Source organism: Bacteroides sp. AM16-13 (genome assembly GCF_003602705.1).
GTDB classification, from domain to species: domain Bacteria; phylum Bacteroidota; class Bacteroidia; order Bacteroidales; family Bacteroidaceae; genus Bacteroides; species Bacteroides xylanisolvens.
Window position 1 is genome coordinate 1 of the sequence record NZ_QTLK01000010.1, and the last position, 57,671, is coordinate 57,671.

General features: G+C 42.0%; 31 protein-coding genes and 1 pseudogene (1 of these 32 running past the window's edge). 12 read left to right on the plus strand and 20 right to left on the minus strand.

The features are described 5' to 3' along the window. Window positions 1–123 precede the first annotated feature (123 nt). A complete protein-coding gene (locus tag DW173_RS10045) occupies window positions 124–1,917 on the minus strand; it encodes a glycoside hydrolase family 2 protein (protein WP_118407063.1) in 1,794 nt (597 codons plus the stop codon). A 49-nt stretch (window positions 1,918–1,966) separates the two neighbouring features. Continuing rightward, complete coding sequence (locus DW173_RS10050; protein WP_120144387.1) at window positions 1,967–4,204, minus strand: glycoside hydrolase family 3 N-terminal domain-containing protein; 2,238 nt, start codon at window positions 4,202–4,204, stop codon at window positions 1,967–1,969. 206 nt (window positions 4,205–4,410) lie between these two features. Between DW173_RS10050 and DW173_RS10055 the strand changes: the two genes are divergently transcribed. From DW173_RS10055 to DW173_RS10065, 3 genes are all read left to right on the plus strand, one after another. Beyond that, entirely contained in the window at window positions 4,411–6,405 is a 1,995-nt protein-coding gene (locus DW173_RS10055) for a glycoside hydrolase family 97 protein (protein ID WP_118407131.1), read from the plus strand. Between the two features lie 171 nt (window positions 6,406–6,576). Next, complete coding sequence (locus tag DW173_RS10060; protein ID WP_233562136.1) at window positions 6,577–8,784, plus strand: T9SS C-terminal target domain-containing protein; 2,208 nt, start codon at window positions 6,577–6,579, stop codon at window positions 8,782–8,784. Window positions 8,785–9,558: 774 nt separating this feature from the next. After that, window positions 9,559–10,029: an IS66 family transposase gene (locus DW173_RS10065; RefSeq protein ID WP_233562139.1), complete on the plus strand. Its 471-nt coding sequence runs from the start codon at window positions 9,559–9,561 to the stop codon at window positions 10,027–10,029. Between the two features lie 38 nt (window positions 10,030–10,067). Here DW173_RS10065 and DW173_RS10070 read toward each other — a convergent pair whose 3' ends face one another. Continuing rightward, window positions 10,068–14,030 carry a hybrid sensor histidine kinase/response regulator transcription factor gene (locus DW173_RS10070; RefSeq protein WP_233562141.1) on the minus strand — a complete coding sequence of 1,321 codons (3,963 nt, stop codon included), beginning with the start codon at window positions 14,028–14,030 and terminating at the stop codon, window positions 10,068–10,070. A gap of 185 nt (window positions 14,031–14,215) precedes the next feature. On the opposite strand from DW173_RS10070, the gene DW173_RS10075 reads away from it, so the two are divergent. The 8 genes from DW173_RS10075 (at window position 14,216) to DW173_RS10110 (ending at window position 29,377) form a co-directional block, all read left to right on the plus strand. Next, on the plus strand, window positions 14,216–16,345 hold the full coding sequence (locus DW173_RS10075) for an alpha-galactosidase (RefSeq protein ID WP_120144388.1): 2,130 nt from the start codon (window positions 14,216–14,218) through the stop codon (window positions 16,343–16,345). Between the two features lie 118 nt (window positions 16,346–16,463). Beyond that, complete coding sequence (locus tag DW173_RS10080; RefSeq protein WP_118407068.1) at window positions 16,464–18,455, plus strand: FAD-dependent oxidoreductase; 1,992 nt, start codon at window positions 16,464–16,466, stop codon at window positions 18,453–18,455. Between the two features lie 15 nt (window positions 18,456–18,470). After that, window positions 18,471–20,711 (plus strand): glycoside hydrolase family 3 N-terminal domain-containing protein, encoded by a 2,241-nt coding sequence (locus tag DW173_RS10085; protein WP_120144389.1) that lies wholly within the window; start codon window positions 18,471–18,473, stop codon window positions 20,709–20,711. Between the two features lie 104 nt (window positions 20,712–20,815). Then, a complete protein-coding gene (locus tag DW173_RS10090) occupies window positions 20,816–24,028 on the plus strand; it encodes a SusC/RagA family TonB-linked outer membrane protein (protein WP_004298568.1) in 3,213 nt (1,070 codons plus the stop codon). 12 nt (window positions 24,029–24,040) lie between these two features. Then, entirely contained in the window at window positions 24,041–25,978 is a 1,938-nt protein-coding gene (locus tag DW173_RS10095; RefSeq protein WP_004298567.1) for a RagB/SusD family nutrient uptake outer membrane protein, read from the plus strand. A 15-nt stretch (window positions 25,979–25,993) separates the two neighbouring features. Next, complete coding sequence (locus DW173_RS10100; protein WP_004298566.1) at window positions 25,994–27,184, plus strand: DUF5000 domain-containing lipoprotein; 1,191 nt, start codon at window positions 25,994–25,996, stop codon at window positions 27,182–27,184. A 12-nt stretch (window positions 27,185–27,196) separates the two neighbouring features. Next, window positions 27,197–27,889: a DUF4998 domain-containing protein gene (locus DW173_RS10105; protein ID WP_004298565.1), complete on the plus strand. Its 693-nt coding sequence runs from the start codon at window positions 27,197–27,199 to the stop codon at window positions 27,887–27,889. 90 nt (window positions 27,890–27,979) lie between these two features. Further along, a complete protein-coding gene (locus tag DW173_RS10110; RefSeq protein ID WP_120144390.1) occupies window positions 27,980–29,377 on the plus strand; it encodes a sialate O-acetylesterase in 1,398 nt (465 codons plus the stop codon). Between the two features lie 121 nt (window positions 29,378–29,498). Here DW173_RS10110 and DW173_RS24325 read toward each other — a convergent pair whose 3' ends face one another. The 8 genes and pseudogenes from DW173_RS24325 to DW173_RS10145 form a co-directional block, all read right to left on the minus strand. Further along, entirely contained in the window at window positions 29,499–29,633 is a 135-nt protein-coding gene (locus tag DW173_RS24325) for a hypothetical protein (protein WP_004298563.1), read from the minus strand. 10 nt (window positions 29,634–29,643) lie between these two features. Continuing rightward, window positions 29,644–29,910: pseudogene (locus DW173_RS10115) on the minus strand (PD-(D/E)XK nuclease family transposase); the annotation flags it as partial. Between the two features lie 66 nt (window positions 29,911–29,976). Continuing rightward, window positions 29,977–32,271 carry a glycoside hydrolase family 3 N-terminal domain-containing protein gene (locus DW173_RS10120; RefSeq protein ID WP_120144391.1) on the minus strand — a complete coding sequence of 765 codons (2,295 nt, stop codon included), beginning with the start codon at window positions 32,269–32,271 and terminating at the stop codon, window positions 29,977–29,979. A gap of 112 nt (window positions 32,272–32,383) precedes the next feature. Continuing rightward, window positions 32,384–33,646 (minus strand): hypothetical protein, encoded by a 1,263-nt coding sequence (locus DW173_RS10125; protein ID WP_120144392.1) that lies wholly within the window; start codon window positions 33,644–33,646, stop codon window positions 32,384–32,386. Between the two features lie 20 nt (window positions 33,647–33,666). Continuing rightward, on the minus strand, window positions 33,667–35,343 hold the full coding sequence (locus DW173_RS10130) for a SusD/RagB family nutrient-binding outer membrane lipoprotein (RefSeq protein WP_120144393.1): 1,677 nt from the start codon (window positions 35,341–35,343) through the stop codon (window positions 33,667–33,669). An 11-nt stretch (window positions 35,344–35,354) separates the two neighbouring features. Continuing rightward, on the minus strand, window positions 35,355–38,543 hold the full coding sequence (locus tag DW173_RS10135) for a SusC/RagA family TonB-linked outer membrane protein (protein WP_120144394.1): 3,189 nt from the start codon (window positions 38,541–38,543) through the stop codon (window positions 35,355–35,357). 20 nt (window positions 38,544–38,563) lie between these two features. Further along, complete coding sequence (locus tag DW173_RS10140) at window positions 38,564–39,379, minus strand: family 16 glycosylhydrolase (protein ID WP_120144395.1); 816 nt, start codon at window positions 39,377–39,379, stop codon at window positions 38,564–38,566. Window positions 39,380–40,172: 793 nt separating this feature from the next. Next, on the minus strand, window positions 40,173–44,144 hold the full coding sequence (locus tag DW173_RS10145) for a hybrid sensor histidine kinase/response regulator transcription factor (protein ID WP_120144396.1): 3,972 nt from the start codon (window positions 44,142–44,144) through the stop codon (window positions 40,173–40,175). 425 nt (window positions 44,145–44,569) lie between these two features. Here DW173_RS10145 and DW173_RS24330 point away from each other — a divergent pair, with 425 nt between their 5' ends. Beyond that, complete coding sequence (locus DW173_RS24330; protein WP_255299338.1) at window positions 44,570–44,692, plus strand: hypothetical protein; 123 nt, start codon at window positions 44,570–44,572, stop codon at window positions 44,690–44,692. Window positions 44,693–44,812: 120 nt separating this feature from the next. Here DW173_RS24330 and DW173_RS10150 read toward each other — a convergent pair whose 3' ends face one another. From DW173_RS10150 to DW173_RS10190, 9 genes are all read right to left on the minus strand, one after another. Continuing rightward, the gene (locus DW173_RS10150) at window positions 44,813–45,292 is read right to left on the minus strand and encodes a pyridoxamine 5'-phosphate oxidase family protein (protein ID WP_004317010.1); all 480 of its coding nucleotides are present in this window, start codon (window positions 45,290–45,292) and stop codon (window positions 44,813–44,815) included. A gap of 190 nt (window positions 45,293–45,482) precedes the next feature. Then, the gene (gene rnr, locus DW173_RS10155; protein ID WP_120144397.1) at window positions 45,483–47,639 is read right to left on the minus strand and encodes a ribonuclease R; all 2,157 of its coding nucleotides are present in this window, start codon (window positions 47,637–47,639) and stop codon (window positions 45,483–45,485) included. 339 nt (window positions 47,640–47,978) lie between these two features. Next, window positions 47,979–49,127 carry an FISUMP domain-containing protein gene (locus tag DW173_RS10160; RefSeq protein WP_120144398.1) on the minus strand — a complete coding sequence of 383 codons (1,149 nt, stop codon included), beginning with the start codon at window positions 49,125–49,127 and terminating at the stop codon, window positions 47,979–47,981. A gap of 35 nt (window positions 49,128–49,162) precedes the next feature. Next, a complete protein-coding gene (locus DW173_RS10165) occupies window positions 49,163–50,296 on the minus strand; it encodes a fibrobacter succinogenes major paralogous domain-containing protein (protein WP_049701390.1) in 1,134 nt (377 codons plus the stop codon). A gap of 3 nt (window positions 50,297–50,299) precedes the next feature. Then, entirely contained in the window at window positions 50,300–51,340 is a 1,041-nt protein-coding gene (locus DW173_RS10170) for a BACON domain-containing protein (protein ID WP_008023442.1), read from the minus strand. A gap of 7 nt (window positions 51,341–51,347) precedes the next feature. Next, a complete protein-coding gene (locus DW173_RS10175; protein ID WP_120144428.1) occupies window positions 51,348–52,664 on the minus strand; it encodes a DUF4302 domain-containing protein in 1,317 nt (438 codons plus the stop codon). Window positions 52,665–52,676: 12 nt separating this feature from the next. Beyond that, a complete protein-coding gene (locus DW173_RS10180; protein WP_008023438.1) occupies window positions 52,677–53,573 on the minus strand; it encodes a putative zinc-binding metallopeptidase in 897 nt (298 codons plus the stop codon). Between the two features lie 22 nt (window positions 53,574–53,595). Continuing rightward, a complete protein-coding gene (locus DW173_RS10185) occupies window positions 53,596–55,164 on the minus strand; it encodes a RagB/SusD family nutrient uptake outer membrane protein (RefSeq protein ID WP_008643928.1) in 1,569 nt (522 codons plus the stop codon). Between the two features lie 23 nt (window positions 55,165–55,187). Continuing rightward, window positions 55,188–57,671, minus strand: the 3' portion of a protein-coding gene (locus tag DW173_RS10190) for a SusC/RagA family TonB-linked outer membrane protein (protein ID WP_009040343.1). 1,107 nt of this gene lie beyond the right edge of the window; the window shows 2,484 of its 3,591 coding nt (coding positions 1,108–3,591); its start codon lies beyond the right edge, outside the window; it ends in the stop codon at window positions 55,188–55,190.

The following is a 57,671-nucleotide window of genomic DNA, read 5'->3' on the forward strand; positions in this document are numbered from 1 at the left end:
CTAACTCGCAATGAATTAGTTGCCTTAAATTTTATTATTTTAGGAATATCCCTGTGTCAAAACTAATATTTGATAAATAATTCATCCTCATGTATTTCGTTCCATTATTTTATAAGACGTTCGCTAATTCTTATTAAAACTACTGTAATAATCCCGTATGATATACCAAGCTTTTTTACGGTATCCTTGATCGGATACTAAGCCTTTGCGATTCCATTCACCTCCTTGATTGGGGTGAAAGCGAAAAGGAGAGCGAAAATCAAATAAGATCCATGGAGATATTCCGCGTAGATTAGGAATATGGCTGAACATTTTTAAATTATCCAGATATAATTGCGTCTGATAATCTTCACTCCATGAACTTTTGATATCAACTTTGCCTTTTTTCCCATACAACGCTTCCCCTCCGAATTCTGATATAATGAGAGGTTGTCCAGATGCGATATTCCATTTTACCTGCTCAGGTTTGGCAGGCCAATTGTGATACCATCCCATATATTTATTGATTGCAACCACATCCAGTTCTTTTATGAATGGATCTTTCATCTCGAAGGCTTTTGTTTCTTGATTATACCTTGCCAGATCAAATGCGGCAGTAATGAGTCTGGTAGTATCCAATTCATGGCAACAATTAATTAAATATCTGAGGAATTGGTTACGAGGTTCGGAAGTGGCTGTTTCGTTGGCAACTCCCCAAAATATAAGAGCACATCGGTTCTTATCACGCATGATCATTTCCTTAATCATTGTACCGGCTTTATTTTTGGTTTGTTCATTACCAAAGTCTATTCCTTGCCAGATAGGAATTTCTTCCCATAAAAGAAACCCCATTTTTTCAGCGTTTCTTACGATGTATTCGTTTTGGGGATAATGAGCTAAACGAATCATGTTAGCTCCTAATGCTTTTGCTTCCGATAATAGCATGATTGCATCGCTTTCTGAAAAAGCGCGTCCTTTGCGTTGTGGTATTTCTTCATGGAAGCTTATACTTCGCATGAAGATGGGGGCGCCATTTAGATAAACATCTTCTTCTTTCACATAGATATTACGAAATCCAATCTTTTCTTCTATTTTATCGGAATCGGATGAAATAACGACTGTATATAGTTTGGGAGATTCGGGTGACCAACGTTGTAACTTTCGGGTTGTGAAAGAGAGTTGTGCGCTACCTGAAAGATCTGTTACTAATTCTTTTCTTACTTTCAGTTCCGGTATTTCAAGTATTATTTTCTGCCCCTCTTTTTTATCTGACAAAGAAATATGCGCATTGATTTTATCAGAATTGAATTTATCCAACTGGATAAAATAATCTTTAATATACTTTTGAGGAACTGTTACAAGCATGACATCTCTTGTAATTCCTCCATAATTCCACCAGTCGAAAGACATGGCGGGTATTGCATCTTTGGTTCGGGTGTTATTCACTGCTACAGCCAGAAAATTGTCATTCTCTTTAACTTTATCAGTTATATCTATTTGAAAAGGAGTGAACCCTCCTTCGTGCTGACCTATTTCATTCCCGTTTAGGTACACTTTACAACGATAACTGACTGCATTGAAGTATAATAACAATCTTTCGTTTTCCTTTTTCTTGATGTCCAGATGGCGGGCATACCAGACTGTTCCTTCATAAAATTTAAGTTCGGGAATCTGAGAGTTCCAGTCGGAAGGAACGTTCAAAATTAAACCTTCCTCAAATGAGTATTCATAAAAATCAGTTTTACCCATAGGCTTTTTATTCTTAAACATACCCATTCGGATGCCTTGGTCATAAGGGTCTATGATTGCATTCCATTTGCCGTTCAATAGTTGATAGTTGCGTCCATAGACATTTGTGATAAGCTCCTGAGACCAACTGTTTTGATTTACCAGGATGAGTGACAATAACGTTAGGATGATGTGCTTTTTAGTTCTCATAAATGTTATTTATTTCAGTTATTATGTTGTATATCAGAATGAAGTCAGGCTATTTGTTGGAAGATATTCGTGTCTCCAGTAATTCAAAGGAGGTAGCCCGTAGGTTGTCGGAACTATTACCTGCAAATAGTTTAAACTCGCCGGGTTCAGTAATGAATGCTTTTTCATGGTTGTAAAATGAAAGATCTTCCGTAAACAGAGTGAATTCGATTATTTTTTCTTCTTTAGGTGCTAATTCTACTTGTCGGATACCGCAAAGCTCTATGAAAGGACGTGTAATGGAACTTACGACATCTTGTAAATAGAGTTGTACGGTTTCTATTCCTTTGTGTTTTCCGTTATTTCTGACTTTTACTTTTACCTTAATAGGTTCGTTAAAAAAATATTTCTCTTTCTCAAGTACTGGGGTGTCTATTTCAAATTGTGTGTAGCTTAATCCGAAACCAAAGGGATAGGCAGGTAAAGCTGTTTCGTCACAGTAACCGCTGACATATAAATTATTAGGAATCCAAGGTCTTCCGGTTCGTTTCTGGTTATAATAAATAGGACATTGACCTACTTGTTTGGGAAAAGTAACCGGTAGTTTTCCTGAAGGATTATATTTTCCGGTGAGTACATCTGCAACCGAGTTCCCTGCTTCGGATCCCAACCACCAAGTCATTAGTATGCCATCGGCATAAGGTTCCATATCTGAAAAAATCAATGGTCGTCCTCCCATTATAAGTGCTACAACCGGTTTGTTGCTTTTTTCTTTTAATTGTTTCACTAGTAACTGTTGATTTTTGTGGATGTTGATATCAACTTTTGATCTTGCTTCTCCTGATTCCATTGCTCTTTCTCCTACCGCTACAATGATCATGTCGAAGCGGTCTAATGCCGGTAATGGTTTGAGTTCATTATTTTCCAAATCATATCCTTCGATATAACTTATTTGTGCGTGTGGGATAGCGTTACGTAAACCCTTATCGACTGTCACAACCTCTTTTTCGTCTCCTACTGCTTTCCAATTGCCTAACATATCTTTGGAGGCTTTGTTGAGAGGACCGACTAATGCAATGTTGGATATATGCGGCTGTATAGGAAGGACTTGATTGTTTTTGAGAAGGACGATTGACTTGCTTCCCATCAGGCGTGCTGATTTTCTATGTTCCTTGATTATCTTCTTATCGCTTAGTTCCTGATATCTGTTGTTATAGCAATAAGGATCGTCAAATAGCCCTAATTCGTATTTCAATGTCAGTATTCGTTTTACGGCATCGTTTATCAGGTTTACATCTACTTGGCCTTCGTTTACAAGGTCAACCAGATTTCTTTTATAAGACATGGAGTGCATATCCATGTCACATCCTGCTATGACGGCAATTCTGGCAGCATCTTTGTTGTCTTTGCCTATTCCGTGTCGGGCAATTTCTCCAATGGAACCCCAATCGCTTACGGTAAAACCTTTAAATCCCCATTTTTCTTTTAATAGCTCATTTTGAAGATATTTGTGGGCAGTAGCCGGAATACCGTTTATTTCATTGAATCCTGTCATTAACGTAGCTACACCAGCTTTTACAGCGCTATGAAAGGGAGGGAGATATACTTGATGGAGTGTAGCATCCGAAATATCGGCTTCCGCGTAGTCTTTTCCGGCGAGAGCAGCACCGTATGCAGCTAAATGTTTGGCACAGGCAAGAACTGTATTCTGTCGGGAATAGTCTGTTCCCTGAAAGCCTTCTATGCGTGCTTTGGCTACCTGGCTTCCGTACCATGTATCTTCGCCTGCTCCTTCCATACCTCTTCCCCAACGGGCATCTCTGGCTATATCTACCATTGGCGCAAAGGTCCAATGAATACCGTATGCTGACGTTTCGGAAGCGGCTATCCGGGCGGTCTTCTTTATCATTTTCAGGTCAAAACTGGCAGCTTCTCCTAATGGAATGGGGAAGATAGTCCTCATTCCATGCACAACATCCAAACCAAATATCAAAGGAATCTTGAGGCGTGATTGCATAGCCAAATCCTGATACTGTCTGGCGCGTTCTACTGTAATGATGTTGAACATCGAACCAACCATTCCCTTTTTTATTTCTTCTACATGATTTTGGTTTTTGATGGTAGGACCTGTCTGGAGTTTGTCATTGGAGTATTGGATCATCTGTCCGACTTTCTCTTCCAACGTCATTTGTTGAAGAAGAGAATCTACTTGTCGGCTATAATCTTTTTTTATAGGTTGTGCCGATAAGTCATTCTGCAATATGTTGCAGTTAATAAGTAAGAGGATATAAACAATATACTTTCTCATTTTATTTTTTGATTGAATAGTGATTATGATTTTCTGTAATGATGCTTACAAAAGTAGGGCTTATAAACATAGATAAGAAAGGCGTGCGTCTCAAAAACTTGCGGAATCGTCTCATACCCGAAATTTAGTCTTGCAGCATTTGTTGGCAAGGAATCAAATGTATAGTTTTGCTCTCAATCATTTAAAACTAAGTTATAAGAATGAATATGAAAAACATTACATTAATTTCTCTGTTTCTGCTTTTGGCTACTTTGGGATGGAGTCAGAAACACTATGAAGTATTTTCTCCTGACAAACAACTGAAGGTTTCTGTAAAAACGGGGAATGTCCTTTCTTATGCATTGTTGCATAAAGGTGATACTTTGATTTATCCTTCTTCTATTTCTATGACATTGGGAGACGGAGAGGTGTGGGGACCAAACTCAAAAGTACGGTCTGTGCGTAATAATACGGTGAATAAGACGATAGCTTCTCCTTTTTATAAACGTGCTGCCGTTACTGACCATTTCAATGAGATGACATTGGTTTTTAAGAATGGTTTTAACCTTATTTTCAGGATGTATAATGAAGGTATGGCCTATCGTTTTGTATCAAGCGGGAATAAGCCTTTTACGGTAGCGTCGGAAGAAGCGCGTTTTCATTTCCAGACGGACCGGAATGCTTACATACCGTATGTCCGTACTAGAAGCGAAGACCGTGAGAAGCAGTTCTTTAATTCATTTGAGAATATATATACTTATGAACCCATTAGCCGGATGAATCCTCATAAACTGTTATTTTCTCCTATAGTTGTTGAGACAGGTGATAATCGTAAATTATGTATTGCTGAGGCTGATTTGGAGCAATATCCTGGTATGTTTCTGGCTAAAACGAAAGATCGGAACGCATTGGAGGGAGTATATGCTCCTTATCCCAAGGAGAAAAGGCAAGGAGGATATAATTCCTTGCAGGAAGTGATACAAGTGCGCGAACCTTATATCGCTAGTTGCCAGGCTTATGCTGTATTTCCCTGGCGTATTGTTGTTGTTTCCGAGAATGATAAAGAATTGGCAGATAATGATATGGTCTATAAGCTTGCTGCTCCCTCGCGCGTGAAGGATATATCATGGATACGTCCGGGAAAAGTTGCCTGGGAATGGTGGAATGCCTGGAATTTGAAAGGAGTTGATTTTAAGACCGGAGTTAATAATGAAACTTATATGGCATATATTGATTTTGCTTCTCGTCATGGCGTTGAATATGTAATTCTGGATGAAGGATGGGCTGTGAATTTGAAGGCAGACCTTTTTCAGGTAGTACCGGAAGTTGATTTGAAGAAACTGATAGATTATGCCGCCTCCCGTAATGTCGGGTTAATTTTATGGGCGGGATATTATGCCTTTAATCGCGACTTGGAGAAAGTCTGCAAGCATTATTCCGAGTTAGGAATAAAAGGTTTTAAGGTTGATTTTATGGACAGGGATGACCAGCCGATGGTTGAATTTTACTATAAAGCGGCGAAGATTGCTGCAAAACATCGGTTATTGCTGGATTTTCATGGAGCTTATAAGCCGACAGGATTAAACCGGACTTATCCGAATGTACTTAATTTTGAGGGAGTGCATGGGCTTGAACAATTAAAGTTCACTAGTAATAATATAGATCAGGTGACCTATGATGTGACTATTCCGTTTATCCGTATGCTTGCCGGACCTATGGATTATACGCAAGGTGCCATGCGTAACGCAAATAAAAAGAATTTCCGCTATATTACTGAGGAGCCGATGAGTCAAGGAACCCGTTGTCGTCAGTTGGCGGAGTATGTAGTTTTTGAATCTCCTTTGAGTATGCTGTGTGACAGTCCTTCTATGTATGAGCGTGAAGCGGAATGTACGAGTTTTATAACTTCAATTCCCACTGTATGGGATCATACAATATCTTTGGATGGGGCTATCGGGAAATATGTGGCAATTGCCCGTCAGAAAGGAAAAGACTGGTATGTGGGAGCAATGACTAATTGGGATGAACGCACGTTGACACTTGACTTGTCGTTTATCGGTGAAGGTGCGTTTGCAGCGGAAGTCTATCGTGATGGAGCAAATGCTCACAGAGTGGCATCCGATTATGTAAAAGAGGTGATTGATATTCCTGCAGACAGGAAACTGAAGATATCTATGGCACCTGGTGGAGGTTATGCAATGAAAATCTATAAAAAACCGTAGTTATCAATGGAAAGACAGAATAAAATTCTTTTAAAGGTCCTCTTGTGGTCGTTTATATATGTCGGTATGCTGTTTTGCTTAGGCAATAATTCCATATATGCTATGGAGACTTGTAGGATTGAAACTGCAAGTTATATTCTTCAAGCATCCGGCTTTGACGAAATATTTGTTATGAATAAGCAATCGGAAAAGCTTGTCCGGTTGGGGAGTATGAGATTGGGATGGTCGCCGGCGATTGCTCCGGAAGCGTGTACTTATGAAATGGTGGAGGAGGATGGTTGTCAGGCTATTCGTGCCCGTTTTACGTTTCCCGAAAGAGATAGCAGAGGACGGAAAATTCCGGAAACGCTGGTGCTTACGGGTACTTATATAGCACGTCCTTCTGCGGTAGATGTCCATTATACTGTTAGTGGGATGCCCGAAGAATATGTAGAAAAGAAATGGGGCGGTTCCCAATTCCGTTTCGTTTTATTAGGGGAGCGGAGCCGGGAACTGCCTGTAGCGAAAACAGGTCTTTGGCAACGTCATTCTGAAGGTGGACTTCCCATTGAAGAGTTTGATGCAAAATTTGTTCCTTTTCGGAACGGCAATTATAAGATATGTTTGGCGTATAACAAAGGTAATTCTGCTAATCTTAATTGGAAAGACGAGGGATTCAGACATACAGTATTTACTGAGAAAAGTCTACAGGGAGAAAAGGTTCTGGATACTCGCTTTTCTGTTGTGATTGCTTCGGCAGACGAATCTTACGAGGTCATCAGCTCACGATGGCACGGGCGTCCGTTTGCACTGACTCTGACTACGGATAAAACCTACAACTGGTGGGAAGACGCCTTGGAGATTTTGGAAGTGAATGTTAACGTAACCAATACAGCTCAAGAAAAAAAGAACTTTAGGTTAAATTATTGGGTACGTGATTTTAAGGGCAATGTAGTTGTCAGACAGAGCGAAGCTTTGGTATTAGCTAGCGGAGAGTGTGTTGTTCGGCCTGTCCGGTTCAGGTCGGAGCAAGAACAGGATTTGTTTTTTGTAGAAGCCTCTCTGGTCGACAATGAGGGGCGTGAGCAAGTTTTTTCCAGAACTAATATTTGCGTATTACCTCCTCATAAGTTTTTTTCTTCTCCTGAGAAAAGCATTATGGGGCTTTCTGCCTATTGGGAGATTCCTGATTTGGATAATTTGAGCCGCTTGTTGCAGAGAATGGGAGTAAAATGGTTGCGGAATGGAGATACGGCAAATTTTCCTTCTATATGGGCGATGTTCCATAATAATGTTAATTGGAAAAAGGAATGGGACGAACAGATGCGTAAAAGAACGGTTCGTGCTTGTCTTGAAAAAATGGTTTGCAATGGCAATAGGATATGGGAGTTTGGCAATGAAATCAACATGGATAATGCAGGTATTGCCGTAAGCAAAGATGGCATCGGAGGCGCTGTGTTGCTTGAACCTTATGTGGCGTGGCTGAAAACAATTCGCCGGGTGCAGCAGGAAAAACCGGAATGGCAGGCAATTAAACTGATTTCATTTGGTATGGCAGGTTGGGATGAAATATTTATGAATAAGTTGGTAGAGGTTGGTGGTTGGGACTTGTTGGATGGCATTGCATTGCATCCGGGTAGAGGAAATTATACTCCTGATTATCCTGTAGTTACTCCGTGGAAAAAATATCAGAAACCGGTTAAAGGATATCCTTATTGGAATTATTACGCTTCCATTCGGTTGGCAAATGATTTTATAAAGAAGCATGGCGGAAATAAGGAACTGTATTTGACGGAGGTTTATGCGTTGGATTATCCCAATCATTCATGGAACGACACTCCTCGTGGTTCTGCCGAGAATGTAGTCTTGTCGTATATATTGGCAGCGGCGGAAGGAGTGAAGAATGCTCTTTATTACCAATTGTTTAATTCAGTTTGGTTCGACCAACTGGGAGTGAATGCCGGCAACCGGGAGTATTTCTTCGGTCTTATCAACAGAGATCTTAGCTTTAAGCCTTCACTGATGGCTTATTGCACGGTTGCCGAAGCACTGGACGGGGCAACATGCAAGGGATGGATTAAATTCCCAGATGAGAACAGCCATCATAGAGGATTGCTGTTCGACACTCCCAGCGGGGCGATGGCCGTCCTTTGGAATAGAGCGGAAGGGTTTATCCAGAAACACAATGCCCTGTCTCCAGAACCTTGGGTGGATACATGGCGTGTGCACACGGAGTTGGAACTCCCTGCTGCCGGAGAAAGTCTGAAGTTGGTGAACGTCATTGGACAGAAAATACGGTTGAGAGCTCCTGATCATAAGGCAACCATATCATTGACCGGGGCACCTGTCATCGTATATGGAATAGATACCGCAAGACTCAACCTTTACACTGTTGATTGATTCTTTCTTTGAGGTCTTTTGAAGTTTCTACTATAAAGAGGCATTTCGGAGGTTCATAGGTTTCACATTAGCCCGGATGATTGTGAATCGGTGTTTTATGGTGATTGGAAACGTAAAAGATGAGATAAATCGCTCTTCACCTCCTTCACATTGTACCGGTAAGCGTCTCCGCGTTGCCGTCTTGTTTTACCGCTCCCTGCAAACGATTTTTGGTTCTTCGTCAAATTTGGTGGTAAGTTTTTCTCCGCTCATTTAGCTAATTCAGTCAGTGCCTATATTTTCTTATGAAAGTGAGTAAAAAGGGATAATTATTAACTTGGAAATAAAGAGATAAAGAATTTACCACCAAATTTGACGAAGAACCCGATTTTTCATTTTCATTTCTCATATTCTCATTCATCAATCATAAGTGGCAGAAAACTAATAGAATAGACTATGAGAAATGATTTCTAAAACAGCATTTCTCATAGTTTTTCCGTCAAATACCCCCGATTTTACCCTGTTTCTCATACTTGTTGGATTCATTTCTCATAGTGTCTTTCCTGCCAACCTATAACAAGAATAAAGAAACAACTAGTCAACTATTATCAGAGAAGTACATATTCTCTTTGTCCCATATATTATGGGAAAGTATTCTCTGATATTATGGGAATTTGTTCCCACAAAATAAGAGAATCTTTTCCCATAATATTAGAGAATACTTTCCCACAATATGTGGGACAATCGGAACTTGCTTGTCTTCCACCAGAAAAAGGGAGAAGATAGTATTCGACTATGAGAAATACCTTGAAAATGCCACCTGAATACCCACCCGAACAAGTCCTGGAATACAGAAAGAAGCATATGCTCCCTATATTAACCGAATTAAAAGATGAACTGTTGCAAATACAGACGAAAAAGACAACTCTGCCCAAAAGTAATTTGAGCAAGGCGGTCAATTATACCCTGAATGAATATCCGGCATTGTGCAATTATGTGCTCAAACCGGACTACAAGCTGGATAATAACGAGATAGAAAGGTTAAACAAGTATATCAGTTTAAGTAGAAAGAACTCGCTATTCTGCGGAAGTCATCAAGGGGCAAAGAGAGCGGCGCTGATATATTCATTGGCGTGCTCATGCAGACTTAACGGGATAAACACATTCGACTACTTCAAAGACATACTTAACAGATTTATTGGGATTAAACCAAACACTGACAAAAAGGTGCTTAGGGAACTGTTACCGGACAAATGGAAAAAGTAACGGCAACGCGGAGACGCTTACAGCTTAACTGCGTTAAATCAGGATTTTCCGTATTGTTCTTTGTATTTTTTAGGAGATATCCCGTATATACTTTTGAAGAAATCGCTAAAATGGCTGTAACTGCCGAATCCGACTTGTATTGCGATTTCGGTGGCAGTCAGTTGTGAGTTGCGTAATAATTCGGAAGCACATTCCAAACGTATATTTCTTATCATTTCCGCTGGTGATAAGGTAGTGATTGCTTTGACTTTCCTATATAAATTGGCCCGGCTTATAGCTAGTTCTTTACAAAGTTGGTCAATGTTGAAATCTGGATTAGAGATGTTTTCTTTGACAATGGCAATGTATTTATCAACAAAAGCTTTATCTATAGATTCTACTTCTATGCCAGCACTCTTCAATGATAATTGCTTGCCGTAAATCTTTTTCATCTTCTCTTGCCGGTTCAGAATATTTTTGATACGTATTTTCAGCGTAGACACTTTGAAGGGTTTGACGATGTAATCGTCTGCTCCGGCCTGGAAGCCTTCTTCTATATACAGATTCATGGCTTTTGCCGTGAGTAGGATGATGGGGAGATGAGACAGGTTATGGTCTGTTTTTATTCGTTTGCATAATTCGATGCCGTCTATTTCGGGCATCATGACATCGCTCACCACTAATGAGATATTCTGTTGTTGTAACATGCCCAATGCTTCCTTTCCGTTGGTGGCAGTGAGTATATTGAAAGATTTTCCAAGTTCTTTTTTCAGATAGTTCAGTATCTCAGGATTGTCGTCTACCAGCAAGATAGTTTTTTCGAGCAGATTTACCTTTAGCGGGAATTGTCCGATGTCTTCCTTTCTCACGTCTTCTTCCTCAATGATAGTGGGCGAGATGGTGTATTGGGGATTGAATACCCAGGGAAGTTCTATATGGATGCAAGTCCCGTGCGGAGGATTGTTTTGAATTTGTATGGTTCCTTTGTGATGTTCTATAATTGTCCGGGTGATACTCAGTCCTACTCCACTGCCGCTGATATTCCCATGCAAGTCTTTACGTGATAGGGCAAAGGGACGGAAAATCTTCTCAACGTCTTCGGGCGAGATACCGATACCGGTATCTTTTATCTCAATCAGGATACTTTTGGATTCGACAGTTTTTTCTGTGGTGACGGACAGGTGTACCTCTCCGCCTTCAGGAGTAAATTTGAAAGCATTGGAAAGCAAATTGAAAAGTACCTTCTCCATGGCTTCTCTGTCAAAAGTAGCCATGATGGGAGTATTTGGCAAGTTTAACAAAAATTTCAGATGACGTTGTCCGGCAATTCCTTGAAAAGTATAATAAACTTCTTTGGTGAAATCGTTGAAATCAAAATTAGAAAGGTTTAGCTTATTCGTTCCGGATTCTATTTTCCGCAAATCCATCAAGTCGTTGACCAATGCCAGCAACCGTTGTGCATTTCTGCGGATAAGTTTCAATGCTTCTTGCACGCCTGCTATGTGTATAATTTTATCCTGTATTTCGTCCAAAGGATTTAATATTAAAGATAAAGGAGTACGAAATTCGTGTGCCACTTGGGTGAAAAACAATTGCAGCTCATGATTCAGTTCTTCCGCTTTTTGTTGTTCAATCTGTTTCAGATGCAATTCATGCTCTAGTCTTTGTTTTCTCTGCCGGTATATTACGTATCTGTGTATCAACAAGTATATAATGACTGCGTACATAAGAAATGCCCACCAGCGTATCCAGAAAGGAGGGAGAACGATGATTTCTATCTCTTTTTCTCCGCAGAACATATTGTCGTTGTTGAAGGCTTTGATATGAAACCGGTAATGTCCCGGGCGCAAGTTACTGTAATATACCGTTTTCCGGTTGTTGGCATCAATCCACTCTTCATCTACACCATCCATTTTGTAAAAAAAGGTATTGTTGTCCGGATAGATGAAATTGGAACAGGTATAACTGATAGCGATATTAGTCTGATTGTAATTAAGGCTCAGTGTCCGAGTCTCATTAAAATTCTGTTTCAATACGGATTCGGGTGCCAAAGGGTGTTGAACACGGTTGTTTACCAATAAATCAGTGAAGATGATTGGAGAACGTGATGTATTTAGTGGAAAATTTTCGGTATCCAGCATTGCAATTCCCCGGTTGCCCGAAAACCACAGTTGCCGATTGATATCCATCCAGCAAGAATAGGCACTGAAGTCCTTCAGGTTAAGTCCGTTATGGCTGTCAAATGAACGGATGAGGCGCGTATTGGTATCATACAAAAGAATGCTTTTGTTGGTCATCAGCCATAGCTGGTTTTCTTTTCCTTCTGCTACGTGATACAAATCTTCCAGATAATTGTTTCCCGAATGGAATAAATGCTCCTTTATTTGAAAGTCCGTATCCAATAGGAACAACCCTTGATTTTCTGTTGTCACCCATATCTGGTTGTCTTTCGTTTTGCAGAAAGAAGTTATGCTGATGTTGGTATCTTCCGGAAGTTTAAAGAAACGATTATCAAGATGTTGCCATTGGTTGGTTGACGTATGGTATATATAGATACCTTTCGTTTTGGAACCGAACAGTATGATTTCGTTTGGAAGTTCTTCTATGACACATACGTCTTCTATGGGAATAAGACTGCTAGTTGACTGTTTGACATATTTTCCGTCGGCATTTTTTGCTAACTGTATAATTTCTTGTTTGGTGCCAATCCAGATATGTTGTTTGGAGTCTTTAAAAATAGCAAGGATATTACTGTCACCTAGACGTGTGTAGAATGAGAACTTTTTCTTTTTTATGGAGAAAATAAAAATCTCTCCCTTTTGATTGCCGCACCAGATAGAATCTCCGTCAATAAACAGAGATTTGAGGATATTGGCATAATAGGTTGATTTCTCTTTGCCGTGTACTAGATAATTTTCCTGATAACCGGTTTGCTGGTTGTAAGAGAACAATCCTCCGCCTTCTGTAGCTACCCATATATTGTTTTCTTGGTCCTTGCGTATCATCCCCATGCGTCCTAAAAACAGATTGGGATGGATCGTTTTGAAACGTTGATTGTAAGGATGACAAAAATTCACGCCTCCTGCATTAGTACCTACCCACAAAATGTTCTGCTTGTCTTTGTAGAGACTATAAATCGAGAAATGGTTTAAAGTGCCCTCTTCTTCTGTTTGCGGAGAAAGAACGTGAGAAGGATTCAAGGTTTCTTTATCCAATCTGAAAAGACCGTTAAAAGTTGCGATAAGCATATAATCTTTATCCATTTCAATCATGTCGCGTACGTCAGGATTGATAAATGATGTATTCGATAAGCTATATTTGGTGATACTCTTTGTTTGAGGGGTATACCGTTCGATACTTTGGTTTTTTATGCCATACCAAAGTCTGTTTTCAGAGTCCATGTGCAAAGGAAAAACCAATCCTTTGTTTGCCGGACCTTTTTGTTTTAGTGCAGACTGGATTCGTGATGTGATATTCCAGTTGCTGTCGCATCTTAGCACCTCATATTGTCGGGTACCAATGTAATATCCTCCTTGTTTATCTTTTATTAGAGAGAATAGGGAGTAGTTTTCAGGGGCAGTGAACAGTCGTTTGTAAGACCGTGACGGTTTTATGTATTGCCATACTTCCTGATCGCAGAGGATGAGCAGTTGTTGATTATAGTCAGTGCAGATATCGATAACTGATTTTCCGATAGAGTCGTGCGCCCATCCATGTCGGACATTTCGGGTAATGTAATTGATTTCGTCCGTTCCTTTTTCGTGTTGTACCCAGATATTATTGTCGCGGTCTTGAAGAATCTTTTTAATGCCATTTCCTCTAATACTGTTGGCGGTGGATGAATCTCTTTTTTTATAGAGCCTGAAATTATGACCGTCATAGCAGTTCAGTCCTTTTTGTGTTCCTAGCCACAAAATTCCGTCCTTACTTTGGAAAATAGCTGATACATGATTGTTGGAAAGCCCGTCTTCCATAGTCAGATGTTGAAAGAAGAAAGGCTTGTCATGTGTTGTTGCTGTCATAGAATGAAAGCAGGAAAACAAAATTATAATGAATGTAAACCACAAACGATACATGCTGCAAATATATTATTTTTTTCTTTTGTTTCTTTTCTATGAGACAGAAAAGAATGTTTTTGAGATATATAATTCTGTATCTGTGAAGAAGCGTTTCTACTTTTACGGCAGAATTTAAAAATACAAATGTGATGAAAGTACAGCTATTGTTTGAAAAACACTTGAATAGGGGAAGAAAGAAGAAGTCTTTTTTTCTGTTGGGGTTGTTATTTCTTTTAGGAAAGACGGTGGTGGCTCAAGACACTTTTTATGGTTATTTAAAGAAGAATACATTGATTATGGGGAATAATCGGATTGAACGTACTTTTCTTTGGAATAATGGAAATCTGATAACTCATACACTGACTGATAAAACAAATCGGTATTCCTGGAGGAATACTTCACGTACTCCTGATTTTCAATTAAATAAAGAACTTGTGGAGGCGGAGAAAGCTTCTGTAGATATAGTACGGGTGGCGCAAACAACTATTCACCCGGCATATTTGCAGATAGAAGTAAAGTTTGCTTTACGGCAGTTGCAAGTTAAACGTGTTTATAAAGTATATAATGATTGTCCGGCTATCGCCTGCAACACCTATTTAAAAGGGAATGTGTCCATTCTGGGGAAAAGTGAGGAGTTGAATAATGCCGATCGAAAGAATATTGAGTTCCTTGAAGATATGCAAATTGACCAAACTGCATCTACGCTTGATAAATTGAATTTCAAAGGGCAACACTGGAATGTCGATTGTATTGAATTCTTTGATGCGACAGACTGGAATAATAATTTAGTGGTGGAGAGAAACTTCCTGTCTTATCGTAAAAATCATTATCGGGGAAATCTATTACAAGTTCGTGAAAATATCAGTAAGAACGGTTTCTTTTTTCTAAAAGAGGCTCCTTGCTCAAATGTACAGCTAGCCTATCAAGGATATGATTTTATGGCTGAGTTTGGGAGCTTTACTGTTACGGGCCTAGGGGTTTCAGAGAAAGATATTACTCCGGACAAATGGACTCCTGCTTATGGATGCGTTATCGGGGTTTATGGTCCGGAAGCGGTTGACAAGTTGGTGGCGTTACGTACTTATCAGAAACAAATACGCCGGCTGCTTCCTCAACGGGATGAAATGATAATGATGAATACATGGGGAGACCGCAGTCAAGATTCGAAAGTAAACGAGGCATTTTGCTTGCGGGAATTAGAGCGGGCGGCTCAACTGGGAATTACTCATTTTCAGATTGACGATGGCTGGCAAACCGGGAAGAGTCCTAATTCGGCAGTAGCGAAAGGCTCTTTTAAGGATATATGGAGTAATCCGGATTATTGGACACCGGATAAAAGCAAGTATTCTCGCGGATTGTCTCCTATCATAAAAAGAGGCAAAGAACTGGGCATTGACATAGCATTGTGGTTTAATCCCAGCATACAAGATAATTTTGCAGATTGGAAAAAGGATGCGGAAGCTATTATCAGATTATATAAAGAATATGGCATCTGTATATTTAAGATTGACGGACTGTCTATCCCGACTAAAGAAGCGGAAATGAATTTGCATAGGTTGTTTGACTACGTTTTGGCTGAAACCGACAATCAAGTGGTTTTTAATTTGGATGCGACGGCCGGTCGCCGTGGGGGATACCATACATTTAATCGGTATGGAAATATATTCTTGGAAAATCGGTATACAGATTGGCAGAATTATTATCCTTATTGGACTTTACGTAACTTGTGGCAGCTTTCCAAATATGTACCTGCTGAAAAGCTACAAATTGAATTTTTAAATAAATGGCGTAATGAGGAGAAGTATGCCAATGATCCTTTCGGACCGGCTAATTATTCATTTGAATATCTTTTTGCCATTACTATGGCAGGGCAGCCATTGGCTTGGATGGAGGGAACTAATCTGCCGCAAGAGGCTTTGCTGTTGCGTGAACAGGTAGAAAAATATCGTGGTTTTCAACATGATTTTCATCAGGGAATCATTTTGCCGGTAGGTGATATGCCCGACGGCAGGTCATGGACAGGCTTCCAATCTATACGGGAGCACCAAGGATACTTTATTTTTTTTCGAGAGTATCATCCTTTGCAATCTTATCATGTAAAAACTTGGTTGGCTCCGGGAACGGAAATAGAATGTGTACCTCTGTTGGGACACGGTAAAGCGATAAAGACAATAGTGGATGAAAAAGGAACAATTGAGGTTTTTTTACCTTCAATGAATGATTATGTGGTGTATAAATACGTGATAGTTCAATCGCAAAGCCAGGTTGAGATAAAATAGAAAGTGTTTGAGACTTTAGAATGAGTGCATAACCTCATGAAATACTATGTTTGCGTGGTCAATCAGAAGAAATGATGAATAATGAAGAGGTGCATGAATTAATATAATAGAAAAATATATGAAGTATACGGTTTTAATATCCTTACTCTTTTGGGTGTTCGATGGCATAAAGGCCCAGTCGGTTCGTGAAGTAGATATATGTATATATGGTGGTACATCCGCGGGTGTCATTGCGGCATATACGGCTAAGAATATGGGGAAGAGTGTCATTCTTATCGAACCTCGCCGTAATCTGGGTGGGATGACTTCCGGAGGATTGGGATATACGGATATCGGCAATAAATATGTGGTAAAAGGATTGGCCTTGGATTTTTATCGTAAACTGGGAACGCACTATGGTAAGCTTGAGCAGTGGATTTTTGAACCTAAAGTAGCAGAATCTATTTTTGTCGATTATATAAATAAGGCAGAGATAGAAACTTGGTATGAATATCGTATCGTATCTTCTACAGTGGCTGAAAGGGAGATAAATGAAATAATGCTGGAGAATACATATAATCCGCAGCCGGCAACAAACAGGAGTGTTCGGGCTAAAGTGTTTATAGACTGTTCATATGAGGGAGATTTGATGGCACGGGCGGGTGTGTCATATATGACCGGACGTGAGTCTAATGCTACTTATGGTGAGACTCTAAACGGAGTTCAAATACATAAAGGTCATCAATTTAATCGAAAAGTTGATCCTTATAAGATTAAGGGTGATCCGACAAGCGGTTTGTTGTGGGGAATACATCATACTGTTCCTCAACCTACGGGCAGCGGTGATAAGAAGATACAAGCTTATAATTTCAGGATTACTTTGACCAACAATCCGAGAAATAGAATACCCATTACCCGGCCGGAAAACTATGATTCGAAGAAATATGAATTATTGGTTCGCTTGAAAGAAGTGGAGCCTTGGAAAGGGTTACAAGATGTTTTTATCTGGAGTTTGATGCCCGGCGATAAGACTGATATCAATAATAAAGGTGCTTTTTCTACGGATATGATTGGTGCTAATTGGGAATATCCGGAAGCCTCTTATGAAAAAAGAGACAGTATTTGGCAAGAACATGTGGATTATACGAAGGGATTGCTTTATTTTGTCGGGCATGATAGAAGGATTCCAAAGGAGATCAGGCGCGAAATGAGGGAATGGGGTTATCCGAAAGATGAATTTGTAGGCAATGGGCATTGGTCACATCAGTTGTATGTTCGTGAGGCGCGCAGAATGCTTGGAGAAGTGGTGATGACTCAGCAGCATTGTGTCGGAAAGAAGACATGTGACGATGGCATTGGTTGGGCTGCTTATACTATGGATTCGCATAATTGTGACAGACACGTTATCAATGGCTTTGTAAAGAATGAGGGAAATGTCGAAGTCGGTGGTTTCAAACCTTATCCGATTTCCTATCGCTGCATAGTTCCCCGTCGGGAAGAAGTCAGGAATCTTCTGGTACCGGTTTGTCTTTCCGCTTCTCATATAGCTTATGGCTCTATTCGTATGGAACCGGTTTTTATGGTACTGGCACAGTCATCGGCAGTAGCGGCAAGTCTCGCCATAGATAAAAAATGTGATGTGCAAGAAGTTTGTGTGTCTGACATTAAACGGTTGCTGGACGAAAATCCTTATTCCGACGGCCGACCGGGAGATATACTGGTGGATGATGACCAGGCAGCGTATGTTCAGATGACCGGAGACTGGAAAACGAAACAGAAACCCGGATATGGACTTACATTCCGTACGCATGAGTCGGATGGCAGGAATATAGCCAAAGTGAGATATCAGCTTCCGATAAAGAAGGAAGGATTGTATAAAGTCTATATTTATTCTCCCAAGATGAAGCAAGCGGATACGTATACTGTCAGGATTGGAAATGGTAGGGGTACACGGCACATTATAGTGACTCCTAACGCTTTGAAGATAGAAGGCCAAACCACCGGAGAATGGTATTTGCTGGATGAATGTCATTTTGAACCTTCTGAGCAAGGGTATGTAGAGATCTCCAGTGAGAATGCCATAGGAACTGTGCCGGCCGATGCGGTATTGTTAGTTCCCCAATTTGAATAAGAAATATTATCAACTATGAAAACGAAAACACTATTAATCTTATGGATTGCTTTTTTATCTTTTGAAAGAGGTAATTCTCAGAGCTTGTTTATGGAGGCTTCTCCTGAAATAGAAGAAAAGGTAGAAAAGTTGCTACAGCAAATGACACTAGCTGAGAAGATCGGTCAGCTCAATCAGAGTAATGCGAATGGAGTGGCAACGGGGCCGCAGAAAGCACAGGATGACTTTTACAAGCAATTGGAAGCCGGGCGTATAGGGTCGATATTGAATATAGCGGGTGTAGAAGAAATCAGAAAGTACCAGGAAATAGCGGTAACAAGATCTCGTTTGAAGATTCCCTTGCTGTTCGGGTATGACGTGATTCATGGATATAAAACGATATTTCCGATACCTCTGGCCGAATCATGTAGCTGGGATTTGGAATTAATGGAAAAGTCTGCAAGAATTGCAGCTAAAGAGGCTGCTGCAGCAGGACTACACTGGACTTTTGCACCAATGATTGATGTTTCCAGAGATCCTCGTTGGGGACGTGTATTGGAAGGAGCAGGAGAGGATACTTGGCTGACTTCCCGGGTAGCGGAAGCTAAGGTTCGTGGATATCAGTGGAATTTGGGTAGCAATGAGTCGGTGCTGGCATGTGCCAAACATTTTGCGGCTTATGGATTGCCGCAGGCGGGAAAAGATTATGGGACTGTAGATATTAGTGAACGCACGTTGGAAGAGATTTATCTGCCTCCGTTCAAAGCGGCGGTGGAGGCAGGGGTAGCAACTTTTATGCCGGCATTTAATGATATTGCAGGTGTACCATGCACTGCGAATAAATGGTTATTGACAGAGGTCTTGCGGAATCGTTGGAAGTTTAAAGGGGTTGTAGTGAGCGATTGGGGAGCTATATGGCAGTTGGTGCCACATGGAATGGCTCACGGTTCCAAGCAAGCCGTAGAACTATCAATCAATGCAGGAGTAGATATGGATATGGCAGACGGGGAATATAACAGGCACGCTTTAGCTCTGATCAATGAAGGGAAAGTGACTGTTGGGCAAATTGATGAAATGGTACGCAGGATTCTTCGCATGAAATTCAAGTTGGGTTTATTTGATGACCCTTTCCGTTTTTGTGATGTGAAGCGGGAAAAAAGGGTTATTAGAAATTGTGACTTTATAGCTGAGGCACGTAAGGCGGCGCAAAAATCTATTGTACTGTTGAAGAATGAGAATTATCTTCTGCCTCTGGCTAAAGATATAAAAAGTATCGCTGTGGTCGGACCATTGGCTGATAATAAGCAGTATCTGAGAGATTACTGGGCTGGGAAAGGAGAAGTAAATGATTATGTAACCTTGTTGGAAGGATTGAAAAACAACTTGCCTTCGCATATAAAAATCAATTATGCAAAAGGATGTGACGTTACCGGAACAGACTGTTCTTTCTTTTCCGAAGCAGTAGAAGCAGCTAACCAATCGGAACTGGTCATTGCAGCTATCGGGGAGAGGGCCTCTATGAGCGGAGAAGACGCAAGTCGGGCGGATATATCTATCCCAGGGGTACAAGAAGAATTGGTACAAGCTCTGTTGGATACGGGAAAGCCTGTAGTGGTAGTTCTGATGAATGGACGTCCATTGACAATTTCAAAGTTGACAGAGCAGGTTCCCGCTATAGTAGAAGGCTGGTTCTTAGGTACGGAAACCGGAAATGCAATTGCGGATGTGCTCTTGGGTAAATATAATCCCTCCGGCAAACTCACGATGAGTTTCCCTCGTAATGTGGGGCAAATTCCCGTTTTCTATAATTACAGGCAGTCCGGTCGTCCGGGAACCGATAAACTGACAAAGTGGACGAATCGTTTTATTGATTCTCCTGTATCTCCATTGTATCCTTTCGGATATGGGTTAAGTTATACTACTTTCTCCTATTCTGCTCCTCGGGTTAGCCAAAAAGAGTTCTCGACCAATGAGATACTCAAAGTGAGTGTCGATGTAACTAATACCGGTCAATATGACGGAGAGGAAACGATTCAACTTTATATTCGTGATGTCATTGCAAGTGTGACTCGCCCGGTGAAAGAGTTGAAAGGATTTAAGAAAATATTCTTAAGAAAGGGAGAGACCCGTACTGTTGGATTCGAATTGCGTGCGGAGGATTTGTCTTTTCTTAGTCAGGATATGGAGCCTGTTATTGAATCCGGAGAATTTATTCTTATGACAGGACCTAATTCGAAAGATGTACAATCAGTAAAAGTAAAATTTGTAAAACCCTAAATTATAATGTGTAGCCTATGAGAAACAGTTGAATGATTATCTATGAAAAGCAGATTTTTTCTGCATTGTGAAGTTACAATAATTAATTAACATTTATCGATATTATGATTGAAATACACAGTTGTCGTATAACCTACGTATTTTTAAAGAAACTGTTTGTGGCATGTTTCTTTGGAATGAGTTTTAGCATTCCCGTATTTGCAGAAGATTACGGAATGCATAATTACGAATCGAGCCAACAGAAACAGGCTCAAACGAAAAAGTCTATTATGGTGAAAGGAAAAGTGGTTGATGAACAAGGTGAACCTTTGCCGGGGGTAAATATTGTTGTAGCGGGGGGAACCCGTGGAGTTGCGACCGACCTTGACGGTTCGTTCACCATAGCTGTATTGCCCACAGACGCACTACAAGTCTCTTATTTGGGAATGGAAGACATGACTGTGGCGATTAAAGGAAGGACTGAGTTGATAATTACTATGCGTACAAAACCGGATGAGCTTGATGAGGTAACGGTGGTTGCATTTGCCAAGCAGAAAAAAGAAAGCGTTATTGCATCGGTTTCTACTGTAAAACCCGCAGAGCTTAAAGTCCCTAGTTCCAATCTTACTACTGCTTTGGCCGGAAGGGTGGCAGGACTCATTGCTTACCAACGTAGTGGTGAACCCGGTTCGGACGATGCCAGTTTCTTTGTACGTGGAGTTACTTCGTTCACATATGCCAGAGGACCGCTGATTCTGATTGACGGGGTAGAAATGTCATCTTCGGATTTAGCACGGCTGCAGGTAGACGATATTGCCAGTTTTTCTATTATGAAGGATGCGGCAGCAACTGCTTTATATGGTGCGCGCGGAGCAAATGGCGTTATACTTGTTACGACGAAAGAAGGTAAAGAGGGAAAGGCCAGCATTTCTTTCCGTTATGAGTCTTCTCTTTCTGCACCGACTTCCAAGATAGAATTGGCAGATCCTATCACCTATATGAAACTAAATAATGAGGCTATTCTTACGCGTAATCCGATGCAGGCGGTGCCTTATTCTATGGAGAAGATTGAGATGACACAAAGAGGGGCTAATCCTCTGATTTATCCGGCTAACGATTGGAACGAGATTATGTTTAAGAACTTTGCCGTCAATCATCGGGCGAATTTTAATGTGAGTGGCGGGGGAAAAGTGGCGAGATATTACATTGCGGGTTCTTTTACGCAAGACCAGGGAGTTATCCGATCTACAAAAAACAGTGACAATGCCATTGATTTGAAAAAGTATCTGCTTCGTTCCAATATAAATATTAACTTGACAAAAACTACAGAGGCTGTAGTTCGTTTGCATGGTGCTTTTGAAGATTATAATGGTCCGATTGTGAGTGGTAATGATTTATATTCCAGAGTAATGCGTAGTGATCCGGTAGCATTTCCCGCTTATTATGCACCGGATGCTGCAAATGCCTATAAAGAGCATATTCTTTTTGGTAATACAGACCAAGGGCAGTATATCAATCCGTATGCAGACATGGTGAAAGGGTTTAAAAATTATTCCCGCTCTACAATGATGGCGCAGTTTGAAGTAAAGCAAAAATTGGATTTTATAACCAAGGGCTTGAATGCGCGTGCCTTATTCAGTACAAACAGATATGCTTATTTTGTACAGACCCGCGAATATACACCTTACTATTATGCGGTGAGTATGTATGATAAAATCAATGATACTTATGTGCTGAATTGCTTGAATCCCGATAAGGGGTCTGAGTGGCTGAGCTATACGGAAGGAAGCAAACAAGTAAATGCTACCACTTATTTTGAAGCAGCTATTAATTATGATCGTGTGTTTGGGAATCATGGCGTGAGTGGTTTGTTGGTTTATAATATGCGCAATTATTTGTCGGGAAATGCGGGAAGTTTGCTTCTTTCGTTGCCTCACAGGAATATGGGGGTATCCGGTCGTTTTACTTATAATTATGATAGTCGTTATTTCTTGGAAGGTAACTTTGGATATAATGGTTCGGAGCGTTTTGCTAAAAATAATCGTTGGGGCTTTTTCCCTTCTATCGGTTTCGGTTGGATTCTGACCAATGAACCATTTTGGTTGAATAGAACAGATGGGTGGAAACATGCGATTTCAAAATTGAAACTGAAAGCTACGTATGGACTTGTTGGTAACGACCAGATAGGTAAAGATGAAGACCGTTTTTTCTACCAGTCGGATGTGAATGTGAACGATTCCGGTAGGAAATATATATGGGGACAAGATTTCGGATATACAGTGAATGGAGTCAGCATCAAGCGTTATGCTAATGAATCTATCGGTTGGGAAATATCGAAGAAGATGAATGTAGGTATCGAGCTGGGTTTATTCGATAAAGTGGAAATACAGGCTGATTATTATACAGAAAGACGTTCGAACATATTGATGAGCAGGGCGGATATTCCTGCAACGATGGGGCTGCAACAAACTCCGCAGGCAAATATCGGGAAGGCTGAAGGACATGGTTTTGATATGTCTATAGACTTGAATCATTCGTTTACTAAAGACTTCTGGATTACAGGGCGTGCCAATTTTACCTATTCTAAATCAAAGTATAAAGTATATGAGGAACCTGATTATTCGTCTACTCCTTGGCGTTCAAAAGTGGGGAGACCCATTTCTCAACAATGGGGATATGTGGCAGAGCGTTTGTTTGTAGATGAGCAAGATGTGGCAAGTTCGCCGGTGCAATCTTTCGGAACTTATATGGGTGGTGATATTAAGTATAAAGACATTAATGGTGATGATAAAATTACAGAAGCGGATATGGTGCCTATTGGTTATCCTACCACCCCGGAGATTGTCTATGGTTTTGGTTTGAGTACAGGTTATAAAGGTTTTGACTTTTCGTTCTTCTTTCAGGGATTAGGACGCGAATCTTTCTGGATTGACGCTAAGAAAACTTCTCCTTTTGTCGATACGGACGACAATTCTTCCATTGTTTCGAAGAATGCCCTGCTTAAAGTGTATGCAGATGACCATTGGTCGGAAGATAACCGTAATGTAAAAGCATTATGGCCTAGATTGTCCGGCACATTAGTGGAGAACAATATTCAACGCAGCACTTGGTTCATGAGAGATGGTTCTTTTTTGCGCCTTAAGTCGGTGGAACTGGGATATAAGGTTCCTGATAAATATACGAGACGGGCTCACATAACCAATTTGAGAATCTATGCTAGCGGAACTAATCTGCTGACGTTTAGCAAGTTCAAACTTTGGGACCCGGAAATGGCCGGTGATGGAATGAGATATCCGGTGCAAAGAGTATATAACCTCGGTATTCAACTATCCTTCTAAAAACATGCAATTATGAGAAAAATTCAAGTTATATTATTATCAATGACGATGGCGGTCTTATCAGCATGTGCTGATTATCTGGATATTGTGCCGGATAATGTACCGACTATGGAACATGCGTTTAAAGACCGGGTAAGTGCGGAACGTTTTCTTGCCACAATCTATCAATATATGCCACAAATAGGGCATCCGATGTATGACCCGGCACTATTGGGAAGTGACGAATATGGAACGAACCAGAATGATTATCATCTCAATCTCTTTCATTATTGGGGAGACAGGATGAAACTCGGTGAGCAAAACACGAACGATCCTATTATGAATTATTGGGAGGGACGAAATGACGCACGTAATCTTTATATCGCTTTGAGAGATTGTAATATCTTTCTTGAGAATATCGGTAAGGTGGGGCCCGACTTGAACGATGAGGACAGGGCACGTTGGATAGCGGAAGTAAAGTTCTTGAAAGCATTCTATCATTTTTATCTGCTCAGGATGTATGGTCCTATTCCTCTGGTAAAAGAGAATTTGCCGATAGGTAGTTCTTCGGAAGAAGTAAGGGTATATAGGGATACATTTGATGATTGTGTTGATTATATCTGTCAGCTTTGTGAGGAAGCGATTCCGGATCTTCCTTTGAGCATCACCGATGTGATAAATGAAATGGGACGTATTACACGTCCGATTGCCGCTACCTTATTGGCGGAAGCGAGAGTGACCGGTGCCAGTCCGTTGTTTAATGGAAATCCTGATTTTCAGGATCTGACAGATAACAGGGGTATGAAGCTGTTTTCGGAAGAAGACCCTAATAAATGGAATGTAGCTGCTGTAGCCTGCAAGGAGGCTGTAGAGATATGCAAAGAGGCAGGAATCAGTCAATTATATGAGTTTAATGATTCGCGCTATGATTTGTCGGAGGAAACGCGGCGAGGCATGAGTATTCGCGGTGCATCCACCGAGAAATGGAATGAAGAATTGATTTGGGGTAATCCGGTAAACACATCCGCGCAGTTGCAGCAACGCATACTTCCCTGTTTTAAGGATAAGGACTGGAGCCATACTTCAGGTCCCATACCGGAGGTGTATCCGACATTCCGCATGGCAGAGTTGTTTTATTCGCAGAACGGAGTACCTATCGAGGAAGATGTGAATTATGATCATCCGCATCGTTATCAGGTAGTGACTGTTGGAGACGACCATACTTACTATATCAAAAAAGGTGAGAGAACTGCTTATTTAAACCTTTATCGTGAACCTCGTTTCTATGCAGACTTGGGATTTGATCGTGGTTACTGGTTTGGCAATGGTAGGACAAAAGATGTGGGAAAAGGGACGGCTTCCGAGACTCCGTGGATTGTAGCGGCAAAAAAAGGACAAATGTCCGGAAAGACCAAAGAAACTACCTATTCCCGTTCGGGATACTTTTGTAAGAAGATGGTGCATTTCGAGGCGGCTACTGATGCGAACGGAAAAGCTACTTATGCACGTACTACTTATCCGCTTATGCGGCTTGCCGATTTATATCTGCTTTATGCGGAGGCATTGAATGAGTCGTTGAATGAACCGAATGATGAAGTATACTATTATATTGATGAGGTACGTAAGCGTGCCGGCTTGAAGGGAGTGAAAGAGAGTTGGAGCAACTACTCCAGGAATCCGGATAAGCCTCTTACAAAGATAGGTATGCGAGACATTATCCGTCAGGAGAGAATGATTGAATTATCTTTCGAAAGCAAGCGCTTCTGGGATGTAAGGAGATGGAAACTGGCTCATATCTACTATAATCAAGTAGAAAGAGGATGGAATGTACATCAGAGCACAGAACAGGAATATTATAATGTGATTACGGTTCAGCCTTTACAGTTCACTACCAAGCAGTATTTGTGGCCTATCCGTGAAGCAGAATTGATGAAAAATTCAAATCTAATACAAAATCCGTATTGGGACTAATTAATATGGCAAAATATGAAAACAGTATATAATGCATTATTTGTATTGCTTCTTCTCACTGTGTTTAGTGGTTGTAAGGAGGAATATATCGGCCAATATCCGGTGGATAGCGTGGCCCCGAAACAAGTATCAAATGTGCAGGTGCAAAATATGAAAGGGCGGGTTGTTTTGACTTACACTTTGCCGGAAGAAGATGATTTGTTGTGTGTTACGGCACGGTATGTGTTGCAAAATGGAGTGAAGCGAGAGATGTCCAGTTCGGCTTATTCGAACAAAATCGAATTAAAAGGTTTCGGAAAGGGACGCAAGTATCAGGTTGAACTTTATTCAATAGATAAGAGCTATAATGAGTCGGCTCCTTGTGTAGTAGAGGTGGAGCCTGAAGACTCTCCGATTTATGATGTTTTTCACACATTGCAACTTTTTGATGCATTCGGAGGCGTAAAATTACATTGGGAAAATCCATTAAAAGAGAATGTCGTTTTGGGGGCAATGATGAAGGAAAGTGATGGAACTTGGAAACACGTCGAGACTATCTATTCATCGGAAGCGGTGGCAGATAAGGCTATTCGCGGATTGGATGCGAAACCAGCGGATTTTGCTTTTTATTTTCGCGATATTTATGATAATCATACCGATACCCTCTATAAAGAAATGACTCCTCTTTTTGAGGAAGAAATGGATAAGTCGAAGTTTATGGAATTCCCGTTGGGTAAGTATTTTACTCATAACAACTTCGGTAGCAAGTCAATGACGGGGATGTGGAACAATGTGTATAATGTAGAAAAGGATTTGTTCTATATTTCTGCCGGTACAGGAATGAAGCCTTACTTCTCTTTTGATATGGGTGTGGAAAGTAAGCTGTCGCGGTTTAGATTGTGGACTCGTTTGCAGTATATGTATAGATTGCATCATTTGCGTACCTTTACCGTGTATGGTACGAATGATGCGGCAGTAACAAAAGATCCCGATAACTGGGAAGGATGGATAAAATTGATGGATTGTGAATCGTTCCGTCCATCCGGGCAGATAATAGGAGGAGAACCGAATGCTGAGGAAAAGGAACATATGCTTGCGGGAGAAGAATGGGAATTTCCTGTGGATGTGCCGAAAGTGCGCTATCTGAAATTCCAGATACACACCACTTGGGGAGATACGGATGGTGCATTTATCAACGAGATATCATTATGGGGTAGTACTAAATAAAGAAAAAACAGTATGAAACAATTATATTTTATTGTTGCTTGTATGTGCATGATCTGGCTGGCAGCCTGTTCGGATATGAACGATGTACATGATATATATCTGAAAAATGGGGAGACTGTCTATATCGGAAGAGTAGATTCTATTCATGTCTTCAGTGGTAGAGAAAGGGTAAAGATTCGTTATTGGGTGACCGATCCCAGAGCCAAGCATCTGGAAGTATTGTGGAATCACGGTAAAGAGTCGGCCGTATTCGATATTCCGGCACATGACCCTTTAGAGGGATTGGATATAATGATTGGCGAAAATGGGTCTTCTATAGCGGAAGGAGATTATACATTTACGTTTTATACTCATGACGATAAAGAACACCGCTCTATCAGATATGAACAGTTGTTGAAAGTATATGGAGCTCAATATGAGCTGACGCTTAACAATCGTATCGTAAAGAAACTTACGAAAGGAGATAATGAATTGACTATCGAGTGGGGAGGAAGTAATAGTGACCAAGAGATCGGCGTTGAAGTGTTTTATACGGATTTGTCCGGAAAGCAAGCATCAGTTCGTAAGCCTACGGAAGAATTGGGAAGTGCGACAAAAATTGTAGGTATTGACCTTTCCCGGAAAGTGACATATTGTACTTGGTATAAGCCTGGCGAGGAAGTGATAGATGACTTTCATGCTGCGATTTTGGAATTACAGTTATAAGATAGGTAGATGATAATAACGGGGAGGGCGCATTTTTTAACTTTGGTAGCCCTCCTTCTTTTTATTTTTCGGAATAAATTAATTAAATAGATGAGAAAACTCTTAGTATTGTTTTTAATGGCAGTTTCTATAACTTCCCTATCGGCTAAAGTTGTATTGCCGGATATTATAGCCAGTCATATGGTATTGCAGCAATGTGACTCAATAAAATTGTGGGGACATGGCTCTTCAGGGACAGTCATTAAAATTACTCCTTCATGGGGACAGAAAACATATAAAACAGTTGTAAATGAAAAAGGGGAGTGGCAAGTGGCGGTCTATACTCCTTCTGCCGGTGGACCATATAATATAGTGTTCGATGATGGTGACAAAATAATCCTAGAAAATGTTTTAATAGGGGAGGTGTGGTTATGCTCGGGGCAGTCTAATATGGGAATGCCGATGAAAGGATTTCCGGGACAGCCTGTTGCCTATGCGAATGATTACATAACCCGGGCTAAGAAAGAAGTGCCGCTTCGAATATATACAGTAAGCAATCATTCCAGTGCAGTGCCTTTGGAACATAGCGGAGGCCAGTGGAAATGTCATGACTCAGGTGCTGTGGCCAATTGCAGTGCTACAGCCTATTTTTTTGGTAAATATTTGCAAGAAGTGTTGGGAATCCCGGTGGGTATTGTCATTTCTGCCTGGAATGGTTCGAATATTGAAACATGGATGAGCCGGGAAAGTTTCCGGGCATTGGATATACTTTCTGTTGCCAAACGTCCTGTTCATCAAATGCCTTCTCTTTTATATAATGCAATGATTTATCCCATTCGCAATCTGGCGGTGAAAGGTATGATTTGGTATCAGGGAGAGGCAAATCGTAATAAGCCTGAAGAATATGCCAGGTTGTTTCCTGCTTTTGTACAGGATATTCGTAATACATTTCAGAAACCCGAACTTCCTTTCTACTATGTACAGATAGCTCCTTTTGCATATAGTTCATCGGAAGGCATTGAAGGAGCTTCTTTAAGAGAGGTACAGCTAAAGTGTGCCTCCCAAATACCTCATTCAGGCATGGTGGTGACTCTTGATATTGGGGAACAAGGCTGCATTCATCCGGCTAAAAAGAAAGAAGTGGGAGAACGTTTGGCTTATTATGCATTGGCCAAAACTTACGGTTATAAGTATACTTGCTATACGGGACCTGAATATCGTTCGATGACAGTCCGGGAGAATAGAGCCATCTTGAAATTTAGTACACCCTTGGCGTATGGAGTAGGACCTGTCGGACAAGAATTGAATGGTTTTGAAGTTGCGGGCAGTGACCGGAAGTTTTATCCGGGCAAAGCTGTAGTGGATTCAAAATCTTCGTCCGTTATAGTTCATAGCGAGAAAGTCAGCGTACCTGTTGCAGTAAGGTACGCTTATAGAAATTATGTAGAGGCTTCTCTTTTTAGTGAGTGTGGCTTGCCTGCTTCTTCATTCAGAACGGACGATTGGTAGAATATCTTTTGTATCCGGTAGGGATATAACATGTAAGGAGGTCACTGAACCTCAAAACTTCCCTTCAGCCGAATATTCTGCGAAGAAACTCTCACCCATCACGCCTAAGAAACTCCCGTTTCTACGGTAAACTGATTATTCTTGTCTCATAATCCCAAGTCTTGGGGGTGAGGGTGAAATCTTCACGGTGCATGGCTAATTCTACCACTTCATATCTCTGTAACTTTCCACCATACATAAAAAATATCCCCTTCATTTTATTTCAGTTCTCTGATGGCTTTTGCTACTCCATAGAGAATACGTTCCAGATAGTAAAGTTCACGAGTGTTCTGAACCTCGATGATGATTATTTCATCCTTATCGTTTTTAGCTTTGATATCTACATGGTTGAATTTATCATCGGCTACTTGCTGATTACTTTTACTTTTGAGTATCTCGATGATTTTCACCAAGTAGCACTGTGAGGAAACCTTCTAAAATGCAGAAATTAGTTCTATGACGGAACAGTCTCTTTATTGCCCATTCAAACGAATATACTTGTCCGCTTGTCCATATCGTTTCTGCTTTTTAAGTGGAGGATATTAATTCGTGTATTCTGTTTACTTGCATATAATATTCAGTGTTTGATTTCCGCATTGCATACGGAAATCTCCTTGTTCCAGTACCCATTGCCCGTCGGAATTGACAAAAGCCAAGTCGCTGCCTTTGATGGATAGAGTGACAGTTTGGGTTTCGCCCGGTTGCAGTTCCACCTTTTTGAAGGCTCGTAACCGACGGTTTTCGGGAGTAAGCGAAGCCACAAGATCACTGCTGAATAGCATGACAACTTCTTTTCCGGTATATTTACCGGTATTGGTTATATCTATGGAAAAGTGCAAATCATCTCCTGCGGTAAACGAAGATTTGTCCGTTTGGAAGTTGCTGTATTCGAAAGTGGTGTAGCTCAATCCGTATCCGAAAGGCCATTGAACGGAGACTACCGCATTGTAGTCGTAAGCTCCTTCCATTTTGTCCATCTCTTCACTCACCCGATAATCGTAGGTAGTCAGTGCTGCTTCGTGTCGCGGATATGTGTAAGGCATCTTGGCACTGGGGTTCACGTCTCCTGCCAGAATGTTCGCTAATGCATCGCCACCATAGTTTCCGGGTAATAGAATGTCAATAACAGCATCAGCCAATGGCTCCAACTCGTTGATAATGCGGGGACGACCCTCATTGAGTATCAGGATGATCGGTTTTCCTGTCGTGGCAAGTGTCTTTACCAGTTTGCTTTGGTTGGCAGAGATGGCAAGTTCGGAAAGATTACCGGGTGTTTCGCAATATGAATTTTCACCGATGCAGGCGATAATAATATCCACGTTGCGGGCGGCAGCCACAGCTTTCTCAATCTCCGGTTCATTTTCTTCCATGTAAGCACCTTCGGGTTTGTAGGTTACGCCCTGTTCCAGACGGACATGATCGGCTCCGAATTTGTTGCAGATTGCTTCGTAAATGGTGTTATATTTGTCGGCAAATCTGTCGGTCAGATGTCCTTGCCACGAATAGCTCCAACCGCCGTTCAAGCAACGCATAGAGTTGGCGTTCGGACCGGTTACCAGTAGCTTTTTCCCTTGAGGAAGCGGAAGAATATTATCTTTATTTTTTAGCAATACTTCCGATTCTTCGGCTGCATGAAGTGCGATAAGTGCATGCTCCTTGCTGCCGAAGAGAGGATAATCTTTCAATAAAGTGTTCGGATGATCGAACAGACCCAGACGGAATTTAAGTCTAAGCACCCGGCGGACGGCATCGTCAATACGGCTCATGGGTATTTTCTTCTCTTGCACTAACTCTTTTAGTAGTGTACAATAATTGAGATCATACGGTTCCATAGCCATGTCTATACCTGCATTGATTGCCATTTCGATGGCTTCTTTTTTGTTTGCCGCCACATGTTCGCGGGTATAAAGATTGTTGATGTCCGCCCAGTCGGTGATTAACATTCCGTCCCATCCCAAGTCTTCTTTCAGCCATTGTGTAAGGAGTTCGCGGTCGGCGTGCACAGGCTTTCCGTTGATGGAACCACTGTTGACCATTATAGTCAGTGCACCAGCTTCCACACAAGCCTTGAACGGTGCAAAACATTTCTCACGCAGTTCGGAAACCGATATATAAGCCGGTGTGCGGTCTTTACCGGTACGTGGCATGCTGTATCCCATGTAATGTTTCACGGAGGTGGCGATTCGGTCGGCGGGAATATGGTTAGGATCATCTCCTTGGAAGCCTCGGACGGCAGTGCTGCCCATAATGGCATTGACTAAACAGTCTTCTCCATAATTCTCCCATACACGCGGCCAACGGGGATCACGTGCCATATCGACGGTGGGGGAGTATGTCCAAGGACAATTGCTAGCCCTTGTTTCATAAGCCGTTACACGTGCTGCTTCGTAGGTCAAATCCGGATTGAAGGCAGCACCCATATTGATATTTTGAGGAAAGAGCGTTCCGCCCAATGTATAGGTAGTACCATGATTCTGATCCAGTCCGTAGATACATGGAATACCAATCTCCGTCATCGACAGTTCTTGTATTCGACTGATAATCTCGTTCCACTTTTCAGGGCTTTGTGCTACCGGGCCGGGAGCATTTAGAAACGAACCTACCTTGTATTCAGCAATCGCTTTGTGGAGTTTTGCCTCGTCCAATTGAAATTCACCATTTATCGTCTCTCCTAATACATCAATGGCAAGCTCGGTCATCTGTCCAATCTTGGCATCGAGGTCCATCTTTGATAGAAGCTCTTCCACTTGTTGTTCTATTTTAGCGTCTTCAGGAATGGCAGTGGGAACTGCCTGTTTGGAACAGGCAGTCATTGCGATAGATGCGGTCATTAATATAATATTTCTTAGTTTCATTATGATTTGTTTTTAAGTAGCATCGTTTATGTAATCTGTCATTCAGAGGGCTTTAACCCGAAGAATGACAGATACTTATGGTATGAATGATTTTTAAACTTACTTAGGAACATTATTTCACGGTTACCAGGTCTACATAATAGCCATGACCTACACAGATGAATCCGTTTTCAGCTTGAATCATATTCAGCATGTCTTGGGTCAGTGTCAGTGCGTATTCACCGTTTTCCGAGAAGTTTATCGGGTCTGTGAAGTACGACCAATTACCAGTAGCAAGTCGCATCTGATGATATTCGGCAGTAGGTTCTATGGAGTAGACTACTTTCAGTGTTGATCCGGCTGTGATACCGGCAAATACATCCATTGGAATCAAACCAAAAGTTTTGTTGGGATCACCGTCCGGCTTATCCCACGAAACGTAATGGTGTCCTGACCAAAGCGTTATTTCGGTAGATACGGTCACAGTCTGTTCGGTAGTCGTAGCATTGTCGTTCAAGAACTGCACAGCCTCTCCGCTACGGGCTTTGCCTGTCAGCGTATAGCTTCCATCAGACAAATCCGGACAAGTCAGCGTAACTTCCGTAGAAGATTGATTGCTGAATTGAGACACCGTCTGTCCGCCGATAGTTAGAGAAGCGATGTTTTCAAGATTGATACCGGAAATGGTCCAGTCCATGTTGGCAGTAGCCCGGTTAGCCCCCGAAATGACAAGGGAAGCATTGGTCACTTTCACCATGTCGGCTCCATATTCATTGCCGCCGGCATCTTGCAGAACGATGCGGTAATCGCCTTCGCTTACGCCTGTCGGAACGATGTATTCCAGATAGTTCTCGTCTTCCGATTCAACATAAGTAGGATCGGTGATTGTGTTTCCTCCCAAGAGGATGGCTGTTACGTTCTGTAAATTACTGCCATATAAACGGGCAGTCTTACCGGGAGATACAATTCTCTCAAAGGCTATTTCTTTAGATTGAGGGTCATCAGCCAATGGGTTGACCACCACTAATCCTTCACGGGAAGTCTTCTTCCCTTTCACAGTTTCTACTTCTATTTTCAAATTATACGTACCGGCTTTCAGACTACGGTTGATTTCTTTGTCGGAGTCGGTACCCGATTCTACTTCCTGCCCATCAATGAACCAGGTTACTGTGGTGTAATCTTTCGGAGTCACGGTCAGCGCGATGGATAAGTTCGCATCCCGGCTGATGTTGGCGAATGTAGCCAATTGCCCGTTCGTTCTGTCAGGGAATACCGGGGCAAGGATATGCGGATCATCATTTTCCGTCACCGTAGCGAACGGTTCTTCCTCGGTGCATGCAGTAAATGTGGAGCCTACAGCGAGTAGGGCAAATAGTGCAATATATATCTTTTTCATAATGGATGATTGTTTAATAGTTAGTTTTCAGTATCCCACCACAGAAGGCTGTGCCAATTGTCTGTTCCTCCCATGCGCTCGATGGCTTCATTGTAGCTTTTCTTATTATAGGAAGATTCCAATACAGGATAGCAGAGACGTACCGGAATTTCCGTTCCACCGGTGAGGTATTGTCCGAACCCATATTCTGCCGGTGATTTCAACTTCGGATAACCGGAACGACGCACGTTTGCCCAACATTCGGCAGGATTGGTAAAGTGAAGAATCCAGGCCTGTGTATTGATAGCTTCAAGTTTCAGATTGTCCGTATGTCCGAACGTCCCTCTACCTTGAATGAATGCATCAAACTCTGCATCAGTAGTAGCCGTGCAACCGTAGTTGTCTGTCAGGAAATCCATAGCTGCACGCACTCCTTGCTTGTAAAGATCTTCTGCCGACACACTGCCGACATTCCATTTTTTCACGGTAGCTTCCGCCATCAGGAATTTCACTTCTGCAGAGGTCATCACTACGCCCGGATTGTCGCTTTTTAGGAAATTATTGGCAAGTTTGGGTTCCACTTCACGAGCCATGGTTGCTGTAACAGAAGGGTTGTTAACGGCTAATTCCTTACAAATATCGCTGTCGTATCCTGTAGGCCATGGCTCCCACGAGTAGGCACCCGGGTTGCGCGGACTGAAATCAATCCCTTTTTCAATCATCTCCTGGGTGATGTCGACACGATTGTCGGGACTGGTGGCACTCATCAGCCCGTCATAATAACAACGGGAAATTTTGAATGTACGAGGGTCACCGGATTGGCGTAGCTGATTAAAGAAAGTGGAGCAGAGGTAACTTGGATTATTAGCGGGGTCGTTGCCGAACAATAACTGTGACAATGAATTTCCGCGATAATCAGAGTAAGCTTCTTGTCCGAAACTAAATGCGATTGTCATGTATTTGATGAGCGCATCGCTTGAGGCGTCCGTTATCACACCCCCATTGGCAACCAAAGCATTTTCAAATTCCGTTTGTGCCTTTGTAGGATTGACATTGGAGATTCGCATGGCAAAACGTAGGCGAAGCGAGTTTGCCAGTTGTTGCCATTTAGTTACGTCACCGGCATAGATGAGGTCACCTGTCACTTTATCTTTGGTCGGATCGATTTTATTGACGGCATCTTCCAGCTCCAGAAAGAAAGCGTTGTAAATATCTTCCTGTTTGTCATACTTCGGATTGAACTTTCCTTCGAGGAATCCCAGGCCGGCTTCACTGAAAGGAGCGTCTCCGTAAGTGTCGGTGATGATAGACATAAGATAAACCCGATAAATGCGGAGCACAGAGTTGATGTTCACTTTCTCTGCATCTTCGGCTGTGCGATATTGAGCATCAATGATATTCTTCAGGGATTGAGTGTAGAACGATGTCCAGATACGGCTCATTTCATTATTGTCTAGCGTATGGCGTCCGCCGTAGTTGGTGGTGTTCCAACATCCCATCAGTTGTTGGGTGAATGCATAATGGTAGTTACGGTAGATTTCCATCATACTAAGGTCTCCGTACGTTTGCAGTTGGGCAGTGGTGAGCTGCGCATTCGGGTCGATGGTAGCGGCCTTGGAAGGGTCGGTATTCATGTTTTCCATGTATTCATCGCTGCAAGAAGCGAAAAACAGGGCACATGCCATCGTGATGATTGTGATGTATTTAGATTGTCTCATGATATATCTTTTTAGAATTTCACATTTACATTAAAACCATAGCTTCTGCGTGAAGGCAACGAACCGTATTCAAGTCCCATACCGGTGGTATTGTTGTAGTTGGAATCCGGGTCGATATTCGGGATATTCTTCCATACGATGAACGGATTGCGGGCAACGAACGAAACGGTCAGTCCGCTTATTACATTCTTCAGCCAGGATTTGGGTACATTGTAACTCAACGTTAGCTCACGGCATTTCACGTATGAGTTGTCGTAAATAAACATAGAAGGTGCATTACGGCAAACGCTCATCCAGTAGTCTTCCGGATTGATGTAGATGTCGTTGGGGCGATACGTTCCATCACCGTTGTCGATGACACCCGGAGCAACGAATCCGCCTGTCGGCTTCCAGTTATCGGCTCCTTTTGCAATGCCGGCTGCCAATCTTTCTTCTTCCGAGCGATACCAGGCGTCGCGTCCTGCCAATGTCTCCGGACTTTTACCCGATTCATAAGCAGCACGGGCAGACATCGAATAGAGGTCGGCACCTACTTTCACATCGAATACCGCTACCAGCGAAAGATTCTTGTAGGTAAAGTTGGTGAGTAATCCACCTGTCCAGTCCCAAGAGGCATTACCCAATACGTGGTTGCTCTTGTCATATTGCGGCAGACCGGTTTGCGGGTCAATCAGAATATCTCCCTTTTCGTTCCGTTGGAAGTCCGGGCCTACAATAGAACCAAAGTTCTCGCCTACCTTAGCGGCTACCTGAACGTCGAGCCAAGATGCTTTTTCCAGTTCAAACATATCCGATTCGCCATCCAGTTCTTTTACCTTGTTGCTGTTTTTGGAGAAGTTCAGATTAATGTCCCAGGAAAAATCGCGTGTTTGAATCGGTCGTGTGCTAAGGGCAATCTCAATACCTTTGTTTTCTATCTTGCCGGCATTAATCAAGCGATAGTTATAACCGGTTGTCCAGGAACTTGCCATTCCCATAATCTGGTTTTTACTGATTTGAGAATAGTAGGTGAAATCCAGTCCGATACGGTTCTTCAGGAATTTCAATTCCAATCCCATTTCCACGGAGTTTGTTTTGGTTGGTTTCAAGTCTTTGTTGGGGATGGTTCCGTTATCGATATATCCGATGGTATATCCGGGATAAGCATATTTGGATTTCGTATAGACGAGTCCCAATTGATAAGGATCGGTATCGCTACCTACTTGGGCCCATGACATACGTAACTTTCCGTAAGGCAGGAGGTCGCCCAGTTTTGTCAGCTCGGAGAATACAAAGCTACCGGAGAAAGAAGGATACACATACATGTTGTTGCCAGTGGGAAGGGTAGACGATTGGTCGCCACGTAACGTAGCATCGAGGTAAAGCATGTGTTTCCATCCCACGTTCACTGCTCCGTAAACCGAATTAATCTGCTTGCGGTAACTGCCGGGCACTACACTGATCTCGTTGAAGCTTGTCAATGAAGGGACATCGCGTATCTTCATGTCTTGAGCGGTGGTAACGGTGGTCTGGTTGTTCACCTTATATACATTGCCGCCTAACGTAGCGTTGAAATCGAAATCACCCCAATGGTTGTTGTAGAGAGCCAACACTTCAAAGTTGTACATGCGGTTGCGGAAAGCACTGTTTTGAAGTCTTCCGGCTTCGAATCCGGGAGTGGTAGGCGCTTTGTAATCATCGAACGTGAACCAGTTGAGTTCGGCGCCCAATGTTGCTTGAAGTTTCAGATGTGGGTCGATGTTCCATACAGCCTTGCCGTTCATGCGGAACAAGTCTTTCTTGGATTTATTGAAGTTCTTATAGATATCCCAGTACGGATTCACGTTGTAGGGATCCATGCCGTTCCAGTTGGAATATTCGCCGTCGGCAGTCTGATAGGTTTGCAACCATTCCTGGTCGTAGGTGGTGGCAAGGGTCATCAGGTTTTTACCGATATTGGACTTGCTGTCGCCCAATGCCGGACGGTTCTTCACGTCTTCCCGTGTATAGTTGACGCTGAAATCCAAGTCTACCTTTCCTGCAGACGTATTGGCGCGCAGGTTGAAAATGTCACGGCTCATGTGTGTCTGGGGAACAATGTCTTTATTGCGCATATCCGTATAGGTAAAGCGAATTCCGGTTTTTCCGCTGTTCACACCTATGATGGCGGAGTTGGTGGCGGTGATACCTGTACGGAAGAAGTTGGACGTATTGTCGGGGACAATGAGGAAAGGGCGTTCTACGCCGTCGAAATACTTCAACATGTTTGAACCGTCCGCTTTGGGGCCCCAACTTTTGTTTGTGTTGGATATGGCATCATAGCTATAAGTACCGTTGCTTCCCATACCGTATATCTGTTGCACTTCATCCCATTTGGCAAGTTGGGTGTCGAAAGTCAGCGTTCCGTTATATTCCACACTGACTTTATCCTTGTTGGCTCGCTTGGTTGTAATCAAGATAACACCGTGGCTGGCACGGCTACCATAAAGTGCAGATGCCGCAGGGCCTTTCAATACCGACATGTTTTCTACGTCATCGGCATTGATGCTCGAAATACCGTCGCCCAAGTCGAAGCCTCCGTTTGTGCCGGCACTGCCGAAATTAGTGTTGTCCAAAGGTACACCATCCACTACATAAAGAGGTTGGTTATTGCCGGTCATTTCGGTACTGCCTCGCAGAATAACGCGCGTAGAACCGGAAGGACCACCGGCGGTCTGGCTGACTACCAAGCCTGGCACACGTCCTGCCATGGAGTTGATGAGATTCGTCTCTTTCGCTTTGGTCAAGGCTTCACCTTTCACTTCATCAATGCCGTAGCCCAACGCTTTGCGCTCTCTTTTGATGCCAAGGGCGGTGACTACCACTTCATCCAATGCTTTGGCATCCTCTTTCAAGGTGATGTTCAAAGGACCTCTTCCCGCTTTTACTTCTTCGGATTTATAACCCACGTAGCTGACAACGAGCGTAGCTCCCGCTTTTACATTCAAACTGAAATTTCCATCCAGATCGGTAATCGTTCCGTTGGCAGTTCCTTTCTCCACTACGGAAGCCCCAATGATGGGACCTGTGGCATCGCTCACTTTTCCGGTTACCTTGTTGCTTTGTTGTTGAATAGCCTGGGAACTTGGTTCCGTTGCTGCATACACTTGCTGGAAACTTCCCGCCATCCAAAGGGCGAGTGTTCCGCAAAACAGTAGATACTTACATTTTTCCATATTCATAGCATGTATATTTAAGATTCCTATAATATTTTCACCCAGTCGATGTACATATTCACTTTCTGACCGTCTTTCAGGCCCGTCAGTTTATTAATGTTAGTAATTCCTGTAAACGCACCTCCCACGGCGAGGTTGAACAGGATGTAGAAGTTGTCGTGGAAGTATGTGTTCGAGCTAATGTCGAACGTATGAAACTTGACGTTGTCGATGGATATTGTCAGGCTGTTTTCATCCCAATCCAGAGAGTAGGTGTGATAATTGCCGTCTTGCAGGCTGTTGGCAACATTGGCTTTGTAGTATTGCTGTTCGTGAGCCGCTGCGCTGGGGCCATAGTGAATGGCGGTGTTCACTTGTTTTTCCGAATCGCCCGCAGCCATTCCGCTCTGTTCTCCCATTTCCATAATATCAATCTCCCCGCATGCCGGCCATTCTTTGTCGTTATCTCCCATCATCCAGAAAGCAGGCCATAGTCCGCCGTTAGTCTTGGGAAGCTTGATGCTTGCTTCTATCTTGCGATACTTGAAACTCTTTTTCCCTTTTGAATTGATCCTGCCGGAATAGATTTTATTCCCTTTGCGTTCGGCGGTAAGAATCAGAACCGATTTATCCCCGTCCTTTCCAACGGACACATGAGCGGCATCGTATGCCTGTAGCTCTTGATTGGTCCAACCGGGTTCATGAGTTTCTTTCGTCCATACTTTTTCATCGAAAAAGTTGAAATCGTCTTTAAAAAGAATGTCTTGTGGATTTTCCTCCGGTTCCGTTCCAACAGAATCCGACGAACAGGATTGTTGCGCGAAGCAAACGGATAAAAATAGGAATAGTGCTACTTTTTTCATCGTTTTAGCATTTTAAAGGTTAAACGTAATATGTGCTTTATACTTGTAAAGCTTGGTGCAAAGATGCTAATATCCGGCTGAAACGATGGTCAGATTGCTGACATATTAGGTTTGATTGCTGACAAATCTGCTGATTTTTATCGAACGGACGTTATCTTACCCATTCTTTTTCGAAGATTGTTGCTATACAAGAATGAGGTAAATGATAATTTTGCGGAGTGCCCTGAAAGGGCTTAATTATATAGCGTAGGGCAACGCCCTACGTAAAAGCGACAATCTGAATTTGCGCCCTGAAAGGGCATAATTGTATACGGTTCCGCCCTTTCAGGGCTTGTGGCTGGTGTGTTTTTTTCGTAGGGCGTTGCCCTACGCTATATAATTAAGCCCTTTCAGGGCACCCCAATAAATATATAATTGTAAGGCTTTCAGCCTAACCGATAAATTCTCATTTAAACGCTAAATTCTCATTTAACCGATAAATTCTCATTTAACCGATAAATTCTCATTTAACCGATAAATTCTCATTTAACTGCAAAATTCCCATTTAATTAAGAACGGTACGGAAATGAGGTAAACTCATACAATTATAATTCAAAAAAACTTCCGTAAACATTCTCAAGTGTACTTATCACTATGAGAAAAAATACTCATAGGTATGAGAAGAAATACTCATTATAATGAGAACTTTTTCTCATTGCAGTGAGAATATACCCTTGTCAGAATAGGCTGAAACAGTTCATTACTGTACCGGAAACGAGCTAATTCTAATTCAAAACCGAACATGAATGGTTGTCTACTTCCCACTATATTTACTTGGCTGCATCCCGAATTGTTTCTTGAACAATGAACTGAAATACTTCGTGTTGACAAATCCGGTTTCGGCGGCGACATCGGTTACGCTTTTACCTTCTTTCAGCAGTTCGGCAGCTTTTTGTAGCCGTATGATACGGATAAACTCTTGCGGCCCTTTTCCCGTCAGTGATTTAAGGCGACTGTAGAATAGTGTCCGGCTCATTGCCATTTCATGGCACAAGAGATTGATGTTGAAATCGGGTTCATCCAAATGTTCAAGAACAAACCGGGTAGCTTGCATGATAAACCGGCGGTCGCCCTCGGCCATTGTTTCGCTTGCTGTCGTTACGTTTTTGTTGTCGATACTTTCATTGTTTTCATTGCTTTCATTGTCGTCACGTTTGCCGCCCGCCTCTACTTGAGCGATGGCTTGCCGCATGAAAAACTGCCGTTGCCTGTTTCGATTGTCAATCAATCCTTGTACTTTCAATTTCAGTATCTCTGTACTGAATGGTTTGGGGATATAATCATCCGCGCCTTTCTTCAATCCTTCCACTATTGCTTCGTGGTTAGCCTTTGCCGTCAGCAGAACGACCGGAATACCTGATGTGTCAGGATTTTCCTTGACCATTCTGCAAAGCTCGTCACCCCGTATGCCGGGCATCATGACGTCGGAGAGGATGATATCCGGATATTCATTGGCGAGACAGGCGATAGCTTCGTGTCCGTCGGCAACATCAATCACCCGATAGAGGTGTTCAAAGGTCTGGCGGAGGTAGTGACGGAGAGTTTCGTGGTCTTCTACAATGAGCAATGTATTCCGGTCGTCCGGATCTTTTATTTTATCCGTTTCGTGGCTGTTATTATCCGATGTGCCGGCAAGGTGTTCGAGGGATGATTCGTGCGACACGGGTTCGGCTACGGTGGTGGTTCGCGGCAATGTTACGATGAAAGTAGTTCCCTTGCCCTCCTCGGAACAGAAAGTGATTTTTCCATGCAGCATCTTTACAATGCGCTGCACCTGCAACAGTCCGAATCCGGTTCCTTCTTCCTGTGACTGCCGGGCATTTTCGGCTCTGTAAATATCGGAGAAGATGTGCTTTTTCGCTTTCTTCGGTATGCCTATTCCGTTATCTTTCAACGAAAGGATGGCTTTGCGTTTCGTAGCTTTCAAATCCAGACTGATTTCTCCCTGGGGCATGGTGTATTTGCAGGCATTGGAAAGAAGATTGTCGAGTAACATCTCTATCAGGTGTTTGTCTGCCGAAACGAAAACGGATTCGTCGGGTTGGGTCAGATTCAGTGTCAACTGCTTCTTCTCGCAAAAAGACCGGAAGACGGAGGCTTCTTTCAGCAAAACTTCATTCAGACAAAGCGGAACCGATGAAGAGGATGGCTTGTGGGCGTCTACCTTTTCAAATTCGAGCAATTGTGTAATGAGCGAATGGAGTTTCCGGGTACTTTCATGGGCCAGATTCAGGTAATAACGGGCTTTGTCCGAGAGATCCTGTTCCCGGTTCAAATCCTCCAGCGGTGCCATGATAAGCGTTACCGGCGTGCGAATGTCGTGTGCCGTGTCGATAAAGAAACGTATTTTGTCTTCGTCGTATTTCTTTTGGAGCTGGTTGCTCTTATAGCGCAGGATGAAATAGAAAACGAAGCCTATTATAAATAGGTAAATAGTCCAAGCCCACCACGAGTTCCACCATGGCTGGCTCACTTTCACTTCTAAGGTGCTTTCGGAGATAGTCTTTCCGTCGCTGCGCCGCAGGCTGCGCACCTTAAAAAGATAAGTGCCCGGCGATACCTTGGTGTAGGATGCCTTGCCCTCGGCAGACGGTTTGCTCCAGTCATTGTCATACCCTTCTAAAATATGCTGATAGACAATATCGCGCTGGAAACGATAGTTGATAGATTCAAAAGAGACGGTAAACGAGTTGTATTTATAGCCGAGCCGTACCGCACGGTCGGCAAGCATATCATGGATGGCAGGTTTCAACGATTCTTCTTCCTGGACGTTTTGATAATCAACTGTCAGCCCTGTGAAACGCAGGAGCGTCCAGTAGTCTACGGTTGAAATGTCGAGTGGCATGATAAAGACAGCGCCATCCGTGCTGCCATACACGAACTCGCCGTTCATCAACCGGGCAAATGAGGATTTGTTATATTCCTTGTCTATATTGCCCGCATAGTTGAGGTTCGACACGCGCAGGCTGTCTATCAAGGCAATTCCTTTTCCGGTGCTGACCCACAAGCGTTTCTTGTCGTCTCGCTGCAAACTATATATATCGTTGGACGGCAATCCCTCTTGAACAGTGAAAGTCTTTACCGTCCGGTTTTTCATGTCATATAGATTCAATCCTCCCCCTTCGGTTCCCAGCCACACGGTTCCGTCGTCATTGAACAGCATAGAGATGATATAAGCACTGACATTCTGATTGTGAAATTCCTGGGAATTGGCATAGTGCTGTATATTCCCTGTATGTTTGTCCACCAGGAAGAAACCATTGACGGTAGCCACCGCTACCCGGTTTCGGTCGATAGGTTCAATGGATTGTACCCAATTCACGTCGAAAGACCGTCTGCTGCCTTTTTCTTTTTCAAACATGATCAGGCATCCGTCCAGACCTCCTATCCATAAGTCTCCCTCCATGTCTTGTCTGACGGAGAAAATATAATTGGTGGTCAATTGCCCTTGTTGCTTGGTGAGATGGCGTAACACGCGTCCGTTGTTATCCAGTAGATACACTCCGTCTCCGTACGTTCCTACCCATACGTTCCCATTTCCGGATGTGCAAAGAGAAATGGTTACGATTTCTTTCAGCACGTGTTTCCAAGTGCCTGACAGGGTGTTTCGGATGCTGATTCCATCATCAGTAGCGAACCATTGGTTGCCATCCGGATTTTCTTCGATATCATTCACGTTGTTGCTGATGAGAGAATGGGTATTTCCCTTTTCGTGTGCTAATATCGAAATGGGATGTTTCAGCAGGATAGCCACGGATACACCTCCCGTATAACTACCTATCCAGATGTTGCCCTGGTCGTCTCTGGTTACGGCATATATGCCGTTTCCGCGCAGGTAAGTATCTGTGTCATCTTTGGTATTCATCAGTAAACGGGCTTTCTTAGTGTCCTTGTCTATCGCATACACACCGCCACCGTCTACGCCTATGAGTATGGTATGTACATCATAGTCTGTAATTGCCCGTATCGGATGAAGGAACGTGCTCCCTTGTCCCTCCAGCGCAAGCACTTTGGAAGTGTTGAGGTTCATCACAGACAAACCGCTGCCAAATGTGCCTATCCAGAGTTCTTTTTTCGGTTTGTCGCAGAACAATGTTTGTACATTCCACCCCTCAAGCAGTTGGCGTTTCCTATCCGGCAAGGCGTGTGACAGTTGCCAGACTCCGTTAGAAGTACCCACAAAAAGCGACTCGCCGGCAAATGCGATGTCGTTGACATATTGTCCTTTCAGTACGGCAACTATACGATGGTCCGCTTCTTGCTTGTATAGTCCTTTATCCGCCCCCATCCACCAGGTTCCGTCACTATCCAAACAGAGTTTGTTCAAGATGACTTCTTCCTGAATCAATTGTCCCAGGTGGAGGACTTGTTCAAAATGATCCAGGATGGTGGAATATCGGTAGATTCGTCCGGTGTGGTCGTAGGCAAACAGTCCTTGTTGTGCGTCGTACAATAAGTAAAGCCTGCGTCCGGCAAGATCGCCATAATAGAAACTGCCCGGCAAATCATAGTTCTTTACCGTATGACCGTTGTATCTGTCTATTCCGGTTTTTGTAGCAATCCACATAGCACCGTCTCCATCCTCGACAATCGAAAAAACACGTTGACTACTAAGGCCTTCTGCATAGCCTACATGCCTGACATCGAACATCCGGTTGGTCAGTTCGGCTTTGACAGCCATATTTATCATTAGTAGTAAGGTGATAACAAGATTAAAACGAACCATATTCTTTTAATTGTTGACATTACAAAGATAAAGTTTCTTTAGAAAATCCCAACAGAATAGGGGTGTGAAATTAGAAGGAATATTCAGTAAATCTTCCTAATAATCATGTTATAAACGGCTGTCTTGGTACTGGTGTATAGGGAGAATGGATATTATGAAGCAGGGAAGAATACCTTATCTCCCCTTTATTATTGTATTAAGTTACCGCTCTTCTTGCATCAGACTACCGATATAGTTAGCTTCCCACGGCCGTGACGACTTCTCTTCACGGTCGTGAAGAGAAGTTACCACAGCTGTGGGAAGATCTCCCCACGGCTGTGGTGAATTAACTATATCGGTGGTTTAACGGATGGATAATGAAGGGATAATAGATATATATCGGTTGCACTTCCTACGTAATACAAGGAAGTAGGACAACATTTAGAATGAAACAGGGTGAGGGTAACTGCCTACCCTCACTTACTATCACCTTTACCCTCACACCTGTAATGCCGATGGATAAAGAGATACAAGCAGAGGATGAGGGTGTGAGGGTAAAAGTGTTCTAAACTTTTGTTTAGAGAAATTTGCTTGGAGATACTCCGTCATGCTTCTTGAATGCTGAATTCGTTTCTTAAACGGGTGTGGCACATGAAGTTAAATTCATTAGCCGAAAGCCGGAAACTGTTTTATGGCTTTTCGTTGGCTCGCAGACCGAAGACTTTTCCTGTCATCTGCCGGACAGCTACTTTCCACACTTTTACGTTACGTACGGCAGGATCGGAATAGCTGAATGCGTTGTCTGTATAATGACGCATGATAATATCCAGTGCACGACGTTTATCGTCTATCTCTTCGATGAATTCTACTTGCCCCCGACACATCGCGCTTTCGGAACGCATACTGTAACTGCAGGCTACCTTTTCGTGTTGGTAGACAAGTTTATGTCCAAGGCTGAAAGTGATGCATACATTATTATTATGTTCCAACATCTCTAACTTGCTGCCTTCGGGACCTGAATGCAGATATATGATACCATTTTCATAACCGAAGTTCATGGGAACTACATAGGGATTACCTTCTAAATCTGTAATGCCCACAAAACAGGCATCGCAATGCAGAATAATGGACTCGATTCGTTGTTTGTCTTCGATAATGACAGTCTTCATGGATATATGAATGTTATAATAGTAAGAATAATCAAAATGATACGCTAAAGTACAGACTTACGACTGATTACACAAATCTATGCGAACTTTTTTCTCGTTACTTTCACAGATTTATCTAATCAATCGTATTTCTGTACTAATGTTATCAGGGGTTGAATGAGCTTTTCTGTTTGTTTGAATATTCAAACTTTTACTTTTCTATTAATTCAAAATCCAATTGTTTCTTTTCCAGATTGGCACGAGCTACCCGAACAGTAATAGCGTCTCCCAAACTGTATATTTTGTTTTTGCGGCGTCCGCGAAGACAATAGTTCTTCTCGTCGAATTCGTAGTAGTCATCATCCAGATCACGAACAGGGACCAGACCTTCACATTTGTTTTCGTTCAGTTCTACATAAAGTCCCCACTCGGTTACGCCGGAGATTACACCGTCGTAAATCTGCCCCAGACGTTCGCTCATAAATTCCACCTGTTTATATTTGATGGAAGCACGTTCGGCATTGGCTGCAATTTGTTCCATGTTCGAGCTGTGGTCGCAGAGGTCTTCGTACTTGGCTTCGGATACACTACGTCCTCCGTCCATATACTTCGTCACCAAACGGTGTACCATCATGTCCGGGAAACGGCGGATGGGAGAAGTAAAGTGAGTGTAATATTCGAAAGCTAGTCCGTAGTGACCGATGTTATGGGTTGAGTAACGTGCTTTCTGCATGGCGCGGATGGATACGGTTTCTATCAGGTTCTCTTCTTTCTTTCCGTGTATGTCGTCCAGCAAGTGGTTGATGGATTTTGAAATATCCGTCTTCGTTCCGCTTGTACGCACTTTGTAGCCGAAGCGTGCGATGAACTGTGACAAGTTCTCCAACTTCTCCGGATCGGGTAGGTCGTGGATACGGTAAGGAAGCACTTTGGCTTTCTTGTTCTTCGGCACACATCCTATCTTTTCTGCTACGGTCTTGTTAGCGAGCAACATGAATTCTTCCACCAGTTTATTGGCATCTTTTGACTCCTTGAAGTAAACGCTGATTGGTTTTCCTTTTTCGTCAATCTCGAACTTTACTTCGTAGCGGTCGAAGTTGATGGCTCCTGCAGAGAAGCGTTTTTCGCGCAGTGCTTTGGCAATCGTATCTAATGTGAGTACTTCTTCTTTGAAGTCTCCTTCTTTTGTTTCTATGATTTGTTGTGCCTCTTCGTAGGTGAAGCGACGGTCGGAGTTGATAACCGTATGTACGATGCGTGAGTCTCTGACTTCTCCTTTTTCCGTAATATCAAAGATAACGGAGAAAGCTAGTTTTTCTTCGTTCGGGCGGAGTGAACAAATGAAGTTACACAGCCGTTCGGGAAGCATCGGGATGGTACGGTCTACCAGATAAACGGAAGTTGCCCGCTTTTCTGCTTCCTTGTCGATGATGCTGCCTTCTTTTACGTAATGTGTCACGTCGGCAATGTGTACACCCACTTCCCATAATCCGTCTTTCAGTTTGCGGATGGAAAGTGCGTCGTCAAAGTCTTTGGCATCTTTCGGGTCGATGGTGAAAGTTGTTACCTTACGGAAATCTTCGCGTTTGGCAATCTCTTCTGCTGAAATCTCGGCAGGAATCTTGTCTGCTGCTGTTTCTACTGCTTTCGGATATACATACGGCAGACCGAATTCCGCAAGAATAGCGTGCATCTCTGTGGTATTGTCACCAGCCTGACCTAATATATCTATTATTTGTCCGATAGGATTCTTAGCCTTGTCCGGCCATTCGGTTACTTTCACAATGGCTTTATCTCCGGTCTTTCCGCCTTTCAGCTTATCTTTCGGGATGAAAATGTCATTGGCTAATGTACGGTTCTCTGTCACCAGAAATGCGTATGACTTAGCTACTTCCAGTGTGCCGACGAATGTATCGTTGGCGCGTTCCAGTATTTCTATCACTTCTCCTTCGGCTTCTCTGTTCTTCCGTTTGGCATAGAAGGTGATCTTTACTTTGTCATTGTTCATGGCATGTGCCGAATTGCGTTCGGCTACAAATATCGGCTCGCCTCCTCCTTCAGGAATAAAGGAATTCTTGCCATTGCTTTTCCGTTGGAAAGTGCCTACCATCTCTGTTCCGTGATTGGTGAGACGGAATTTTCCTTTTTCTATTTCAGAAATATAATCGTCAGCTAAAAGGTCATGTAATATATCGACGCATAACATTTTCTGCGGATGGGTAGTGAGACGCAGTTCCGAAAATATATATTTCATACTCAAGGTCTCGCTGGATTTGGCATGGAAAAAGTCTATTAATAATGCTGCCAGCTCTTTCTTACTCATTCTTTTGCCGGCCTTTTTCTCTTTCTTTTCTTTCTTTTTTGCCATATTATATGGAATTTATTAGTAGTTCAATCTACAAAGTAAACAAATTTTTGGACTTGATAGTTCTGAATGAGGACAAAACTTTTTGTGTTACTTGATATTTCATAGATTTTGAAACAGAAAGCCTCCTTTTCTGAATCAATTCGGAAAAGGAGGCTGGTCGGGTTTATAAAGAGAGAGAGAATAAAATTAGAATAGTCATAATTACATATTGCATTTTCACTATTTCCTGTGTAGAGAGGCACATAAAAAGGGAAGTATATCTCTTGACACGCTTCCCTTATCTTTAAGAGAGAATTTATTAATTCTGTAATGAACTAATTGATGAATACTTGTTTATAACTAATTTTTTACGCAACGTACCGAAAGACCGCGTTTTTCTTGTATTCCTCCTTTATCAGAAGAATAACCTAATCCATAGCTCATATTACTGAAATATACAGTTCCTGCTCCATAAGTAGCTTGGTCTGTACTCCAAAAATCTGTTCTACTCTTTGACTTAGGTGTTTCAAAACCTCCACTATGATAGCATTGTCCAGCAGGTATAACATTAAAGCCATAGGTATCACGCGGGCCATTAGCAAGGTCAGGATTTTCATCTATCATGCCAGATTCTCCCCAACCGTCAGTATCAAGTTTTCCTGTTAATGCTGACCAGACGTTTTTACAATCTTTATCAGAGTACTTATTTCCATCCTCATCTGTCCATACGTTACCTTCAACTGGTGCTAATTCACTAGCAACAAAACTTTCTAGCTTTTTCCATTCTGCTTTACTTGGCAGGTGCCATCCGCTAGGACAGATTCCTTGGATACCACTTGGTATGGCTTCTGCATCTCCACCTGTTGCATTCTTTTGGTTCATAGCGGCATACCAATTATACAAGACTCCGTATGTTTTATATTCTTTCGTGGCTTTAGCTGCATTTACATCTTCGCCATCATAGTTGAAAACAAAATAGAGTGGATCTCCATCACTAGTAGCGGCAGCTTCCGGTTTGCTAACTGATGGTAAATAGGCCAAGTTCTCTGCCATCCATATTTGTTCACCAATCGTAACAATTTTGTATTCATGATTGTCTCGTGGGTCAATCATTTTTCCTTCTTCCGGTTCTGGGGTTGGTTCGGTCTTTTTTAGTGTGACATTTACTTCACTTGTCGCCATGGCACCTTGATCGCCTTTGACGGTCAGTTCAATTTTTAGTGCTCCTACGGCTTGACTGGCTTCGAATGTGTATTCATAACTAAATGGAACAGAAGTTACTTCTGAAATTTGTTTGTCTCCGATTTTAAGAGTAACATTCGATATTTGACCAATGTCAACAGTTGCTTCTCCTTTGATTGTCATCTTTTCAGCTATGTCTATCGTTGCTCCTTCAGTAGGAGAAGATATGGCACATGTTACATGTTGTTCTGGAGCGGGATCATTGTTGTCATCACCGCAAGCCGTTAGTCCTAAGACTAAAAATAAAAGGAATCCTAACTTCTTCATAATTGTATTTTTATTTAGTGAGTAATAATATATGGTTAATCTTTGATACAACGAACGGGGAGTCCTACTCCCGGATTAAATTCTGCATTGGTTACAAATGTGTGGAGGTCTGACCACATACGTACGGTAATACCAAATTCTGGTCCCATTTGTACTCCCGCTGTCGAACTCCACCAACCCGCACTGTAGGCTGAATGCATCCAATCTTCGTCGCCTGCACAAGCACGGAAACCTATAGGCAGACCATTGAATAAGGTTGCATTATTCTTTTCCATCTCAACTCCAACCCAGGTTGGCTGTGGTTCTATTTCTGTGTATTCCGGCATCATCCACATCGTTGTTGAAGCTAGAGCCTTTGCTAGGGCTGTTTCATCTACTTGACCATCATTCATAATTGCTGCCATTCCGGAATCTAATACATATTGAGATAATTTTTGCCATTCTTTTTGAGAAGGAATATGCCATCCATCAGGACAAACTCCTTTTATTATACGTGTTTCATCGGGACCTAAAGCCGTTTCGTTTTGTAGAGCAGCAGGTAGGTTGTAATAGGCTCCATATGCATTCAGGAAACCTTTTCCAAGTTCTGTTTTTGCATCATTATCAAACATTACGTAATATCTTGGTTCGGTTGAGGACACATCAAACTGTTGCTCTGGTAGATAGCGTAAATTTTCTGCCATCCATAACTGGTCTGCAAGTTGTACGGTTTTGTATGTATTTCCATCACGGGTATCGGTTAGCACTTCTCCATATTGAGGGGGAGCAGGCCTGTTTCCTTGTTCTGTTGTCACTGTAATAGTTGCCAAGGCACTACCTTCGTGATCTCCTTTAACTGCTAACTCAATTTTCAGTTCTCCCGGTTCGGCATCTTTGGAGAAGGTATACTCATAATAGAATGGAACTGAAGTGATGTCAGTGATAATCTCTTCCCCGACTTTCAGTTCTGCAGAAATGATTTTACCATAGTTTGTAGTCCCTTCTCCTCTGATAATCAGTTTGTCTGACATAATAACGGTTGCGCCATCAGTTGGCATAAATATCTCACAGCTTACCTGTTGGTCCGGAAGTATTTCTCCTCCTCCGCTTGCGGTGCTGTTGTCATCTTTACAGCTTGCACCAAGTAATCCTAATGCCACGATAAAGCTAGTTAATAGTATCTTTTTCATATGTTATTGGATTATGTCTTCTTTAAATAGAATACAATTAATAAAAATGGACAGATTGTCTATAACTTTCTGTAGTTTTGCATCTTCATATACCCGGAAAACAAAACCGAAAGGATCACTTTCTTTTATTCCGGAAAAAGCGAAAACGAATGTTCCGTCTGTTAACATTACGGGGCCTAATGAGATTGTTACAGAAGGATCTTTTACATAATATAGGTCAGAGCTAAGAATTTCGAATGAGAGATATAAATTGTCCTCGAAGACTCCTAGGTTTTGACCGGCCCCAAAAGCCAGGCAATTGTCTATGGCTTTTGCTTTCAGTTTGTAAGGCAATCCGGTTAGAATGTTTGAAAGCAGGTATGTTCCGTCTTCCTGTTTCTCAATGGTGACATCTTTCAAACCGTAATTCATTTGCCCGTCTGAAAACATGCCTTGCCATGTTCCGGTAAGTTCGTCAACATCATATTGTATTACCTGATAAGAAGCCGATCTGTCTTTTGCTGCCACATTGACAATAGCTCCTCTCATTTTTCCGGAGGTATTTTCTTTTACCTTGAAATTTATTCCCTTCGCATTCTGTTCAAATGACAACCATTCTTGAGCTTCTGCGGGTATGTCTATTGTATAATCGAAAGAACTTTGTAGTTTTATTGGCAGAGTAGCTGCTTTATTGTCGGTACGGAGCATCCATTCGTCTTTGCCGAAGATGAAAACAGCTCCGGATTGATTGATGTTGAATGCTTCTGTCTCTACTCCGTTACTGATTGTCAATAAAGCATTTCTACCGGAGTACCCGGTATTTTCTTTTACTTCGAATACCACTTCATTAGGATTTACTTCTTTCAGCACACACCAATCGACGTCAACATCTGCTGTTATATTTCCTGTTGACTGAAGTTGTATGTATCCTTTTCCGCCGGTAGCTTGGAAATTAGTATTTACAGCTTTGATTTCTAACTTGGATTCGCTGTTTTCCGTATCATTGCATCCCGCTATTGCTACGATGCAAAGTACAAATAAGAATATATTAAAAAGCTTTCTCATAATCGTATTAATTACTTTCGTTTTCTTTTACCATTAAGATTGAGTTATACCAGCTCCAGTAACCCATTAGTCCGGAGGTTGAATATTCATCAGATGAATAAGCCCAGATTATCAATGATGTATTTTCCTGGCTTGCTTTATCCGCAAAGTAAAAAGTGAAAGGGTTGCTGTTTGTCGTCACATTTATCAATCCGTTGCGTAGGCGTGATGGCAGACTTAATTCTGTGTGGGCATAGCCTTCCACACCTGCCGCGCACGCAAAGTAATAAGACGATGAAGAAGTCGAACTTATACTTTGTGAATCTAAAACTAGTTTTCCGCTGGCTTTGTCATACTGGAGGGTGAAGTTGAATCCGCCAATACTTTTCAGTGTATAACTTTCTCCTCTGACTTTAGGAGAGATGGTTACAGATTGCGAAGTTGGCCCTTCGTCATAATCGTCAATCGTTGCAGTGTAGGTACCGATATAGTCTTCATATTGTAGATAGTTTTCGGGATAATATTCTTTAAGTACGATGTCAGTTGCTCCTGCGTCGGTACAAACAAATAGTCTGGACTTTCTATCCCATTTGAAGTTTTGGACTTCAAGTCCGTTGACATTGTACGGGGATTGTAACTTTAATCCTTTTTCTGTGTAGATATAGGGTAAACTTCTTGCACTACTATAATCGGCGCTGTAAGCGGAGAATGTAGCCATTGTGCCATTGTTGCGTATAAAGTAATTCAGTACTTGTCCGCCTTTCTCCATGCGGTATGTATTTAGAAAAGCATCTTTCTCAATGTTAATGATATCTTCAATCTGAATACGCCATGGTATATCTTTGGGCATAGGCGTCATCTCCATTATGTTTTTGTGTTTTTTTCCTTGCAGAATTACTTTGTCGGGAGTTGCGCTCATGATAATAAACTCATAATCTCCTCCCACGTTCATGTTCAGGCCTAAAGGACCTGAAAACATGTGGATCAGTGGGTTGTATGAATCGAAAGTGAGCATTGTGCTTTGTTCCGATTTTACTTGATACAGGGAGGTTATTATAGTTCCCGGTTTGTAGCTTTCTGCACCTGTTTCCGAAGCCATTTCTACTTGCTTCCCGTCAAATTTCATTAGTAAAGTGATTGCACCTGCAGAATAGTTGCTTCCTATGTAATATTCCAGTTTCCAGCCGTTCGGCACATCTTTAAGAATCTCCTGGCATTTGATTACATCGGCTGTGGCTCTATTGGCAGATGATTCGTCGAATATTTCTTCTTCGGAGAAAAGACAAGATTGCAAAACAATGCAGGCCAATGCCAGAAGTGTGTATATGGATAGATATTTCTTCATAATTTTCATATTTTATTCAATAATACTTAAGTCTACATAGCCGTTTGCTATGTCATCTTGGCGTCGTAGAACAATCTCGCGTAATTCGTCCAGATTGATTCCCCAGGTTTGTTCCATATAACTATAGACTATTTCGAATTTCTGCTTTATGAGTGCACGGCCGTTTTCACCGGCATTTTGCAGCATGTTATTCCAGTAGTCTTTGGTATTTGTGACATACACTGCGATGTTCTCCACAAAATCTTCACGTGATTCACTCATTGCATAAGGAGTGACAAATCCTTGTTGCCATGCATTGCGGTCGGCTCCCACCATATACCAGTCGCTACCGATGTAGGCATTTTCCGTAATACGGTCAAAGGCCGGATCGTAGTTTTTAGTTTGATGCAGAATATGTGCGAACTCATGGTGCATTGTCTGGAAATAGTAGTCGTTTAACAGGTTAATATCTATTTGGTCGGGATTGATGTCATTTACATTGTATAATGTAATTTTCATGCCGCCTTCAGCTGTTCCTAATACCATAGTTCCATTGTCTTCATAGGCGGGGGAACCGATAAAGTGGATTGTCTTAGGAATATATTGGCGTAAGAAGTTCGGATTGCCTGTTGCTTCATCGTATGCTTCCAGCCACACATGTTTGATAATTTTGGCCAGTACCACAGACTTTTTGTATTCGGCAGGTGCTAATACGTGTGTCATGTCGCTCTCGTTATCTTCCATGCGATATTTTAATGCAATGTTGTATGGATGGGTATAATTGCCTAATATCCACTTGTCGAATGGGCTACGATCTACTTCTTCTGTGGAGAAAATGCTGTTTGCTTTGTCTACGTCTTCGTCATTGTTGCAAGCACCCAGTCCACAGGTCAATGTCATGATTAAACTATATATGATGTATTTCTTCATATTTTTTTCCTCCTAAAGTTATTTAGTCATTTCTTGGATTTGGTTGCATACCTGCTGTAATGACACTGGCCGGTAGCTGAATTGCACGTCTGGGGTCATTTGTGTCCATCTTGTCGGTGATATTCACCAAGGTATAACCTTCATAATAGCGGCGGTAGATTATAATGCCATAGCGTTTTATATCTTGCCATCTAAGCCCCTCTTCTAAGGTTAGCAGACGTCTTGCATGTAGAATACAATGTATTAGATTCTCCTGCATTCCTTTTTCTACTACAAAATCCGGATGCAATTCCTTTTTTACTGTCGGAGCTTCCGGTGTGTAATATTTTAGTCGGGCATAAAAATCATTGATTGTCTCCTTGGTCAAAGTTTGGGTGTTTTTTGTAAAGGCTTTCTGCCAGGCATCTATATCAGCGGCAGCTTCGTCATAACGTTTTAGTAACGTGTAGGCTTCAGCTCGGCAAAGCAATGCTTCGTCGGTGGTAAAAGCAGGATACAGCATGTAGCCGATCCAACTGTTGCCCGACGTGAATTGCTGATAGATAACTAAGCGGCGGAATCCGTTCTTTATAGAGCCACCGGGTGAAAATGGGATCTGATGATAACTTGACTGATCTCCCCATGGACCTTCGGATTTACAACTTTCCGAAGCAGTAATATTGTTCATGCAATACCTTTCGCAGTTGGCATAACCCGGATCGGAAACCAATGGCCAATATGAAGCTGCTGATATTACCATTAGATTGGCACGGTTATCTGCATCAACATAAGCGTTCGGCTGTATATTCTTGTTGGGAGATAAAGCTCCTAATGCAGCCCAGTCACGTAAATATTGGGACGCATTATTACCGAGTACTATATTGGCATAATTGATAACTTTCTGACAGTTGGAAAAATCCGGTTGTGTATAATATAGATAAAAGCGGGCTGCAAATGCATAAGCGGCCTTCTTATTAAAATGATATTTTACCCGTAAGTAAATATTGTCATCAATTAAAGGTAGCCCTTCTTCTAAATCGGCTGCAATATTTTTGTATACTTCAGCAACTGTTCCGCGTGAGTATTGTGGATTTACAGATGTTTCCGGTTCTTTTATGTAAGGTATACCCAAGTCTTTGTCCCCATTTGTACCATACGCTTTGCAGAATGTGGTAGCTAATACAAAATGATTGTATGCACGGCATATCAAAGCTTCGCCTTTTTGGGCTGATAATGATTGAGGATTTCCCATCTGCTCAATAGCTGCCAAGGCTTGGTTGGCTGATGCAATCGAGTTATAACAGTCATTCCATAAAGCATGAGGAGAGTCCTGATTTTCTTCAGTCGTTTGTTGCCAACGGTACAAATGTTCGTTTAATCGGAAAAGGTAGCTGTATGCTCTGCTATTTTCATCGATATTGTCACTGTAAAATTCTCCTATATGGCAGTTGGTAGTCATAGGATATGCAGATACCAGAACTTTAGTAATACTTTCTTCAGTAGTCAATTCGGTTCGGTTATCCGGCATTTCATCTAAAAAGTCACTACAGGAAGTTGTTCCCAAGCATAGAGCTGAAATGAGTGTTGTATATAAGACGTTTCTGTATTTCATCATTTTTATAATTATCTGAATGGTTAAAATCCTAATCTAAGAGTCAATGTAAACTGACGAGGTACAGGGGAAGCTACTCCACCGGTATTGAAGAATTCCGGGTCCTGTCCGTTGAGTTTTTTATCTGCATAAATCAGGAATAAATTGGTAGCCTGAAGTTTCAAAGATAAATTAGATATCTTTGCTGGTGCAATCCATGATTGGGGGAAGTCATAGGACAAGGATATTTCCTTCATACGGATAAAGTCTCCCTTGGCAATTCGTTCTGTAGAATAATTGTAGGCATTATATGCATACATTAAATCTTTATTATCTTCATATTGGCGTTTCGAGATAATAGCGGGGATATTCGTGCGTTTCTCATCACCTGGCACTGTCCAGCGATTCTTGAATTCGCGTGGCATAGAAGATAAGTCACTGTATTGATAGCTGAAACATGGATTCAAACGTACTACATTACCAAATGAATAGGTGATGAATACATTCAGTTTGAATGCTTTATAAGTGAAAATATTACCAAAACTTCCTGTTATGGTAGGATCAGTAGGACCTTCATATTTTAGGTAGTCTATGTTGTCACGTGTCTGAAAATCAATATCGGTACTGGTTATTTTTCCATTGATATTATACATCGGGATACCATTTGAATTTAGGCCGACAAATGGAATGGAAAACAAACCACGTACCGGGTAACCCTGACGGGCAAAACCGTAACCTGAAACTAAATCCATTACGCTGGAACGGGCATTCAGTTCCGTAACTTCATTTTTTGCTTTGGAAAAGATGAAGTCTGTATGCCATGAAAAGTCTTTCGACTGGATATTCTTACTTGAGATGGTGAACTCGATACCATGTGATTTCATGGAAGCTATATTGGCATATTTGTAGATAGAACCGCCTACTCCTTGTGTCGGGGTAATACCAATCAGGTCATAGTTGTTGCGTTTATACCAGTCGATCGAAAAATTGATCCGGTTGTCTAAGAATCCCATGTCGGCACCGATGTTCAACTCATGCTTTTTTTCGTAGGTTAATTCACTGTTTTCAGGATCAGATACATAAAGTCCTGTTTCCTGTCCGCTGGTGAAAGGACGAAATGGTGAATAACTAGTGATTATGGCATGTGAGTTGGTCACATATTCCGGTCCTCTATCAGCTGTTAAAGAGTAGGATGCTTTGAATGTTAAGTGTGACAGTACAGAGCTGAATGTCTTGAAGAAATTTTCTTCATGTACATTCCATGCTCCTGACATATTCCATGTAGGAAGCCAGCGGGAAGAACGGCTTTTTCCCATGCGATTGGTGCCTTCATAGCGGAATGTTCCGTTTACTGTATAACGTCCATCATAAGAATAAGTTGCGTTGGCAAAGCCTGCTACACTTCTTGTTGTTGTATGGTTTAATCCATAATAGCTTTCACCGGATTCAATGCCCTTCTTGAAGAATTCATATACATACGATGGTATTTCACCCATTGTATATTGCATTCCCCATCCTTGAAAATAATTCTGCATACGTTTCAAATCATTTACTTCCATACCGGCGAAAAGATTGGTTATATGCTTTTCTGCAAATAAATGATTCCAGGATGCTGTGGCACGGAAGTCTACCCCCAACATACGATAGTCCTTACGCTGGTAGATACCTCCTTCCGGTAGTATACTGATAGGCAAAGCATACGGATTATCCGGATTGGTATACAATAAGTTGTTTTCGTCACGAATGGTAGCGTCGTCCATTCCTGTGCGATAAGCGGTTGCCTGATTCGAGTGATCTTTGATATTGTGTTCTTGTGAAGAAGCCTGATATCTGACTGCTCCTAATGCACTTAGCTCTAACTCCGGAAGTGCTTTCCATTTTATTTCTCCTTGAAACTTAACATCAGCTACATTCAAATCCATATAATTGTTATCCAATTCATGGAGGATATTGAACGGTGCATAGTTGGCTGTATAGTCAACTGTTGGATCTAGTGCACGTGATGTATTTAGTGCATACGAATAAGGATTGATGTCAAACTGACGGGTAACTTCTCCACTTGCTGCATTAACCTCTGAACTTAGTGTCCCGGGGGCTTTCTGTTTACGGTAGGAAGCACTGGAGATCAGGTTTATAGATAAATTCTTATATATATTATATGTTGTATTTAAATTAGCAGTATAACGTTTTACTTCGCTTTGTTTATACCATCCCGGATCTGACATCGCACTTAATGAAGCATAGAATGAAGACTTTTCAGTTCCGGAAGTGATACTGACCGAATGGTTTTGTGTAACGTTGTTGGAAAATAAGGTATTGAACCAGTCGGTATTTCTCATTTCCGCTTCGCGCAGGTAAGCATTACGTGCTTCCGGCGTGTTGGCAAGTCCGAATTGTCCTGTAACCGGGTTATATTGATTGATTAATTGATACATACGTCCATATACACCACTATCTTTGGCACGGTAAGTATCGCTGTTATTAAGCCATCCTTTCTGCTCCATCTCTTTGTAGATTCCCATTTGTTC

What these genes read in the sequence shown, in the direction of transcription:
- DW173_RS10120 (WP_120144391.1), bottom strand. Translation starts at nt 32,271, where the DNA reads ATGAAACTAAGAAATATTATATTAATGACCGCATCTATCGCAATGACT.
- DW173_RS10150 (WP_004317010.1), bottom strand. Translation starts at nt 45,292, where the DNA reads ATGAAGACTGTCATTATCGAAGACAAACAACGAATCGAGTCCATTATT.
- DW173_RS10095 (WP_004298567.1), top strand. Translation starts at nt 24,041, where the DNA reads ATGAGAAAAATTCAAGTTATATTATTATCAATGACGATGGCGGTCTTA.
- DW173_RS10175 (WP_120144428.1), bottom strand. Translation starts at nt 52,664, where the DNA reads ATGAAGAAATATCTATCCATATACACACTTCTGGCATTGGCCTGCATT.
- DW173_RS10055 (WP_118407131.1), top strand. Translation starts at nt 4,411, where the DNA reads ATGAAAAACATTACATTAATTTCTCTGTTTCTGCTTTTGGCTACTTTG.
- DW173_RS10185 (WP_008643928.1), bottom strand. Translation starts at nt 55,164, where the DNA reads ATGAAATACAGAAACGTCTTATATACAACACTCATTTCAGCTCTATGC.
- DW173_RS10160 (WP_120144398.1), bottom strand. Translation starts at nt 49,127, where the DNA reads ATGAAGAAGTTAGGATTCCTTTTATTTTTAGTCTTAGGACTAACGGCT.
- DW173_RS10170 (WP_008023442.1), bottom strand. Translation starts at nt 51,340, where the DNA reads ATGAGAAAGCTTTTTAATATATTCTTATTTGTACTTTGCATCGTAGCA.
- DW173_RS24325 (WP_004298563.1), bottom strand. Translation starts at nt 29,633, where the DNA reads ATGAAGGGGATATTTTTTATGTATGGTGGAAAGTTACAGAGATATGAA.
- DW173_RS10100 (WP_004298566.1), top strand. Translation starts at nt 25,994, where the DNA reads ATGAAAACAGTATATAATGCATTATTTGTATTGCTTCTTCTCACTGTG.
- DW173_RS10110 (WP_120144390.1), top strand. Translation starts at nt 27,980, where the DNA reads ATGAGAAAACTCTTAGTATTGTTTTTAATGGCAGTTTCTATAACTTCC.
- DW173_RS10080 (WP_118407068.1), top strand. Translation starts at nt 16,464, where the DNA reads ATGAAGTATACGGTTTTAATATCCTTACTCTTTTGGGTGTTCGATGGC.
- DW173_RS10060 (WP_233562136.1), top strand. Translation starts at nt 6,577, where the DNA reads ATGAATAAGCAATCGGAAAAGCTTGTCCGGTTGGGGAGTATGAGATTG.
- DW173_RS24330 (WP_255299338.1), top strand. Translation starts at nt 44,570, where the DNA reads ATGAAACAGGGTGAGGGTAACTGCCTACCCTCACTTACTATCACCTTT.
- DW173_RS10140 (WP_120144395.1), bottom strand. Translation starts at nt 39,379, where the DNA reads ATGAAAAAAGTAGCACTATTCCTATTTTTATCCGTTTGCTTCGCGCAA.
- DW173_RS10125 (WP_120144392.1), bottom strand. Translation starts at nt 33,646, where the DNA reads ATGAAAAAGATATATATTGCACTATTTGCCCTACTCGCTGTAGGCTCC.
- DW173_RS10165 (WP_049701390.1), bottom strand. Translation starts at nt 50,296, where the DNA reads ATGAAAAAGATACTATTAACTAGCTTTATCGTGGCATTAGGATTACTT.
- DW173_RS10070 (WP_233562141.1), bottom strand. Translation starts at nt 14,030, where the DNA reads ATGACAGCAACAACACATGACAAGCCTTTCTTCTTTCAACATCTGACT.
- DW173_RS10105 (WP_004298565.1), top strand. Translation starts at nt 27,197, where the DNA reads ATGAAACAATTATATTTTATTGTTGCTTGTATGTGCATGATCTGGCTG.
- DW173_RS10180 (WP_008023438.1), bottom strand. Translation starts at nt 53,573, where the DNA reads ATGAAGAAATACATCATATATAGTTTAATCATGACATTGACCTGTGGA.
- DW173_RS10085 (WP_120144389.1), top strand. Translation starts at nt 18,471, where the DNA reads ATGAAAACGAAAACACTATTAATCTTATGGATTGCTTTTTTATCTTTT.
- DW173_RS10075 (WP_120144388.1), top strand. Translation starts at nt 14,216, where the DNA reads ATGAAAGTACAGCTATTGTTTGAAAAACACTTGAATAGGGGAAGAAAG.
- DW173_RS10130 (WP_120144393.1), bottom strand. Translation starts at nt 35,343, where the DNA reads ATGAGACAATCTAAATACATCACAATCATCACGATGGCATGTGCCCTG.
- DW173_RS10065 (WP_233562139.1), top strand. Translation starts at nt 9,559, where the DNA reads ATGAGAAATACCTTGAAAATGCCACCTGAATACCCACCCGAACAAGTC.
- DW173_RS10145 (WP_120144396.1), bottom strand. Translation starts at nt 44,144, where the DNA reads ATGGTTCGTTTTAATCTTGTTATCACCTTACTACTAATGATAAATATG.
- DW173_RS10045 (WP_118407063.1), bottom strand. Translation starts at nt 1,917, where the DNA reads ATGAGAACTAAAAAGCACATCATCCTAACGTTATTGTCACTCATCCTG.
- DW173_RS10135 (WP_120144394.1), bottom strand. Translation starts at nt 38,543, where the DNA reads ATGAATATGGAAAAATGTAAGTATCTACTGTTTTGCGGAACACTCGCC.
- rnr (WP_120144397.1), bottom strand. Translation starts at nt 47,639, where the DNA reads ATGGCAAAAAAGAAAGAAAAGAAAGAGAAAAAGGCCGGCAAAAGAATG.
- DW173_RS10050 (WP_120144387.1), bottom strand. Translation starts at nt 4,204, where the DNA reads ATGAGAAAGTATATTGTTTATATCCTCTTACTTATTAACTGCAACATA.
- DW173_RS10090 (WP_004298568.1), top strand. Translation starts at nt 20,816, where the DNA reads ATGATTGAAATACACAGTTGTCGTATAACCTACGTATTTTTAAAGAAA.